Below are 55,321 nucleotides of genomic sequence, written 5' to 3' on the forward strand. Positions count from 1 at the left end.
CGCCGTCGAGCCGGACGGCACCGAGTAGCCCGCGACCTCGACGGTGTACGTGCCGGCGGCGGGCGAGGCGACGGAGACCGCCTCCTCCGAGTCGCCGTCGGCGGACTGGCCGACGACCGTGCCGGCCGCGTTCTTCACCGTCAGGTCGAGGTCGGCGGCCGCGTCGGAGACGTTGCCGATCGCCACGTCCAGGGACGTGGCGCCCTCGGGCACCACGACCGTCGTGGTCTGCGTCTCGCCCTGCTTGATCGTCGGGCGGGCCGTCTTCGAGGAGCCGAGCGGGCCGCCCACCAGGTGGCCGTCGATCGCGGCGAGCCTGTTGGTCACCTTCCAGGAGGTGGCCGCCGGGGTGCCCACCTTCGCCTCGGGCACGGTCACCGTCTCCGGGTCGAAGGCGGCGCCGTAGACGGCGGCGTCCAGCTTGTAGGGGTTGTCGAGCAGCGGCGAGGTGCGGCGCGCCTCGACCTCGATCTCCCAGACGCCGGGCTGCGGGTCGGCGTAGGAGCGCACGTCGGGCTTGCAGCCGTTGCCGTCGAGGTAGTTGTTGTAGCAGTTCGGCGTGGAGGTGTTGTCGACCGGGACGCCGTAGGGGTGGATCGCGATGAACCGCGTCTGGCTCGCGCCCTTCAGCCCGCCGATCGCCACCTCCAGCGACGTGGCGCCCTCGGGCACGGTCACGAAGTACGAGCGCGTGCTGTTGCGCTGCACGGAGTCGGCCGCGGAGTAGGTGTACTTCACCGGCGTCGAGACCACGACCGTGGTGAGGATCTGCTTGTCGACGCCCTCGGTCCGCGGGTCGTCCACGGTGAGGATCGCGCTCTTCAGACCCGCCGAGCGGGGGTTGGCCTGCACCTTCACCGTCACCGGCTGGTTCAGCGGCAGGCTGACCTCGCGCTTGCCGAGGATCCGGAAGGTGTCACCGGCGTTGTTCTCGACACGCAGCCGGTGCCACAGCGCCTTGGCCGAGCCGGAGGTGCGGGTGACGGTGATGTCGTACGTCTTCTTCTGCCCGGCCTGCAGACCGCCCTCGCGGTCGTAGAGCCCGGTGCCGTAGCCGGGGGTCTTCAGCAGCTGGTCGATCGCGGTGTCGACCGGCGCCTTGACGGTGTAGTCGTGGGCGGTGGCGCCGTCACGGACGGCGTCCCAGGCGTCGACGACGTCGATCAGGCCCGCGCCCTCCTCGTAGGCCTGCACGCCCTTGATGTGCTTGGCCGTCGAGGTCAGGGCGGTGCGCAGGTCGGCGGGGCTCAGCGCGAGGTGCTTCTGCTTGGCGGCGCTCAGCAGCAGCGCGGTGGCGCCGGTGGCCTGCGGGGAGGCCATCGAGGTGCCCTGCAGCATGGAGTAGCCGGCCGGCAGCGCGTAGCCCGCCTCGGCGACCGGGGCGCCCGGCAGCCAGGTCTGGGTGGTGTTGATGGCGGCGCCCGGCGCGGACAGGGTCGGCGTGAAGCCGCCGTCCTCGCGCGGACCGCGGGAGGAGAAGGGCATCATCGCGTAGCCGGTCTTCACGACCGAGCCGTAGTTGGCCGCCCAGGTCTCCTTGGAGATGGTGGCGCCGACGGAGATCACCTTGTCGGCCAGGCCCGGGTCGCCGATGGTGTTGGCGCCGGGACCTGAGTTGCCGGCGGAGATCACCAGCTGCACGCCGTAGGTGTCGATGAGCCGCGTGTACAGCTCCGCACGGGCGTTGTTGCCGTCGTTGAGGGCCGGGAGGCCGCCGATCGACATGTTGACGATGTCGACACCCCGGTTGACGACCAGGTCGATCATGCCCTCGGTGAGCGCGACGTTGGTGCAGCCGCCGGTCCAGGTGCAGGCCCGGGAGGAGACGATCTTCGCGCCGGGGGCGGCGCCGTTCATCCGGCCGCCGAACAGCCCGTTGGCGGCGGTGATGCCGGCCACGTGGGTGCCGTGCTCGGACTCGATGACACCGATGTTGACGAAGTCGGCCTTCGCGCCGGAGGAGTTGTAGACGACGTCCTTGCGGATCTCGACCACGAACGGCTGCCGCTCCACCACGTCGGTCTTCGGGTCGTCGGTCCCGAAGTATCCGACCTGGAAGCCGTCCTTGTACGGCTTCATGGGGGTGTCGTCGCCGAAGTCGAAGTTGTTGTTCAGGTCGACGCGGACCGTTCCGGCGGCCGCGTCGTACAGGACGCCCCAGCGGTCGGTGGTGTCGCCGTCCCGGTTGGCGTCGCCCTTGGCGTCGCCGCCGGCGGTCGCGGCCTCGCTGAAGGTGCTGATCTGGTACGACCCGGCGGGCGCCGTCCAGGTGCGGCCGCCGTAGGTGAAGACCGGCCCGGACACCGAGGTGAGCATCGGCCGCCAGGTGGCGTCGCCGTCGACGACCGGGTCGGTCGCCGTCACCCAGTCGACGATCTTCCGCTCGCCGGTGGTGGTCTTCTGCAGCGCCGGGTGACCGAGGTCGACACCGGAGTCCAGGATGCCGATGGTGACCCCGCGGCCGTCCGCCTTCGGGTGCTGCTTCACGAAGTCGACGGCGCCCGTCTCGAAGGACGGGTTGTAGGGGTTGCGCGCCGGCGTGTTCTTGTCCGGCGCCGGGTAACTCGCCTTGCCACTGCCGGACTTGGCGCCGCTCGTGACGCTCGGGTCGTCCAGGGGTATCTCCGCGCGCAGGTCGATGCCGTGCACGGAGGACAGCTTCGCGGCGGCCGCGATGGCCGAGTCCGCCTTCGCGGTGGGGACGGTGGCGCGGACGTAGCCGAGCTTGTCGTAGGTGCGGCCCACGATGCCGCCCTTGACCGCGTCCAGCTCCCGGGAGACCTGCTCGGTCTGTCCCGGCGCGGTGGCGATCATCATCGTGACGTTCTTGTCGCCGTCGGCCTTGGCCTCGGCGAGCCGGTCCGCGTCGTCGGAACCGAGCTTGTCGTGCGCGGACTTGACGGCGGTGTCCGTGGGCGCGGTGCCGGCGGGGCCGTCGGCGGAGAAGGCCAGGGGTATCGGCCCGGCCGCGGAGAGCGCGGCGACGAGACCGGCGGCGACCGCTATTCGGGCCGCGGGTCTGAGGGGAAGCAGGGTCATCGGCATCCCTTACAGGTGAGGAAGTCCAGTGCCGGACGAGCGCACAGCTTTACCCAACGGGAGGTTGTTTGGGAAGTGTTGACCCGAGCGATAGAGATGTATGGGGAAAACCCCCGATGCGGGACGCGCCGCAGACGGCCCCGTCCCCGCTAATTTCTCCCTGTGCGACGGAAACTGAGGGTGGCGGCCTACGCCATATGCGTCCGCGAGGGCCAACTCCTGCTGGCCCGCTGGACCGACGGCCGGGGCCGGCCCGAATGGACCCTGCCGGGCGGCGGCATGGAACACGGCGAGGACCCCTACGACACCGTGCTGCGGGAGGTGGAGGAGGAGACGGGATACCACGTCGAGGTGACCGGCCTGCTCGGCGTCGACTCCTTCCGCCGCACGACCCGCAGCCGCCTGCGCCGCCCGGTCGACCGCCAGGGCCTCCGGCTCGTCTACGAGGCCCGGGTCACCGGCGGCCGACTCCGCCCCGAGATCGGCGGTTCGACCGACCTGGCGGCCTGGCACCCGCTGGAGACGGTCCCCGCACTGAACCGGGTCGGGCTCGTCGACACGGGCCTGGCGCTGTGGCGCGAGCGGCCCGTGACGGGTCGGTTACCCCAGAAGATGAACACTGCGTGACCGCCTTCCGGCCGGTCGAAGAGCGGGTGAGAACACACAGGGTTTGCCAAGATCCACGTACGGTGATCGGCGCTGCGCGTTGCCGTCTCGTTCACGCGCAGGTCATCCCCGGTGCCAAGCATCCAAGGCGAGCGGGTTGTTCGCGGCAGCGAAAACCCGCGACCACTGCCGACGCGTTCGCACTCGGGGAGACCGCGCCATGCCGCGCATACGCTCTGTCGCAAGCGACAAGCCCGCGATCAACCGCCGTACCGTCCTCGCCGCCACCGGCGCGGCAGCCGTCTCCGCAGGCGTCGGCTACGCCCTGCGGCCCACCGACAGCCAGGCCGCGGCCGCCGTCGCGGATGCGCACGAGGCCATCGTGGCCCACTCCCGTCAGGCCGCCACCGCGCCTCTCGCGCCGTACACCAAGGGCACCACCCTCGCCTCCGTCGCCACCCCGCGCGCCGGCTCCGGCTACCGCCGGCTCGCCGACGGCCCCGGCTGGAGCCGCGTCGTGCGCAGCGAGCTCGCCGCCCCCAAGTCGGGGCGCGCGGGCCGCCGTACCGCCCTCGCGGCGTTCGTGCAGCTGACCGACCTGCACCTGATCGACGCCCAGCACCCGCTGCGCCTGGAGTACGTGCGCTCCGCCGACCAGCACGCCTGGCGCCCCCACGAGGCGCTGACCGTGCAGGGCGCGGTCTCCCTGGTCGAGCGGGTCAACGCGCTGCGCGGCGCCCCCGTCACGGGCTCCCCGCTGCACTTCGCCATGACCACCGGCGACAACACGGACAACAACGCGAAGACCGAGCTGGAGTGGTTCCTGACCGTCATGAGCGGCGGCCGGGTCACCCCCAACTCCGGTGACCCGCGCCACTACGAGGGCGTCCAGAACAGCGGCCTGCAACTGTTCTGGCAGCCCGACTCCACCACCCGCGACCACGACAAGCGGCTGGGCTTCCCGCACCTCGGCGGCTTCCTGCCCGCCGCGATCCGGGAGATCCGCAGCCCCGGCCTCAACCTGCCCTGGTACTCCACGGTCGGCAACCACGACGCCCTGATGCTCGGCTGCTACGGCCACGCCGACTCCTGGCTCGGCGAATTCACCGTAGGCGGCAGGAAGTTGATGAGCCTGCCCGCCACCGAGGCCAAGAAGCTGCAGAACCTCATCAGGAGCGGCGGCGACCCGAGCGGCACCGCCCTGCGCGACCTGCTCAAGGCGCACAGCCGCGACATGCGCTCCGTCACGCCGGACGAGCGCCGCGCCCCCTTCACCCCGGCCGAGTACCTCAAGGCCCACCTCGACCCGGCGCACCGCGGTGCCGGCCCGGTCGGCCACGGGTACTCCACCGCCAACCTCGACGCCGGCACCCAGTACTACACGTTCCGCATCTCCGACGACGTCATCGGCATCAGCATCGACACCACCGACCCGAGCGGCCACTACGACGGCTCCATCGGCACCACCCAACTACGCTGGCTGGAGCGGCAGTTGAAGGACAACAAGGACTCCTGGGCCATCGTCTTCAGCCACCACACCAGCAAGTCGATGACCAACACCGACCACCCCGACCCGGCGCACCCGGGCGAGAAGCGGCACGACGGCGCCGAGGTCGTCTCCCTGCTGAGCCGCCACGCGAACGTCCTGGCCTGGGTGAACGGACACATCCACCGCAACGAGATCACCCCGCACAAGGCGTCGGGCGGCCGCTCCTTCTGGGAGATCTCCACCGCGTCCCACGTGGACTACCCGCAGCTGGCCCGGGTCATCGAGATCGCCGACAACAAGGACGGCACGATCTCCCTCTTCACCACCCTCATCGAGTCGGCGGCCCCGCACCGCACCGACTTCACCGACCTCACCCAGACCGGCCTCGCCGCCCTCTACCGCGAGATCTCCTACAACGCCCCCGGCGCCAGCAAGAAAATGGGCGGCACATCAGGCGACCGCAACACGGAGCTGGTCCTGAAGAAGGGGTGAGTGCAAGCGCCCCGTGAGGGGCGCGGGGCTGTGTTCGATCCGGCGAGATCGGCGACGGCCAACGACCGCGCGGTGGCCGCGGCGACGACGGCCCCGGTGTCGACCCCGACTGGCAGCCGCAGGATATGTGTTCGAGAACTGGCAGGTCAGGGCGGGTGTGCTGTCGGCGACGCCGGACGCGCCGGTCGTGGCCGACGAGCCGCCCCGGCGGTGGCGGAAGCGCGTCGGCGCCTTTCCGACCGGCTGGGCCGTCCGGTAATCCAGGCGACTCGGACACGAGATGCCCAGTTCATCCGTACGAAACGTCCGTGCCGCCTCATATCGGCTAACCCGCTGTTCACGGGGATGGCTCGATCTGTACGAGGCGGGTGGTCGTGTGCGCGCGAGGCACGGACTGCGTGTGCTGTCTGTTTACGAGGGTTTCTTCTCCGGCGGGGCCCGGATCGTCCACAGTGACGTCGTGCTCGGGCTGGTCGAGGGCGGTCAGCAGGATCACCGGGTGCTGAGCATCCACGGTGAGGTGCACCGCGAGGCCACCCGGCAGCGGATGGAGGACGACGCCTGCTACCGGTCGCTGACCGCGGCGGGGGTGGGCGTCACGTCCCTGGGGCGCAGCTTCCCCGCAAGCCGGGATCAGGCCGGTTTCACCGGGCCGGAACTGGCCGACACCGCACGGGCGACCGCCGAGGCGGACGTCATCCTGTCCCTGAAGGAACAGCCCCTGCGGCTGCTCAACCAGGCGGGCCTGCCGCGCCGCCCGGTCGTGGTCTGTCTGCACCGCTCCGACCCGGAGAACCAGGGCGCCGCCCTGGACGAGCTGAAGGCGGCCATCGCCGACGGCACGGTGGTGGCCTGTGTGTGCTGCGCGGAGTCCACCCGGGCCGCCTACCAGGCCGCCGGGGTGCCGGGCGAGCTGCTGCACGTCATCCCCAACGGCGTGGACCTGCTCCGCTTCCACCCCGACCCGGCCGCCCGGCTCGCGGTGCGCGCCGCCCTGGACGTCCCGGCCGACGCCCCGGTGGTGGTCTTCGCCGCCCGCTACGACGCGATGAAGAACGTCCCCCTGTTCCTGGCCGCCGCCCGCGCCTGGCTCGCCCAGCAGCCGCGCGGCCACGTCCTGATGTGCGGCGCGGGCATGACCCGGGCCAACCCGGGCCTGGTCGCGGACATCGCGGCCGCCTTCTCCACCGACCCCCTCCTCACGGACCGGCTGCACCCCCTCGGCGTCCGGCACGACATGGAGCACCTCTACGCGGCCGCCGACGTGGTCGCCCTCACCTCCTCCTGGGGCGAGGCGGCCCCGCTGTGCCTGGTCGAGGGCATGATGTGCGGGGCCGTGCCGGTGGCCACCGACGTCGGCGACAGCGCGGCGATCGTCTCGGGGCACGGCTTCGTCACCCCGTCCGACCCGGACGCCATCGCCCGCGCCTGGACGGAGGCGGCGACCGCCCGCCCCGACCTCGCCCCGGCCCTCGCCGCGAGCCGCGAACGCTTCAGCCGTACGAGGATGATCGCGGCCTACGCGGCCCTGATCGGCGGCGTCCACACCCGGGCGACCCTGCCGCCCGCCCTGCCCGAGCCGCTCTGATCGCGCACGCGATGAGGAGGGGTCGCCGGACCCGTCCGGCGACCCCTCCTCTCCCCTCCTGACACCGTCCCGGTCCGTCACTACCGGGGCAGTACCACGACGTAGGCCGCCGGGTCGCGGTCGCCGGAGGCCATCAGGGCCGTGCGGACCACGGCCGCCTGCTGTTCGAGGGAGTCCCGGAGCTTCTTCGGGGTGATGTGGACGACCGTGATGCCCAGGCGTTCCAGGGTCTCTCGCTTGCGGGCGTACTCGGACCACAGCGCGTCGTCGTCCTGGCGGGGCGCGCGGGTGTCGAGTTCGACGGCGACGGCCTGCTCCGGCCAGTAGGCGTCGAGGCCGCCGAGGTACGGGCCGCCCGGCAGGCGCAGGTCCACGTTCCAGACCGGGTCGGGCAGACCGTGCTCATGGACCATGCGGTACAGGCGGTCCTCCGCGATCGCCCGGCCCTCGGCCAGCAGCGAGTCCACCGCGTCCACGACGTGCGGCCGGCTCAGCAGCTTCGCGTTGTTCAACTCCCGGACCACCGAAGCCGCTTCGCAGTGCCCGCCGCGCACCGCCTCGGTCAGCAGCCGCCGTACGGCGCCGGCGTCCGGAAGCTCCGAGACCGCGTCGGCCAGGGCGCGCGGGACCGGCGCGATCGGAACTCCCGTCACCTGCCGCGGGGTCGGCAGGGACGGTGTGCGGACGATACGGGCGCAGCCGGTCGAGCGCACCCGGCGCAGCCGGGGGACCAGGACGTCGATCCTCTCGATCGACAGCAGCGGGGGCGCGGAGGTGAAGCCGTGCAGCGTGAGGGCCGCGAGCCCGGTGATCATCGCCTCCGCGTACACCGGGCGGTGCGGGGACTCGACGCCCGGCTGGGCCGGCACCCCGGGGGCGGACTCGCGCGCCGCGTACGTCAGCACCGCGTGCAGCCGCTCCTCGCTGGTGGGCGGGCCCGGGTGGAGCAGGAGGACACCCGGGAGGATCTGCTGCCAGGGGCCGCCGGGGCGGCACTGCTCGGTCAGCTCCGCGGAGGAGACACCGTGCGCCTTCAGCTGCGCGGCCGTCAGGACACGGCGGTGGACCTCGGAGAGGTGATGGAGCGGGCGGGGGGACAGCGGGGTGTTGTGGTTCATGCCTCGGGGTTTCCCGCGCCCCGACCGCCCCCTAACCGCTGTTACACGCTCGTCGACAAATACGGACAAGGTGGCATTAAAGGACGGGTGTTCGGGTGCCGATAGGGCACCGAAAACCCCTGGTCCAAACGGGTTGGCCCAGGGGTTACGGGTGTGATGGAACGGATTCCGTAACGGTGACCGGGGGGTTAGTCGTTGGCCAAAGCCTGGGCCCGCAGCGCCCGTGCCAGATCGTCCCGGGCCTCCAGCACCAGCCGGCGCAGCGCGGGCGCCGCCCCCTCGTGCGCCGCCAGCCACGCGTCGGTCGCCTCCAGGGTCCCCGGCGAGTCCTGCAGCGAGGGGAACAGCCCCCGCACCACGTCCATGCCGATCTGGATGGACCTCTCCGCCCACACCCTCTCGATCACCGCGAAGTACCGCTCCGCATACGGCGCGAGCAGTTCCCGCTGCGAGGCCTGGGTGAAGCCCGCGATGGTCGCCTCCACCAGCGCGTTGGACAGCGCGTCCGACTCCACCACCTGCGCCCACGCCTGCGCCTTCACCGCCTGTGAGGGCCGCGCGGCCAGACAGCGCACCTGGTGGCGTTTGCCCGACGCGGTGTCGTCGCGGGCCAGTTCGGCGGCGAGCACGGACTCGTCGGCGGCCCCGTGCGCGGCGAGCGGCTCCAAAAACGCCCAGCGCAGCTCCTGGTCGACCTCCAGCCCGTCGACCTTCTCGGTGCCCTCCAGCAGCCCCCGCAGCAGGCGCAGGTCCTCCGGCGCCGAGGCGACCGTCGCGAAGAACCGTGCCCAGGCCAGCTGGTGCTCGCTGCCCGGCTCCGCCGACCGCAGCTCCCGCAGGGCGCCCTCCGCCAGGAGCCGCCCGCCGGTCTCCCGCCACCCCGGCGCCACATAGTGCACCAGCGAGGAGTTCGCCCAGGCGTGCAGCATCTGCAGGACGCCGATGTCGGACTCGCGGCCCGCGAAGCGCAGCACGATCTCCACGAACTCCCGGGCCGGCAGCAGCGCGTCCCGGGTCATGTTCCACAGCGCCGACCAGCACAGGGCCCGGGCCAGCGGGTCGGTCATGGCGCCCAGGTGCTCGCGCAGGGCGGCCAGCGAGGTCTCGTCGAAGCGGATCTTGCAGTACGTGAGGTCGTCGTCGTTGACCAGCACCAGCTCGGGCGCCTCGACGCCGGCCAGCTCGCCCACGACCGTCCGCGCGCCGTCGACGTCCACCTCGGCCCGCGCGTACCGCTCGAGAGAACCCTCGGAGGTGCCCCGGTACAGGCCCACCGCCACCCGGTGCGGCCGCAGCTCCGGGTGCGACTCGGCCGCCTCCTGCAGCACCGCCAGCTCGTCGACGCGCCCCTCCGCGTCCAGCAGCACCTGCGGGGTGAGGGAGTTGACGCCCGCCGTCTGCAGCCAGGACCGCGCCCAGCCGCCCATGTCCCGGCCGCTGGTCTCCTCCAGCACCGACAGCAGGTCGCCGAGGCGGGTGTTGCCGTACGCGTGTCGCTTGAAGTAGCGGCGGGCGCCCTCCAGGAACGCGTCCTGGCCGACGTACGCGACGAGCTGCTTGAGGACGGAGGCGCCCTTGGCGTAGGTGATGCCGTCGAAGTTGAGCTTGGCGTCCTGCAGGTCGCGGATGTCGGCGGTGATGGGGTGCGTGGAGGGCAGCTGGTCCGCGCGGTAGGCCCAGGCCTTGCGGCGGTTGGCGAAGGTGATCCAGCCGTCCTGGAAGCGGGTCGCGCCGACCAGCGCGAAGGCGCCCATGAAGTCCGCGAAGGACTCCTTCAGCCACAGGTCGTCCCACCACTCCATGGTGACCAGGTCGCCGAACCACATGTGCGCCATCTCGTGCAGGATCACGTTGGCCCGGCCCTCGTACGAGGCCTTGGTGACCTTGCCCCGGAAGATGAACTCCTCGCGGAAGGTCACCAGACCCGGGTTCTCCATCGCGCCCAGGTTGTACTCCGGCACGAACGCCTGGTCGTACTTGCCGAAGGGGTACGGGTAGTCGACGTGGTCGTGGAAGAAGTCCAGGCCCTGCTTGGTGACCAGGAAGACGTCGTCGGAGTCGAAGTAGGGCGCGAGCCCCTTGCGGCACAGCGCGCCGAGGGGGATCTCCAGCGTCGTACCGTCGGGGAAGGTGCGGGAGTAGGAGTCCGTGACGTAGTGGTACGGGCCCGCCACCACGCACGTGATGTACGTGGAGATCGCCTTCGTCTCCGCGAAGCGCCACACCCCGTCGGTCTGTTCGCCGACGCCGTTGCTCCACACCGTCCAGCCCTCCGGGGCCCGCACCTCGAAGCGGAACGGGGCCTTGAGGTCGGGCTGCTCGAAATTGGCGAAGACGCGGCGGGAGTCGGCCGGCTCGTACTGGGTGTAGAGGTAGACCTCGCCGTCCTCGGGGTCGACGAAGCGGTGCATGCCCTCGCCGGTGCGGGAGTAGGCGCACCGCGCGTCCACCACCAGCTCGTTCTCGGCGGCGAGGTCCTCCAGCAGGACCCGGGAGCCGTCGAAGACCTCACCCGGGTCGAGATCCCTGCCGTTGAGGGAGACGGAGGTCACACTCGGCGCGATCAGGTCGGCGAACGTGGACGCGCCGGGCTCGTTGCAGCGGAAGCGGATCGTGGTGACCGAGCGGAAGGTGCGCGGACCGTCCCCGGTCTCCTCGCCCACCGCCGAACGCAGGTCGAGCGACACCTCGTACCCGTCGACGGACAGCAGCGCGGCCCGCTCCCGGGCCTCGTCACGGGTCAGATTCTCACCGGGCACGGGCGGCACTCCCTCGGCAGCTGTTCGGTATGTGGACAGGGCTGATCCTGCCATGCGCCGCTGAGGGGAGGCAGCCGAGAAAGAGGGCGGCCACGGGAATGGGGACGGCGACGCCCGGTGTTAGTGGTTGAAACGAACACTTTTCCTAGGAGAGCCATGTCCGAGACCTCGACCGGCACCGCCAAGACCCCCGTCGACTTCTGGTTCGACCCGCTGTGCCCCTGGGCGTGGATGACCTCCCGCTGGGTGCTGGAAGTGGAGAAGGTCCGGGACATCGACGTCCGCTGGCACATCATGAGCCTCGCCGTGCTCAACGAGGACCGGATCGACGAGCTGCCCGAGGAGTACCGGGAGATGCTGGCGACCAAGGCGTGGAAGCCGGTGAGGGTGGTCACCGCGGCCTGGCAGAAGCACGGCGCGGACGTCGTCGGCCCGCTCTACACCGCGCTCGGCACCCGCTTCCACAACAACGGCGAGGGCCCGACCACCGAGGCCATAGCCGCCGCGCTGGAGGAGGTCGGGCTGCCCGCCGACCTGATCGAGTACGCCGACCAGAAGGACTTCGAGTTCGAGGCCGAGCTGCGCGCCTCCCACAAGGAGGGCATCGAGAAGGTCGGCCAGGAGGTCGGCACCCCCGTCATCGCCGTGCCCGGCGCGGACGGCGAGCAGATCGCCTTCTTCGGTCCCGTCGTCACCCCGGCCCCCAAGGGCGAGGAGGCCGCCAGGCTCTGGGACGGCACCCTCGCCGTCGCCTCGGTCCCGGGCTTCTACGAGATCAAGCGCACCCGCACCAAGGGCCCGGACTTCAGCAACCTGTAGCGACTACTCCGGTGGGGGGAAGGAGCCGCCGTCGTTGTGGTCGCCGCGCCGCTGATAACGCCGGCAGCCCGCACGGGCGCAGCGGTAGTACGCGCCCAGCCGCTTGTCCTTTCCTATCCGCGGTCGGACGAACTCCTGCTCCGCCTCCGTGAGTTCGCGGAACTCCTGGAGCGTGTTGCCGCAGTTCTTGCACCGCATGGACACCATGGTGGTCCCCCCTCGACCGTAGTCCGATGAACTGCCGCCCGGTTCTGCGGAGCGTAGGCGCCCGGGACACCGGGCGGCAGCCCGGAATCCGTCCCGCCGGGGCGGGTTCCGGCCTCACTCGGCGGGCTGCTCCTCGCGGAAGCGCTCGGGAAGCGTGCCGCCGTCGCCCTGCCGGAAATACGGCTGGTACCACAGGCAGCCCTTCGCGGTGCAGCGCCACAGGTCGTGGACGAAGTGGCGGGGGCCCTTCTCCTCGCGGACGGCTGCCTTCTCCGCGTCGTTGAGTTTGCGGAACTCCTGTCTGCTCCTGCAGGTGGGGCACATCCGGCTCGTCGTCATGAACCGCTCCTGGAGACCGAGGGGGAGTGGGTCCTGTTGCCGGAACTCATTCTGAGCTGAACACCCCGGACGGTGCTGGACGTTCTGACAGACCGTGTTCGCGCCGCGTCACCTCGACCAAGTTGGTCTGATCTCGCTGAACGGGCCCTGCGATCAGGATCGGACGTAGGAGGATGCCCGTATGACGGAGATCGACACCTCGGTGCCGCATTCGGCCCGGATCTGGAACTACTGGCTGGGCGGCAAGGACAACTACCCGGTGGACGAGCAGGCAGGCGACGCCTACACCGCCGTCTTCCCCGGCATCGTCACCATCGCCCGCAGCAGCCGCGCCTTCCTCGGGCGCACCATCCGTTACCTCGTGACCGAGGCGGGCGTACGGCAGTTCCTGGACGTCGGCACGGGGCTGCCGACCGTCGACAACACCCACGAGGTCGCCCAGCGCCACGCCCCGGACGCGAGGATCGTCTACGTCGACAACGACCCCCTGGTCCTCGCCCACGCCCGTGCCCTGCTCACCTCGACGCCGGAGGGTGTCACGGCGTACGAGGACCTGAGCCTGTACGACCCCGAGCGCATCCTGGAGGCGGCCGGGAGGACACTGGACCTCACCCGGCCGACCGCCCTGATCCTCAGCGGCATCCTCGGGCACGTCGGCGGCTACGACCAGGCCCGCGACCTGGTACGGAACCTGATGGCGGGCCTGCCCTCCGGCAGCTACCTCTCCCTGAACGAGGGCTCGCGCGGCACCGACCCGGACTACGAGCAGGCGCAGGACGCCTACAACGAGACCGGCGCGGTGCCGTACTTCCTGCGGCCGGTCGAGCAGATCGAGGGCTACTTCGAGGGCCTGGAGCTGGTGGAGCCGGGCGTCGTGTCCGTCCCGCTGTGGCGCCCGGACCCGGGCGCCGACACCGCCCCCATCGGCCAGCACGGCGGCGTGGGCCGCAAGCCGTAGCGCACGACGGGGGCGGCGCACGTCGGTGACTACGCGGCCACGGACGTGTAGTGCGAGGCGTCGCCCTCGATCGAGTAGCTCTCCTTGCCCTCGATGCCGACCGGGATGTCACCGGCGACGGTCACCCGGTGCAGCCGGCGCGGCAGACCGTCGTAGTTGTCGACGGCGTAGTGCTGGGTGATGCGGTTGTCGAACAGCACGAGCTGGTTCTCGGACCAGCGGTGGCGCAGGATGTTCTCCGGCCGGGTCACGTACGCCTGGAGCAGGTCCAGGATCTTGCGGGACTCGCCCGGGGAGAGACCGACGATCCGCTGGGCGAACCCGCCGATGAACAGGCCGCGTTCACCGGTCAGCGGGTGGACGCGGACCACCGGGTGGACCGTGCGGTACTTGATGGACGTGAACTGGGCGCGCTGCGCGGCCTGCCGCTCGTCCAGCTCCTCCTCCGGTACGGCGTAGTCGTAGTCGTTGGTGTGCTCGGCCCACAGCGTGTCCGCCAACTGACGCAGTGAGTCCGGGAGTTGGCGGTAGGCGGCGGCCGAGCTGGCGATCAGGGTCTCACCGCCGTACGGCGGGATCGTGAGCGAGCGCAGGGTGCTGGCCTGCGGCGGGTTGAGGACGAACGTGACGTCGGTGTGCCAGTGGTTGGCGGCCCGGCCGCGCTCGCTGTCGACCGGCAGGACGTTCGGGACGCCGTCGACGGAGGAGACCGTCGGGTGCGCGGTGGTCACGTCGCCGAAGTGACGGACGAAGGCCTGCTGGCCCTCGTCGTCGAGGTTCACGTCGTCGAAGACGAGCGCCTTGTGGACGTTCAGGGCCTCACGGATCGCCGTCGCCGTCTCCTCGTCGAGCGGCTTGGAGAGGTCGACGCCGGACACACGGGCGCCGATGCTCGCGGTGACCTTCTGGATCTCGATCTCGGACATGTGCGGTGTTCCTTTCAGACGAGGGCTGCTTCGAGGTACTGGTTGGCGGGGCGGGGGAGGCCGTAGCGCTCCCGCAGGGTCTGGCGGGGTCCGTACTCCGCGCGCAGCAGGCCGCGGGTGCGCAGGATCGGGACGACGTGGTCGACGAAGGCGTCGAGGCCGGAGGGCAGGACGGCCGGCATGATGTTGAAGCCGTCGGCGGCGCCCCGCGTGAACCAGCTCTCGATCTGGTCGGCGACCTGCTCGGGCGTGCCGGCGAAGGTGAGGTGTCCGCGTCCGCCGCCGAGCCGCCCGATCAGCTGCCGGACGGTGAGCCGCTCGCGCCGGGCGAGCCCCACGACGAGCGTGTAGCGGCTCTTGGCGCCCTCCACGGCGTCCTCGGACGGCAGGTCGGCGGGCAGCTGGGCGTCCAACGCCAGGGTTCCGTTGGGCAGTTGCAGCAGGCGCTCCAGGTTGGCCACGCCGTGCCGGTGCACGATGTGGTCCTCCAGCAGCTGCTCCTTCGCCCGCGCCTCGGCCTCCGTGGACCCGATGACCGGCACGATTCCGGGCAGCACCTTGATGTGCTCGGGGTCACGGCCGGCCGCTGCCGTACGGGACTTGAGGTCGGCGTAGAAGGCCTGCGCGTCCTCGATGGTCTGCTGGGCGGTGAACACCGCCTCCGCGTACCGGGCCGCGAACGACTTGCCGTCCTCGCTGGACCCGGCCTGCACCAGCAGCGGATAGCCCTGGGGCGAGCGGGGGACGTTGAGCGCTCCCTCGACACGGAAGTACGTCCCCTGGTGCCGGGGCGGATGGATCTTGCTGTCGTCGCCCCAGACGCCGGCCGCCTTGTCGGCGACGATCGCGTCGTCCTCCCAGCTGTCCCAGAGCTTCAGGGCCACGTCGAGGAACTCGGCGGCACGGGCGTACCGCTCGGCGTGCGCGGGCTCGTGCTCCAGACCGAAGTTCCGGGCGGCCTCCGCACCGGCGGTGGTGACGATGTTCCAGCCCGCCCGGCCGCCGCTGATGATGTCCAGCGAGGCGAACTTGCGGGCCAGGTTGTAGGGCGAGTTGTACGAGGTCGACGCGGTGGCGATGAGCCCGATGTGCTCGGTCGCCGTCGCCAGCGCGGTGAGCAGGGTGAGCGGTTCCAGGGCGCCGGCGGGACGCTGGGCGAGGTTGCTCCACAGCTGTGGACCGTCGGCGAGGAAGAGCGAGTCGAAGGTGCCGCGCTCGGCGGTCCGGGCGAGCCGTACGTAGTGGCCGAGTTCGACGTGCGCGAGCGGATCGCTCTCGGGCAGCCGCCACGAGGCCTCGTGGTGACCGGTGTTCATGAGGAAGGCGTTGAGGTGGAGCCGGCGGGTCATGCGTGGTCCTCCGGGAAACCCTGGGTGGTGGTCACTGGTCCTCCGTGACGCCGAGCGCCGCGAGCAGCCGTTCCCGGTACTCGCCGAGCAGGGGGTCGCGGTAGGAGCGTGGATGGGGGCGGTCGATGGTGAGGTCGAGTCCGATACGGCCCTTTTCCAGGACCAGGACCCGGTCGGCGAGGACGATCGCCTCGTCGACGTCGTGGGTGACGAGCAGGACGGCCGGCCGGTGGCGCTTCCACAGCTCCCGCAGCAGCCCGTGCATCCGGATGCGGGTCAGCGCGTCCAGAGCGCCGAACGGCTCGTCCGCCAGCAGCAGTTCGGGCTCGCGGACGAGGGACCGGGCGAGCGCGGCCCGCTGGGCCTCGCCGCCGGACAGCTCGCTGGGCCAGGCCCGCTCGCGTCCTTCGAGCCCCACCTCGGCGAGCGCCTGGCGCCCCTTGCGCTCGGCGTCCTTGCCGTCGAGCCCGAGGAGTACGTTGTCCAGCACCCGCCGCCAGGGCAGCAGCCGTGAGTCCTGGAAGACCACCGACACCCGTTCCGGGGCGTCGAGCCGGCCGCTCCCGGCGACCTTGTGGTCCAGTCCCGCGACCGCCCGCAGCAGGGTGCTCTTGCCGGAGCCGCTGTGCCCGAGGAGGGCGGTGAACTGTCCGGCCGGCAGGTCGAGGTCGATGCCGTCGAGGACGGTACGCCCGTCGAACGACCGGGTGAGACCCCGGAGTCGGGCGGCGGGCCGGGTCAGCTGCTCAGTGTGCGGCGCCATGACAGCACCCTCCGTTCGATGAGACGGACCGCGCTGTCGGAGACCAGGCCGAAGACGCCGTACACGAGCAGGCCGACGAGGATCACGTCGGACTGTCCGTAGTTCTGGGCCTGGAACATCATGTAGCCGAGTCCGCTGGTGGCGTTGATCTGCTCCAGCACCACCAGGCCCAGCCAGGAGCCGGTCACCCCGAGCCGGAGTCCCACGAAGAATCCGGGCAGGGCGCCGGGGATGACGATCTGCCGGACGAACCGCAGCCTCGACAGCCCCTGTACCTCGGCGAGTTCGACGAACCGGCTGTCGATGCCGGAGAGCGCGGCGTGCGTGTTCAGGTAGATCGGGACGTAGACGACGATGGCGATGATCGCGATCTTGAACGCCTCGCCGATGCCCAGCCAGAGGATGAACAGCGGGATCAGACCGAGGGTGGGGATCGCCCGGTTGAGGTTCACCGTCCCGTCGATCAGCGCCTCCCCGACCCGGCTCAGCCCGGACGCCAGGGCGAGGACGACACCGGCGACGAGACCGATCGCGAAGCCGTACGCGGCCCGCTCGACGGAGGTCGCGATGTCGGTGGGCAGGGTTCCGGCGGTCCACAGATGCCCGGCGGTCCTGAGCACCGTCCAGGGCGCCGGGATGGCGCCGGGGTCCAGCCGGCCCGCGGCGGAGGCGGCGGCCCACACGGCGAGGAGGAGGGCGGGGCCGACGAGCCGGGCGGCCGGCAGCCGCCTGCCGGGGGAGAGGGAGCGGCGCCGGGGCCGCCGGACGCGCTCCCGGGGTTCGGTGACGACGGGAGCCGTCGTGGTCGTGGCGGTCACGGCGGTCACCTCCGGTACTCGGCCGGTACGGCCTTGGCGGCGATGGACTCGAAGCGGTGGTCGAAGAGCGAGGACACGTCGAACTTCTTCACGAAGCCGCCCTCCGCCAGCAGATCCGCGGTCTCCTGCTCCCACTTGATCGCCTCGTCCCAACGCGGCGGGAACAGCGGCTTGTTGGCGAGGTCGGAGATGGACTTGGCCTGCGCGGGGGTCAGGTTCTGCGTCTTGACGTAGAACTCCTCGTTCCAGATGTCGGGGTTCTCGTACGTCCACACCTGGCCCTTGGCCCAGTACGGGATGTACGCGGCGACGGCGGCGGCCTTGGCGGGGTCGGCCAGGACGGAGGCGGGCGCCCACAGGAGGTTGAGCAGGTCGACGACGCCGGTGGTGATGACGCGGGCGCCCTTGGACGCGTACTGCTGCAGATAGGCGGGCGCCTGGTTGTTGGCGAGCGGGGCGATGTCCACCTGGCCGGACTGCAGGGCGGTGAGGAACTGGTTGCTGGTCAGCGGGACGAGCTTGACGTCGTCGTACTTCAGTCCCGCCTGCTTCAACGCCCGCAGCAGGACGACTCCTTGGGCCTGCCCCTGGGAGAAGGCGAGCTTCCTGCCCTTGAAGTCGGCGACGGTGTGGATGTCGCTGCCGGGCTTGGTGGCGAAGAGGTAGTTCGGCTTGCGGGTGATGTCGATCGCCACGATCTTCGCGTCGAAACCCTGGTAGTGGGCCTGGATCGGCGGAATGCCCGCGTTGTTGGCGAGGTCCAGCGACTTGGCGCGGAAGGCGTTGATGACATCGGGCCCGGCACCGATGTTCACCCAGCTGGACACCTTGAACGGCAGCTCACCGAACCTGGCCAGCCTGAACTGGAGTTGCTGGGTGTTCTGGTACGAGGCGATCTTCAGGCTGGTGCCGGCCGGGACCTTGTCGGCGAGCGGGGCGGACGCGGCGCCCTCGGCGGTGTCGGCGGCGGCACTGCCGTTCGCGCAGCCGCTGAGCCCGGCGACCCCGGCGGCGGCACCGAGCAGGGAGGTGAGGAAGAGCCGTCGGTCGACACCCGGAACAGGCGAGGAAGGCATGGCGGGACTCCGTGAGTTCGGAAACACAAGCAGGAAAGAAGGCGCGCGGAATTCAGGCGGAACCAGCCCCGGCAAAGGGCGCCCGGAAAAAGGGGTCACACAGAATTCACGCAGGGGGAAATGAGCGCTTCACACGCGGCGACGTGTCAGCAACAAAGGGTGCGACAGCTCACGAACAGGCTCATGACCAGGATGTTCCCGGCCATGAACGCCCCCTGTCAACATTCGGAGTTTCTGAATTAAATAGCCCGAGGTGAGGCCGCCAGCGGATCCCGGTAGAGCACGTCGAGCGCCACCGAACCACCGGCCACCGCGAGCACGGAATCCGGGAAACTCGTCGGCACGACGGACGCCGCCCGTTCGGCGCCGACCCCTTCGCGCAGCGCGTCGAGGCAGTCCTGCCGGTGGATGATCCCCACCTCGGTCACCACGACCGTCTCCGGGTTCAGCACGTCCAGCAGCAGCCGCGCCGCCCGCCCGACGGCCCCGGCCCGCTCCACCAGCAGCCGTACGGCCTCCTCGTCGCCCGCGGCGGCCGCCGTGACCACGTGCATCGGGTTGACGCCCGCGACGGCGCCCGCCGCCCGCGCCCGCCGCACCAGCGTCCGCTCGCTCAACTCGGCCTGCAGGCAGCCGGTCCGCCCGCACGCGCAGGGCTCGGTACCGCCCGGCACCGGCAGATGGGCGATGGCGCCCGCCTGCGACCGCGGCCCGTGGTGCACCTCGTCGTGGGTGGCGAAGGCCGCGTCGACCACGTTGCCCACGAACAGATGCAGCACGCTCCCGCCGTCCCGAGCCGCCCCGAACAGCCGCTCCGCGTTGACCAACGCCCGCGCGTGTCCGTCCACATGGACCGGCAGCCCGGTGCGCTCGCCCAGCACCTCCCGCACGGCCACCTCGCGCCAGCCGAGCACCGGATGCTCCACGACGGTCCCGGACTCCCGGTCCACCCAGCCGCCGACGGCCACACCGACCCCCAGCGGCCGGCAGCGCGGCGCCTCGGCCAGCAGCGCGCCGAGCCCCTCGGCGGCCCGCGTCAGCACCCGGTCCGGATCGGTCCGCTCGTGCTTCAGCTCCCGCCGGGCCACCACCCGCCCGCGCAGATCGAGCAGCGCGACCGTGGTGTACGGCACGGCCACATGCACCCCGCCGACCACGAACCGCGAGTCGTCCAGGTCGACGGGGACGTGCGGGCGCCCCACGCCGTTCGAGCGCCGGGGCACGGACGCCTCACAGATCAGGCCGAGTTCGGCGAAACGGGCGCAGTAGTCCGTCACCGACGCCGGTGACAGCCCGGTCAGCCGGGCGATGGTGGAGCGCGCCACGGGTCCGTGCTCCAGCACGGACCGCAGGACGACGCTGGCGGTGGTACGGCGGCGGGTGGAAGGTGACGCAAGGGTGGATGCCGGGGCAGAGGGCATGGGAGACCGTCCTCGGGAACGGGGTCGACACGTCTCGGAGGTCGAGGCGTGCCGCGGCCCGCCTCACACCGGACGGCGACAGGTGGCAGCACCCTGGCGTCGCAGGTCGACATAGCGACGCGACGTGAAGTACCGGGACTGGGCGACCATGTCCCGAAGGGTAGGCGAGAAACGGTGAATCCGACCAGACCACTAGGGTTCATTTGGTGAGACCCGACAGTCCGGGCTCCGGCCCGCCATGTGAGGGAGAGGTTCCGGCCTCAGTGACCGGTGTCACGCCGAACCAGGTGTAGCCCGCACTCTTTGTCCGGAGCCCACCAAGCTGTCGCTCCACCCTTTGTCGAGCGCTGACGGTGATCACCCCAGGGAACGCGGGTTAACGTCACCCTGTCCCTGCATGTCCCCGTCACCCGCGGAGTCCCCATGAGCACCGCTGCCGCCACCGTCCGCCCCCGCGAGGTCCTCGCCGACCTGCTCCCCGCGTCCCGCGTGAGGGACGTGGCGCTCGTGCTCGGCGGCGCGGCGCTCACCGGTCTCGCGGCCCAGATCTCGGTGCCCGTCCCGCACTCCCCGGTCCCGGTGACCGGCCAGACCTTCGCCGCGCTGCTGGTCGGCACGACGCTCGGCGCGAGCCGCGGCCTGGCCTCGCTCGTCGTGTACGCGCTGGCGGGACTCGCCGGTGTGCCGTGGTTCGCCGGCGGCAGCTCCGGCGCGTCCGCCTCCTTCGGCTACATCCTCGGCATGCTGCTCGCCTCCACCGTCGTGGGCGCCCTGGCCCGACGCGGCGCCGACCGCTCCGTGCTGCGCATGGCCGGCACGATGCTGCTGGGCGAGGCGCTCATCTACGCCGTCGGCGTCCCGTACCTGGCCTACGCGGCCGACATGTCCCTCTCCGCCGCGATCGCGGCCGGCCTCACGCCGTTCCTGATCGGCGACGCCCTGAAGGCGGCCCTGGCGATGGGCGTCATGCCGGCCGCCTGGAAGCTGGTCAGGCGCTGACGTCGTAGTTCCTGCGGAAGAGGTTCGCCGGGTCGTACTGAGACTTCAGCCCGGCGAGCCTCTTGCGCGTCCCGTCGTCGTACAGCCCCTCGGTGCGGTCCCCGGCCCCGAAGGCGAAGTTGAGCGCCCGGCCGAGGGCGACCGGCGCGAGCAGCGCGAACGCGGGGTCCAGCACCGCCCGCGCCTCCTGACGGTCCCCGACCGCCAACAGCCGCACCAGGAACCGCCCTTCGCGGTACGGCACCGAGTTCGGCGCGGGCCGCGCGAGCGCCCCGCCCAGATGATTGACCTGCACGACACACATCGGGCCGCCCGCGTCCGGCCCGGTGCGCGCGAGCACTGCGGCGGCCCGGTCGACGTCCAGCTCGCTCAGCACCGCGCTGTCCCCGTAGTAGGCGTGCGGAAAGTCCGGGTCGCTGTGGATGGTGTGGCTCTCGGCGTACGGCATCTCCCGCAGCGAGTCGGCGATCACCGGCCCGAACTCCCGCAGCGGCGCGGTGATCCGCTCGCCGTCGGCTCCCGTGTGGGCGACCCGCCACCGCCGTCGTACCGCCGTCCTCGCGGGCGTCGGTGTGGTCGTCGCCGGTGTCGTCGTGGCGGTCGTGCTGTTGTCGAACTCCGGGTCTCCGGACGGCCGGCGTGCCGGTTCCTCGGCGGCGCCGGCCGTCAGTGACAGCCCCTCGCCCACCGTCGAGGGCACCGCCAGGCCCCCCAGCCTGCCGCCCGGGACTCACGAGGAGGCCGGCGGCTACGCGTGGGCGACGCCCAGGGGCTGGCGCCGCAACGTGATGACGGGCGCGGAGGTCCACTACACGTCACCCGACGGCGCCCAGGAACTCGTCGCCAAGTCCTCCCTTGCCCGCGACAACCTCATGCGGACCTGGCAGCAGTCGGAGCAGAACGCCCACCAGGGCCAGGACTACCGCAAGATCCGCCTGGAACAGACCACCTTCCGCGGCGACCCCGCGGTGGTCTGGGAGTACACCTTCACCCTCAACGGCGTGAACTGGCACGCCCGTCTCCTCGGCTTCAACCAGGAGGGACGGTCGTACCAGATCAACACCTGGTACCACACGGCCATCGAGCCCCAGGCCCTGAAGACCTACGACAAGGTGAAGGACAGCTTCACCATCCTCTAGGGCTGCCCTGGCCCGCCCTGACCTCGTCCCGCGCCTCGACGGAAGCCGCACCCGCGGCCGCACGGCCCCCGCGCATCTTCTCCCGCACCAGCGCGATCACCAGCACGACCGCCGCCACCAGCAGCGACAGCAGCACGGTCTCCCGCCCGTCGTGCTCGGTGTCGGTCAGCATGTACCCGAGCACGAACACGATCAACGCCGCCGTCGCCCAGGTCAGATACGGATACAGCCACATCTTCACGACCAGCTTCTCCGGCGCCTCCGCCTGGATGATCCGCCGCATCCGCAGCTGCGAGAAGCAGATCACCAGCCACACGAACAGGGCCACCGCACCACTGGAGTTGACCAGGAAGAGGAACACCGAGTCCGGGAACCGGTAGTTGAAGAACACGGCCACGAAGCCGAAGACGACCGACGCGACGATCGCCGCCATCGGCACGCCCCGTGAGGTCGTCCGTGCGAACGCCTTCGGCGCGTCGCCCCGCTCGCCCAGCGAGAACGCCATCCGGGAGGCCGTGTAGAGACCGGAGTTGAGGCAGGACAGCACGGAGGTCAGGACGATGAAGTTCATGATCTGACCGGCGTGTGCGATGCCGAGCGAGTCGAGGGCCGCGACGTAGGAGCCCTTCTCCTTGATGGACGGGTCGTTCCAGGGGAGCAGCGAGACGACGACGAGGATCGAGCCCAGGTAGAAGACCGCGATACGCCAGATGATGCTGTTCGTCGACTTGGTGACCGCCCGCTGCGGGTCCTCCGACTCGCCCGCCGCCAGCGTGGCGATCTCGCTGCCCATGAAGGAGAAGACGACCAGCAGCACACCGGTGAGGATCGCGCCGGGCCCGTGGGGCAGGAAGCCGCCGTGGTCGGTGAGGTTGCCCAGGCCCGCCTTGTCGCTGTCGACGCCCGGCAGCACACCGGCCACCGCGAGCGCCCCGACCACGATGAACGCGCCGATCGCGACGACCTTGATGCCGGCGAACCAGAACTCGAACTCGCCGTAGGAGCCGACCGAGACGAGGTTGGTGGCGGTCAGCACCACCATCACGATGAGCGCCCAGCCCCACTGCGGGACGGCCGGGATCCAGCCCTCGAGGATCTTGGCGCCGGCGGTGGCCTCCACCGCGAGCACCACGACCCAGAAGAACCAGTAGAGCCAGCCGATGGAGAACCCGGCCCAGCGGCCGAGCGCCCGGTCGGCGTGGGCGGAGAAGGATCCGGAGGTCGGGTTGGCGGCGGACATCTCGCCGAGCATCCGCATCACGAGCACGACGAGCGTGCCGACGAGGGCGTACGACAGCAGGATGCCGGGTCCGGCCGTCGCGATACCGGAGCTGGAGCCGACGAAGAGACCCGCTCCGATGACACCGCCGATGGCGATCATCGACAGATGTCGGTTCTTGAGTCCGGCCTGGAGACCAGTCATGGGGGAATTCCTTTGCGCCGGGTGTGGGGACTTCCGAACTGCGCCACCTGAGTGACGTACAAGTCGGTCCAGTGAATCGGAGGCAAAGGAGTTGTTGAACCTCTGAATCCAGATTGTTACTTGAGGTTTCCTTGAGGTTCCATGGTCCGGTCTGGATTTCCCCTGGTCGCCACCCGGAGCTGCTGCCCGGAAACGGCCGTGTCACACTCGGAGCCATGCGCGTGTATATCGGCTCCGACCATGCCGGCTTCGAACTCAAGAACCACCTCGTCGAGTGGCTCAAGTCGGCCGGCCACGACCCCGTCGACTGCGGCCCGCACATCTACGACGCCCAGGACGACTACCCGCCCTTCTGCCTCCGCGCCGCGGAGCGGACGGCCGCGGACCCCGACTCCCTCGGCATCGTGATCGGCGGCTCCGGCAACGGCGAGCAGATCGCGGCGAACAAGGTGAAGGGCGTGCGCGCGGCGCTGGCCTGGAGCGAGGAGACCGCCGCCCTGGGCCGCCAGCACAACAACGCCAACGTGGTCGCGGTGGGCGGACGCATGCACACCCAGGAGGAGGCGACGAAGTTCGTCGAGATCTTCCTGAACACGCCGTTCTCCGGCGACGAGCGCCACCAGCGCCGGATCGACATGCTCTCGGCGTACGAGACGACGGGCGAGCTGCCCCCGATCCCCGCGCACCACCCGCAGCAGGACTGAACCGAGGGCCGGAAAGGAACACGCACCGTGCCAGAGGGGCACACGATCCACCGGCTGGCGTTGGACTACGCCGACCGCTTCTCCGGCACGGCACCCCGTGTGACCAGCCCCCAGGGCAAGTTCTCCGACGCCGCCGCACTGCTCGACGGAGCCGGGCTCACCCGTACCGAGGCCCACGGAAAACATCTCTTCCTGGGCTTCCGCGACACCGAATGGGTCCACATCCACCTGGGCCTGTTCGGCAAGGTCGCCTTCGGTGACGCCCCCGCGCCGCCGTCCACCGACACGGTCCGGCTGCGGCTCGCGAACGCCACCTCGTACGTGGACCTGCGCGGCCCGACCACCTGCGCGCTCATCACCGACGCCGAGAAGCAGGCGATACACGCGCGCCTGGGCCCCGACCCGCTCCGGGACGACGCCGACCCCGAGGCGGCGTACCGGCGGATCTCCCGCAGCCGTACGACGATCGCCGCGCTGCTCATGGACCAGAAGGTGATCGCCGGCGTCGGCAACGTCTACCGCGCCGAGGTCCTCTTCCGGCACCGGATCGACCCCTACCGCGCGGGCCGGGACATCACGCCCGCCGAGTGGCGGCTGATCTGGACGGACCTGGTCGAGCTGATGCACGAGGGCGTGCGCAACAACCGGATCGACACCGTCCGCCCCGAGCACACACCCGAGGCGATGGGCCGCCCGCCCCGCGTCGACGACCACGGCGGCGAGGTGTACGTCTACCGGCGGGCCACCCTGCCCTGCCACATCTGCGGCGACGAGATCCGCACCGCCGACCTCGCCGCCCGCAACCTCTTCTGGTGCCCGACCTGCCAGACGCCGTGAGCTAGAACCCGTGCGGCAGCCACGGAGCCACCGTGGAGCCGAAGGCGAGGGACGCCTCCGCGAGGGCGCCCTGGCGCAGCTCCCGGACCCGGCCGGCCGCGGCGAGCGCTTCCAGGCTCACGCCGCCCAGGTAGACCGAGCCCAACTCCCGTACGGAGAGGGCCAGATCGGGGGCGTCCTCGGTGCGGGCGCAGGACGCGCCCTTCGGGTCGCCGGTCAGCCGCCAACGGCCGCTGTTCCAGGGGCAGAAGGCGTCCTCGACCGCCAACACCACGTCCACCGGCGTCTGGTAGGTCCGGGCCTCCAGCGCGGCGCCGACGTCCACCAGCCGCACGTGCAGCGAGTCCCGCACCAGCAGCGAGCAGCGGCGGATGTCGGAGACCAGGTACTGCCACGGCTCGTCCACCGGCCGGCGCCGCACGTCGATCCTCGAGGTCAGGTCGATGCCGAACAGGAACCGCCACAGCGCCGCGTGCGCCGCCGGGTCCAGCGCGTCCACGTCCCGCACGAGCACCGTGCCCTTGGGGCCGGAGGCGTCCCAGTCGCCCTTGACCCTGAAACGCGCGTACCCGACGACCTCCCCGTCCCGCTCCGCCAGCACGCACTGCAGCGGTGACGCGCCGTCCCGCTCGCTCTCCGGATCGAGCACCCACAGCCGCTCCCAGCCCGGGATCCGCTCCACCATCCCCGGCCGCCGCGGCACCAGTTGGGCGTACACCGCCTCACAGGCGTCGAGCGCGTCGGCCGGCTCGGCGTACCGCAGCCGTACGTCATCGGTGCCGTCCGGCACGGACAGCCGTACCCGGGTGGTGTCGATCTCGGCGTTGACGTGGAACGTCGCGGCGCCGTAGCCGAACCGCCCGTAGATCGCCGGTTCGGAGGCCGTCAGCACGGCCAGGGGCTCGCCCCAGGACCGTACGTCCGCCAACTGCCGCCGCATCATGGACGTCAGCACCCCGCGCCGCCGGTGCGTGGCGGCCACGCTCACCATGGTCACCCCGGCCGCGGGCACGGCGGCCCCGCCCGGCACGGTCAGCCGGAAGCGGAACGCCCCCGCCGTCCCCACACAGACGTCACCGTCCCAGGCCCCGACCGCCCGGTCCGGCTCGGTGAGCTCCCGCCACAGAGCCCGCTCCTCGGCGGGCTCCGGAACTCCACCGAAGGCGCGGATCAGATTGTCGTACCACTCGTCCCAGTTCTCGGCTGCCAGCACTCGCACGTCAGTCCGCATGAACCATGCCTACCAGGGCATTGCGGGACGAGCGAGGGAATTTCGCCTTGAGGCCCGCGCGACGGCTTTCGGTGAAGTTCACTGTGAAGTTGAGCCTCGGACGGGGGACAAGTGGGACCTCCCGTGCCAAGCAGCAGGTCCGATGGATAGGGTCCCGAACTAATGGCAGCAGGACGAGAGCGGCGCGCGGAGGCCGAGACGTTCACGGCCCGGTTGAGGATGCAGTGGCACCGGGTCCGCACCGGCCTGCGCAAAAGCGCCGTGGACTACTTCCGCGGGGACGGCTCGGACTGGTTCGCCCTGGCCGGGCTGTTCCTCACCATCCCGGTGATCGCGTGCGTCACCCTCGCCAACTCCGTCTGGTGCTCCCCGGCCGCCCTGGTCGTGCCGATCGTCGCCGGCGGCCTGCTGCTGCGCCCCGCCAGCCTGCTCGGCCTGTACGCGGCGGCGGCCACCGCGCTGATCGTGGAGTCGGTGAAGCTGGGCCCGTACACCGAGGGACCCTCGCGGGTCACCCCGGGCGTGGTGCTCGTCGTCGCCGCCTGTGGTTTCTTCGGGCTGCTGGTCGCGCAGTTCCGCAGCCGGGTCGGCGTGCCCTGGCGGCGCGGCGGCACCATGCTGTTCGACCTGCGCGAGCGGATCCGGGTCCAGAGCAAGCTGCCGAAACTGCCGGACGGCTGGCACCGCGAGATGGCCCTGCGGCCGGCCGGCGGCCAGTCCTTCTCCGGCGACTTCGTGGTGGCGGCCCGGACCAACGGCGGCCGCACCCTGGAGGTCGTCCTCACGGACGTCTCCGGCAAGGGCATGGACGCCGGCTCCCGCGCGCTGCTGCTCTCGGGCGCCTTCGGCGGCCTGCTGGGCTCGCTCCCGCCGCACGCCTTCCTCCCGGCCGCGAACGGCTACCTGCTCCGCCAGGACTGGGACGAGGGCTTCGCCACCTCCATCCACCTGGTCCTCGACCTCGACTCCGGCGACTACGAGCTCTACTCGGCCGGCCACCCGCCGGGCCTCCAGCTGAGCGCGGGCAGCGGCCGCTGGGAGGAGAAGGCCGCCGAGGGCCCGCTGCTCGGTGTGTACGACGGCGCCCAGTTCGACCCCGTGAAGGGCTCGCTGCGTGCCGGAGACGTGTTGATGCTGTTCACGGACGGCCTGGTGGAGACCGCCGACCGGGACATCGTCGAGGGCATCGACCGCCTGACCGGAGAGGCCGACCGCTATGTCGCGGGCGGCTTCCACGGCGCCGCCTGGCACCTGATCGAGGCGGTGGCGAAGGACGTGAACGACGACCGGGCGCTGCTTCTGATCTGCCGGGAAGGCCCCACGGCGGCAGCGGCCCGCTGACCCGACCCGCCGTCGACGCCTCTCTCGCCGCGAGCGCCCACGTGCGAGCCCGGTCGTCACGGCGGTGTTGCGCAGGAAGACACTGGACGCGTGACCGAGACATCCGGAGAGCTCACCCCGGCCGAGGTCGAGGCCGTCGCCCGGGCCGCCCACGAGGGACAGACCGACAAGGCGGGCCGGCCCTACGCGGAGCACCTGCGGGCCGTCGCCGAGGGAGTGCGCGCACGGGGCGGCGACGCCGAGCAGATCGCGGCGGCCTGGCTGCACGACGCCGTGGAGGACGACGCGCTGAGCGAACGGTGGCTGGAGCGGGCCGCGTTGAGCCGCCGTACGAAGGACATCGTGCTCGCTCTCACCAAGCGGGCGGGGGAGACGCCCGAGGAGTACGCCGGGCGGATCCTCGCCACGCCGGGGGCGCGGCTGGTGAAGGAGGCGGACCTGGCGCACAACGCCGACCCGGCCCGCCTCGCCCGCCTCGACGACCCGGCCACCCGCACCCGGCTGACCGAGAAGTACGCCCGGATGCGCGCGCTGCTCGGTCTGGAGCAGCCCCTGTCCTAGGCGTTGGCCATCTGCCGCTGCTCGGACTTCGCGCGGTCGCGGGCCAGTTCGGCCGCGTCCCGCTTGAACGCCCACTTCATGTCGGGTTCCATCGCGAACCGGAACACCCGCCGCACCGGCGCGGTGCACAGCAGGGTGACGACGGCGCCCGCGACGAGGGTCACGAAGATCTCACCGAGCGGACCGTGCAGCCACTTGTGGTCGAACCAGCCGTAGAAGTCACCGGCCTTCACCACGAAGCCGTGCAGCAGATAGCCGTACAGCGTGCCCGCGCCGAGCGCCGTGAACCACATCCTGCGGCGCGGCACCCAGGCGAAGAAGCAGGCCGTCAGCAGCAGCGAACAGCCCATCAGGGCCAGCACCATGACCGGCCCCGACCACCACGGCGCGCCCAGTTCCTCGGCGGAGTCGCGGTGGTAGAACCAGGCGGCGTTCATCCGCGGCACCGCCCACCAGCCGACCAGCAGCGCGCCGGCGAAGACCGGCACCGACAGGATCCGCACGGCGCGCGTGCGCACCATCTGGAAGTGCTCCGGCTTCATGCACAGACCCAGCACGAAGTACGGCAGGAACTGCAGGACGCGCTGCAGGTCCAGGTCGTCACCGATGTCCGGCGAGAGCGTCGCGAGCATGGCGACGGCGACGGCCAGGGGGAGCGGCCACCGGACGGTCTTCCACAGCGGGGTGGTCAGCCGCCACACGAACAGCGCGACCAGGAACCAGGTCAGGTACCAGGGATCCAGCAGACTGACCGACATGCCCGGGTCGTGGTCGCCGTACCGCTTGAAGAGCGAGTACGCCGTCTCGAAGACGACGTACGGCACGGCGACACCGGTGATCAGGCGGCGCAGCCGGTCGGGGCGCATGTCGAAGCTGCGGGAGAAGTAGCCGGAGATGATGATGAACGCCGGCATGTGGAAGGCGTACACGACGGTGTAGGCGGCCTCCAGGACGCGGCTGTCGCCCTTGAGCGGTTCCCAGGAGTGGCCCATGGCCACCAGCACGATCGCCAGGTACTTGGCGTTGTCGAAGAACGCGTCGCGCTGTGGGGGCGCCGGCGGCCGGGCCGGGGGGAGCGGTGTTCTGAGATGACCGGGAGACGAAGCGGCGTCGAACATCTGGGAGACCTTAGCGGCGGCTGTGGGAATTCGTAAAACCGTCCATGTCATTCCTGCTTAAGGCTGCGCGGGAACCCTTCGTTTACCCGGGAATTACGGAAGTAGACATCTCCACCCGCTGAGCTTATGCACCGGTTAGTCCGTATTATTCATGACAAAAGCCTTGAATCCGCACCCGCTTGATGTGCCTGTGGTGACAATTCGAATTGCCTGCGAACGAGTTGTGTGGGCACGGAAACGATCCCGCGCAATTCCCTGTGCGAGTGCGCCGTCGAATTCCTGTACGGGGGAACGGAGTTGGGGCGCGGGCAGGGGCCGTCCCCGCATGGCCCGGGCAAAGGTCGCGCACAGTGTGGCCGACGATGCCTCACCTGCCGCATACGCGGGCCTGGTTGGTGGCACGATGGTTCTGGCGGGGGTGTGCGGGCCGGGCACCTCCGGGCCGGGAGAGCGGACCGACCGAGGGTGTGATCAGTTGTGGCCATTTCACTGTCTGTGGTGCTGCTGTTGGCGATCATCCTGGTGGTGTTGATCCGGGGAGGCTCCATCAAGGCCGGACCCGCCATCGTCGCGATCCTGTTCGGCTTCTTCCTCGCGTCGACCGGCATGGCCCCATCGATCAACCGCTTCCTCAACTCGATCGCGGAGACGATCAACTCGATCAGCTTCTGACCGTCGCGAGCGGTCGGGGCGCCGGCGCGACGCTTTCCCGCCATGCCGCCGCCCCGCGGCGAGGTGCGCCCCGGCCGCCGGTCCCTGCCAAGAAGGCGGGGCGAAGGGCGTCCCGTACGGGGGAAGGATTCCCTCGCGTGCTGAAGGGATCCTGGGCGGCGGTGGCGGCGGGCGCTGCCTCGGCAGGGCAGCACCGAACAGAAATGGGACTGGATCGTCTGACGGCCCCTCCCACTCGAGCCGCGAACGCGCCCCCCTCGGATCGGGCACGCGGAGGGCGCGGAGGGCCGGTCTGGTGGCAGACGACCGAGGCCCTGGTCAAGCGGTGAATTCATCACCTGACCAGGGCCTCGGTCGTGTCAGAGCGGGCGACGGGAATCGAACCCGCGTAGCCAGTTTGGAAGACTGGGGCTCTACCATTGAGCTACGCCCGCACACAGCGCGCCGCAGGTCGGAGTGACCGCGGCACTGAAGGCATCGTAGCGGGTCGGCACGCCCGGCCGCACACCCCGTTGCCCGAGCCGCCCCGCCCGCGCGCCCCGGCCGGGGAAATGCGGCGGCCCCACTGCCTGCGGCCATGTACCCTACGTGTCGCACCAGACGGGGTGTGGCGCAGCTTGGTAGCGCGTCCGCTTTGGGAGCGGAAGGCCGTGGGTTCAAATCCCGCCACCCCGACCAGTGGCCGGTCAACACCGGCCACCCGCGCGATCACCTCGGGTGATCGCGTCCCTTGATCGCCTTTGGGGCGTGTCGCCGCTGCCGTTACTATGCAAGCTGCACGCCCGTGTGTCTCTCCTCTACGAAGCAGTCCTCCGGGCGGCGAATCCGCCGGAGCCGTTCTGGCCCCGGCAGAATCCGAGAAGTCAGCCATCAAGGAGACCGAACCGTGAAGAGCGCCGTGGAGACCCTGAACCCGACCCGGGTTCGGCTCACTGTCGAGGTGCCCTTCGAGGAGCTCAAGGACAGCCTCGACGCGGCGTACAAGAAGATCAACCAGCAGGTCACGGTGAAGGGCTTCCGCAAGGGCAAGATCCCTGCCCGCGTCATCGACCAGCGGTTCGGCCGCGGTGCGGTCCTGGAGGAGGCGGTCAACGACGCGCTTCCGAAGTTCTACACCGAGGCGGTCAACGAGGCGGAGATCGACGTCCTCGGCCAGCCCGAGGTCGACATCACGGAGCTGAAGGACGGCGAGACGCTGAACTTCACCGCCGAGGTCGACGTCCGCCCCGCCCTGGAGATCCCGGACTACTCCGGCATCGAGGTCGAGGTCGACGCCGTCGAGGTCACCGACGAGGACATCGAGAAGTCGGTCGAGCAGCTCCGCGAGCGCTTCGCCTCCACCTCCCCGGTCGAGCGCGCCGCCGAGGACGGCGACGTGGTCACCATCGACCTGGAGGCCAAGGTCGACGGCGAGGTCCTCGAGGACGGCATCGCCGGCGGCGTCTCCTACACCATCGGCTCCGGCGAGCTGCTGGACGGCATCGACGACGCCGTGAAGGGCCTGGAGGCCGGTGGCGAGGCCACCTTCACCTCCGAGCTCAAGGGCGGCTCCGCGGCCGGCAAGGAGGCCGAGGTCACCGTCAAGGTCACCCAGGTCGCCGCGCGCGAACTGCCCGAGCTGGACGACGACTTCGCGCAGCTCGCCTCCGAGTTCGACACCCTCGAGGAGCTCAAGGCCGACAGCCGCAAGCGCCTGGAGAACATGAAGCAGTACGACCAGGCCACGCAGGCCCAGGAGCGCGTCCTGGAGAAGCTGCTGGAGCTCGTCGAGGTGCCCGTCCCCGAGAAGCTGCTCGAGGACGAGATCAACACCCGCAAGCACAACCTGGAGCACCACCAGCTCGGCCAGATGGGCCTCACCCTCGACAAGTACCTGGAGATCCAGGGCAAGACCGCCGAGGAGTTCGAGACCGAGACCCGTGAGGCCGCGGTCAAGGGCATCAAGACCCAGTTCGTCCTCGACGAGCTGGTCAAGCAGGAGAAGCTGAACGTCAACCAGGAGGAGCTCACCGAGCACCTCATGCGTCGCGCGGCCTCCTCCGGCATGTCCCCCGACCAGTTCGCCCAGGCCGTCGTCGAGGGCGGCCAGGTGCCGCTGCTGGTCGGCGAGGTCGCCCGCGGCAAGGCCCTCGCGGTCGTCGTCGAGGCCGCCACCGTCAAGGACACCAACGGCGAGATCGTCGACCTGGACGACGAGGAGGACGAGTCCGCCGAGGCCGCCGAGGCGACCGAGGAGGCCACCGCGGAGGCGGCCACCGAGGACGCTCCGGCCGAGGACGCCGCGGCCGGGGAGAAGACCGAGGGCTGACGCCCGAGGCGCCTGGAGATGTCGTGGGGAAGGGCCCGGGGACGCGTTCCCCGGGCCCTTTCCCGCATACGGCGGGCAGGCGCCCGCCGCTACGCCCCCGGCGAACACCCCCGTTACCGGGATTCCCCGGAGGGACCAGCGCGTTAGGGTCCATGAGTACGAGGGCAGGGGAGTCCCCGTTGCCCCCGGCAGTACACGTGAGACGGCCCGGCGCCGTCGTAAGACGAGCAGGTGGATACGTGACGAATCTGATGCCCTCCGCCGCCGGCGAGCCTTCCATCGGTGGTGGCCTCGGCGACCAGGTCTACAACCGGCTGCTCAACGAGCGGATCATCTTCCTCGGCCAGCCGGTCGACGACGACATCGCGAACAAGATCACCGCACAGTTGCTGCTCCTTGCCGCGGCCGACCCCGACAAGGACATCAACCTCTACATCAACAGCCCCGGCGGCTCGATCACGGCCGGCATGGCGATCTACGACACCATGCAGTTCATCAAGAACGACGTGATGACGATCGCCATGGGCCTCGCCGCGTCCATGGGCCAGTTCCTGCTCAGCGCGGGCACCCCGGGCAAGCGGTTCGCCCTCCCGAACGCCGAGATCCTGATCCACCAGCCCTCCGCCGGTCTGGCCGGTTCGGCCTCGGACATCAAGATCCACGCCGAGCGGCTGCTGCACACCAAGAAGCGCATGGCCGAGCTCACGGCCCAGCACACCGGCCAGACCGTGGAGCAGGTCACCCGTGACTCGGACCGCGACCGCTGGTTCGACCCGCAGGAGGCCAAGGAGTACGGCCTCATCGACGACGTCATCACCACGGCTGCCGGTATCCCGGGCGGCGGCGGCACCGGGGCCTGAGGCCCCCGGGAAAGCCCCCAGCCGACCGCCACAGCCCCTAGGAGACAGACAGTGAACGACTTCCCCGGCAGCGGCCTGTACGACCGCACGCGCGCCGAGTACGCGGGTCCCGTCGCCGAGTCCCGCTACGTGATCCCCCGCTTCGTCGAGCGCACCTCGCAGGGCATCCGCGAGTACGACCCGTACGCGAAGCTCTTCGAGGAGCGCGTGATCTTCCTCGGCGTGCAGATCGACGACGCCTCCGCCAACGACGTCATGGCGCAGCTGCTGTGCCTGGAGTCGATGGACCCCGACCGGGACATCTCGGTCTACATCAACAGCCCCGGCGGCTCCTTCACGGCGCTCACCGCGATCTACGACACGATGCAGTTCGTGAAGCCCGACATCCAGACGGTCTGCATGGGCCAGGCGGCCTCCGCCGCCGCGGTCCTGCTGGCCGCCGGTTCGCCGGGCAAGCGCATGGCGCTGCCCAACGCCCGCGTGCTGATCCACCAGCCCTACAGCGAGACGGGCCGCGGTCAGGTCTCCGACCTGGAGATCGCCGCCAACGAGATCCTCCGTATGCGCTCGCAGCTGGAGGAGATGCTGGCCAAGCACTCGACCACGCCGATCGAGAAGATCCGCGAGGACATCGAGCGCGACAAGATCCTCACGGCCGAGGACGCGCTGTCGTACGGCCTGATCGACCAGATCATCTCCACCCGGAAGATGAACAACGCGGCCGTCCGCTGACACAGAAGCGGGCGGACGCTGTATCGTCTGCCGCCCCTTGGCACGGTTGGTGTGCTTTGACACGCTGCACGTCACAGTGAACCGCGCCAAGGGGGGCCCGAACGGGGGGCCCGGCAAGGTACCGTCGGAATAGGCAGCACCAGGAGCCGCTGGATCCAGGCGTCTCCCAGGCGAAGGGGAAGCACACCGTGGCACGCATCGGTGACGGCGGCGATCTGCTGAAGTGCTCGTTCTGCGGCAAGAGCCAGAAGCAGGTCAAGAAGCTCATCGCAGGGCCTGGTGTGTACATCTGCGACGAGTGCATCGATCTCTGCAACGAGATCATCGAGGAGGAGCTCGCCGAGACCAGCGAGGTGCGCTGGGAGGAGCTTCCCAAGCCCCGCGAGATCTACGAGTTCCTCGAGGGCTACGTGGTGGGCCAGGAGGCGGCCAAGAAGGCCCTCTCCGTCGCGGTCTACAACCACTACAAGCGCGTCCAGGCCGGCGAGAACGGCGGCGCCAACGGCCGTGACGACGCGATCGAGTTGGCGAAGTCCAACATCCTCCTGCTGGGCCCCACGGGCTCCGGCAAGACGCTCCTCGCGCAGACCCTGGCCCGCATGCTGAACGTCCCGTTCGCGATCGCGGACGCGACGGCGCTGACGGAGGCCGGCTACGTCGGCGAGGACGTCGAGAACATCCTGCTGAAGCTGATCCAGGCGGCCGACTACGACGTCAAGAAGGCCGAGACCGGGATCATCTACATCGACGAGATCGACAAGGTCGCGAGGAAGAGTGAAAACCCCTCCATCACGCGCGACGTGTCCGGCGAGGGCGTCCAGCAGGCCCTGCTGAAGATCCTGGAGGGCACCACCGCCTCCGTCCCGCCCCAGGGCGGCCGCAAGCACCCCCACCAGGAGTTCATCCAGATCGACACGACGAACGTGCTGTTCATCGTGGGCGGTGCCTTCGCGGGCCTGGAGAAGATCATCGAGTCCCGGGCGGGCGCCAAGGGCATCGGCTTCGGCGCGACGATCCGCTCCAAGCGGGAGCTGGAGGCCAAGGACCAGTTCGAGGACGTCATGCCCGAGGACCTGGTCAAGTTCGGCATGATCCCCGAGTTCATCGGCCGCCTCCCCGTCATCACCTCGGTCCACAACCTGGACCGCGAGGCCCTGCTGCAGATCCTGGTCGAGCCGCGCAACGCGCTGGTCAAGCAGTACCAGCGCCTCTTCGAACTCGACGGCGTGGAGCTGGACTTCGAGCGTGAGGCGCTGGAGGCCATCGCCGACCAGGCCATCCTCCGCCAGACCGGCGCGCGCGGCCTGCGCGCCATCATGGAGGAAGTCCTGATGTCCGTGATGTACGAGGTCCCGTCCCGCAAGGACGTGGCCCGCGTCGTCATCACGGCGGACGTCGTCCACTCCAACGTCAACCCGACCCTGATCCCCCGCGACGCGCGCGGCCGGGGTCCGGGCGAGCAGAAGACGGCCTGACGGCACGGACACCCGAAGGGGCCCCGGTCAACCGACCGGGGCCCCTTCGCAGTTGATCCGCCCGCCGCCCGTCAGGCCTTGACGCGGACGTCGTTGCGGAGCTTGGCCGCCAGCGCCGCCGTGTCGTCGACCGACGCGGCCGAGCCGGTGGTGAGGGAGGCGAGGCTGAAGCTCGTGACGTCGGCGACCGTGCTGTGGTCGCCCCAGATGCAGATCGGCATCTCGAAGGTCTTCGGGGCACCCGCGCTCGTCGACGAGGTGCCGTCGTTCTCGAACTGCGCCACCTGGCATTTCATGATGCCGTTGGCCAAGCCCGCCGGGTGCACCACCTGCGGGCTGCCGAGCAGCTTGCCCTTGGTGGTCTTGTCCTTCGTCGCCTCGGACTTGATCTTCGCGAACATGGCGTCGACGACCGCCTCCGGGTCGTCGATCGTGCCGTAGACGCCACCGAAGGTCAGGTTCGACTGTGACAGCCCGCTGCCCTTCGTGTACCCCGCGCTGACGTCCTGCGGGTTCTTCACGCCCCACTTCTCGAAGTCGGCCTTGTCGTCGTCGCTGAACGAGTCCGAGCTGTCGGCGCTGTTCGACTTCTTGTAGGTGCCGCTGATGATGGTCGCCGGAGTCGTCAGCTTGTGCGCGCCGTCGTCCGGGATGCCGCCGCCACCGCTGCCGCTGCTCCCGCCGATCACCAAGTACGCGCCGACACCGATCGCCGCCACGACCGCCACCGCGCCGATGATCAGCCCCGTCTTCTTCTTGCCGCCGCCGGGCGCGGGCGGCTGCGGGACGGTGTTGTAGGGCTGCTGCCCGTACGGAGGCTGACCGTAGGGCGGCTGCGGCTGGCCGTACGGGTTCTGCTGCGGCGGCACACCCTGCGGGGGCTGCTGCGGGTAGCCGTACCCCGGCTGGGGGGCCGGGGGCTGCTGGGGATAGCCGTAGCCGGGCTGGGGCGCCTGCGGCGGCTGCTGGCCGTAGGGCCCCGGCTGACCGTACGGCCCGGGCTGCTGGGGCTGCCCGCCGTACGGGCCCGGCTGGTTGTAACTCATTTCTGGGTTCCCCTCCAGAATCTTTATGTGGTGCCGACATCCTGGCGCAGGCACAGACGGCGCACCCCATCGGGGCCCCTACCGTTACAGAGCAAACACGTTTCGGGACACACCCGCGACACCCCTAAACTGACCCCGTGACCGAGAACGCTCAGCAGCAGCCTTCAGCGCCCAACACCGAACTGCCGACCCAGTACGCGCCGGCCGAGGTAGAGGAGACGCTGTACGACCGCTGGGTAGACCGGGGTTACTTCGCCGCCGACGCGAAGAGCGACAAGCCCGCGTACACCATCGTCATCCCGCCGCCGAACGTCACCGGCTCGCTCCACCTGGGCCACGCCTTCCAGCACACGCTCATGGACGCCCTCACCCGCCGCAAGCGCATGCAGGGCTTCGAGGCGCTGTGGCTGCCCGGCATGGACCACGCCGGCATCGCCACCCAGAACAAGGTCGAGCAGCAGCTCGCCGAGGAGGGCAAGTCCCGCCAGGACCTCGGCCGCGAGGAGTTCGTCGACCGCGTCTGGCAGTGGAAGGAGGAGTACGGCGGCAAGATCCTCGGCCAGATGCGCCGCCTCGGCGACGGCGTCGACTGGGACCGCGAGCGGTTCACCATGGACGAGGGCCTGTCCAAGGCTGTCCAGACGATCTTCAAGAAGCTCTACGAGGACGAGCTGATCTACCGCGCCGAGCGCATCATCAACTGGTGCCCGCGCTGTCTGACGGCCATCTCGGACATCGAGGTGGAGTACCAGGAGGACGACGGCGAGCTCGTCTCCATCAAGTACGGCGAGGGGGAGGAGACCCTGGTCGTCGCCACCACCCGTGCCGAGACGATGCTGGGCGACACCGCTGTCGCCGTCCACCCCGACGACGAGCGCTACCGGCACCTCGTCGGCAAGCGCATCAAGCTCCCGCTGACCGACCGCACCATCCCCGTCGTCGCCGACACGCACGTCGATCCCGAGTTCGGCACGGGCGCCGTCAAGGTGACCCCGGCCCACGACCCGAACGACTTCGCGATCGGCCAGCGCCATGACCTCGAGTCCATCACGGTGATGGACGAGCGCGCGGTCATCACCGTCCACGGTCCCTTCCAAGGCCTGGACCGCTTCGAGGCGCGCTCCGCGATCGTCGCGGCGCTGCGCTCGCAGGGCCGGATCGTCGCCGAGAAGCGGCCGTACGTCCACAGCGTCGGCCACTGCTCCCGCTGCGAGACCACCATCGAGCCGCGTCTGTCGATGCAGTGGTGGGTCAAGGTCGGGCCGCTCGCGCAGGCCGCCGGTGACGCGGTCCGCGACGGACGCGTCGCCATCCACCCGGCGGACATGTCGAAGCGGTACTTCGACTGGGTCGACAACATGCACGACTGGTGCATCTCACGGCAGTTGTGGTGGGGCCACCGCATCCCGGTCTGGTACGGCCCCGAGGGCGAGGTCGTCTGCGTCGGACCGGACGAGGAGCCGCCCGGCGGCGAGGGCTGGACGCAGGACAGCGACGTCCTCGACACCTGGTTCTCCTCCGGCCTGTGGCCGTTCTCCACGCTCGGCTGGCCCGAACAGACCGAGGACCTGCGGAAGTTCTACCCGACCGACGTCCTGCTGACCGGCCACGACATCATCTTCTTCTGGGTCGCCAGGATGATGATGTTCGGCCTCTACGCCATGGACGGCGAGGTCCCCTTCCGCACCATCGCGCTGACCGGCCTGGTCCGCGACGAGCGCGGCAAGAAGATGTCGAAGTCCTTCGGCAACGTCGTGGACCCGCTCGACTGGATGGACAAGTACGGTTCCGACGCCGTCCGCTTCACCCTGGCCCGCGGCGCCAACCCCGGCACCGACGTCCCCATCGGCGAGGAGTGGGTCCAGGCGTCGAGGAACTTCGCCAACAAGATCTGGAACGCGACCCGCTTCGCGCTGATCAACGGCGCCACGATCGAGGGCCCGCTGCCGGCGCCGTCCGCGATGTCGGCGACGGACCGCTGGATCCTCTCCCGCCTCAACAAGACGGTCGCGCAGGTCGACGCGTTCTACGACGACTTCCAGTTCGCCAAGCTCAGCGACGCCCTCTTCCACTTCGCCTGGGACGAGGTCTTCGACTGGTACGTCGAGCTGTCCAAGACGACGTTCCAGGCGGGCGGCGAGGCGGCCGAGGTCTCCAAGCGCGTCCTCGGTGAGGTCCTCGACGTCACCCTCAAGCTGCTGCACCCGGTCGTCCCGTTCGTCACGGAGACCCTCTGGACCACCCTCACGGGCGGCGAGTCGGTCGTGATCGCGGAATGGCCGAAGGACAGCGGCTTCCGGGACGCGGACGCCGAACGCGAGCTGGAGGCACTCCAGTCGGTGATCACCGAGGTGCGCCGCTTCCGTCACGACCAGGGCCTGCAGCCGGGCCAGCGCGTCCCGGCCCGCCTGACCCTCGACGGCACGGCCCTCGCCCCGCACGAGGCGGCCATCCGGCAGCTGCTGCGCCTTCAGCCAGAGGGCGAGGCCTTCACCGCGACGGCGACCCTGCCGGTCGCCGGCGCCGAGGTCGCCCTCGACCTCTCCGGCACGATCGACGTGGCCGCCGAGCGCAAGCGCCTCGCCAAGGACCTCGCGGCGGCGGAGAAAGAGAAGGCCCAGGCGAACGCCAAGCTCGGCAACGAGGCGTTCCTGTCGAAGGCCCCGGACAACGTGGTGGAGAAGATCCGCACCCGCCTGGCCAAGGCGGAGGAGGACATCACGAGGATCCAGGCCCAGCTGGACCGGCTGCCGTCCGCCTGAGGACCCCGCCCGCGTCGAAGGCCCCCGGAAACGTCCAGTTCCGGGGGCCTTCGCCTACGTCTGTCAGTCCCGCTCCGTAGACTGGCCCCGTGAGTGACAGCGACCCCTTCGACGAGATCGTCGCGGCCGAGACCGACCGGGACCCCGATCTCGCGGCCATCGAGGCCGGCAGCCGCACCCTGCGCACCCAGGGCGGCCGGCCGCAGGCCGATGTGCCCGCCCGCCCCGAGGACCCGGAGCTCGACAAGGCTCTGCGCGAGGTCGAGGCGGAGCTGGCGACCCGCTGGGGCGAGACCAAGCTGGAGCCGTCGGTCACCCGCATCTCCGCGCTGATGGACGTCCTGGGCGAGCCGCAGCGCTCGTACCCCTCGATCCACATCACCGGCACCAACGGCAAGACCTCGACCGCCCGCATGATCGAGGCCCTCCTCGGCGCCTTCGAGCTGCGCACGGGCCGCTACACCTCCCCGCACGTCCAGTCGATCACCGAGCGGATCAGCCTGGACGGCGCCCCGATCTCCGCCGAGCGCTTCATCGAGACGTACCAGGACATCAAGCCGTACGTCGAGATGGTCGACGGACAGCAGGAGTACCGGCTGTCCTTCTTCGAGGTGCTGACCGGCATGGCGTACGCGGCCTTCGCGGACGCCCCGGTGGACGTCGCCGTCGTCGAGGTCGGCATGGGCGGCTCCTGGGACGCCACGAACGTCATTGACGGTGACGTCGCCGTCATCACCCCCATCGACCTCGACCACACCGACCGGCTCGGCGAGACGCCCGCCGCGATCGCCGGCGAGAAGTCCGGCATCATCAAGCAGGACGCGACGGTCATCCTCGCCCAGCAGCCGGTGGACGCGGCGCAGGTGCTGCTGAAGAAGGCCGTCGAGGTGGACGCGACCGTGGCCCGCGAGGGCCTGGAGTTCGGCGTGGTCGCCCGTCAGGTGGCCGTCGGCGGCCAGCTGCTCACCCTGCGCGGCCTCGGCGGCGAGTACGACGAGGTCTACCTGCCGCTGCACGGCCCCTACCAGGCGCACAACGCCGCGGTGGCGCTCGCCGCCGTGGAGGCGTTCTTCGGCGTGGGCTCGCAGCGCCCCGAGCCCCTGGACATCGACACGGTCCGCAAGGCCTTCGCGTCCGTGACCTCGCCGGGCCGCCTGGAGGTCGTACGGCGCTCCCCGACCGTCGTCCTGGACGCCGCGCACAACCCGGCGGGCGCCCGGGCCACCGCCGAGGCGGTCGGTGAGGCCTTCGACTTCAGCCGGCTGATCGGGGTGGTCGGGGCGAGCGGCGACAAGAACGTGCGGGGCCTGCTGGAGGCCTTCGAGCCGCTCTTCGCCGAGGTCGTCGTCACCCAGAACTCCAGCCATCGCGCCATGGACGCCGACGAGCTGGCCGCGATCGCCGTCGAGGTGTTCGGCGAGGACCGCGTCCAGGTCGAGCCGCGGCTGCCGGACGCGCTGGAGGCGGCGATCACGCTGGCCGAGGAGGAGGGCGAGTTCGCCGGCGGCGGTGTGCTCGTCACGGGCTCCGTCATCACCGTGGGCGAGGCCCGACTGCTGCTGGGGAGGGGCTGACCGAGTGCGTACGCTCTGTGCTTCCACGCTGATCGGCGAGTTCTTCGTGATCGGCTTCGCGGGACTGGTCGCCATGAAGCACCCCGACCTGTCCATGGGGACGGTCTGGACGGTCAGCGGCATCGCGATGTTCCTGTGCCTGCTGCTGTGCGGCCTGGTGACCCGGCCGGGCGGCATCGCCTTCGGCTGGGCGCTCCAGGCCGCGCTGATCGCCTCCGGCTTCATCGTCCCGACGATGTTCTTCCTCGGCGCGGTCTTCGCGGCCCTGTGGTGGGCCTCGGTGCACTACGGCCGCAAGATCGACGAGGCGAAGGCGAGATTCGCCGCGCAGGAGTCCGACGCCCCGCCCTCCGGCGCCTCCGCACCCAGCTCCTCGACCCCCGGCTCCTCCACACCTGACGCTGTGTGACAGGGCCCCGGACACGCCCTGTAATCTTCGAACACAGCGCCCCCGTACAGATCAATAGGAGCCGTCGTGACCCAGCGCACCCTCGTCCTGCTCAAGCCCGACGCAGTCCGCCGCGGCCTGACCGGCGAGATCATCAGCCGCATCGAGCGCAAGGCCGGCTGGCAGATCACCGCGCTGGAGCTGCGCACGCTGGACCAGGACACGCTGGAGCAGCACTACGGCGAGCACAAGGGCAAGCCCTTCTACGAGCCGCTGGTTCAGTTCATGGCCTCCGGGCCGGTCGTCGCCCTGATCGTCGAGGGTGAGCGGGTCATCGAGGGCGTGCGCGCGCTGGCCGGTCCGACCGACCCGATCGCCGCCGCCCCCGGCTCCATCCGCGGCGACTTCGGCGTCATCGTCCGGGAGAACCTGATCCACGCGTCCGACTCCGAGGAGTCCGCGGAGCGCGAGGTGAAGATCTTCTTCCCGGGCCGCGCGTAACCCCCGAGGCAGCACGTCGGGAAGTTCGGTGTATTGTCCCCGGACTTCCTGCATATGCACCGGCGATCGAGGGAACGAGTGCCCCCGAACGCCCGTCTCCACAAGCGGAGCCGCGCATCATCTGCTGACAATGGCGAAGACCCTCCCGCAGTGTTCGCGAAGGCGCGTCTACGATGGAAGCCTTCACGTCACAGCACCCACTTCGCCGACCTGAAATGCCCTCAAAAGCTCCCAGGAAGGCCAGACGAATCCTGATGGGGAACTCAATGTCGTTCATCGGCCGTGACATGGCTGTCGACCTCGGGACCGCCAACACGCTGGTGTACGTCAGGGGTCGCGGGATCGTACTCAACGAGCCGTCCGTCGTCGCGATCAACACGAACACCGGTGGAATTCTCGCGGTCGGCGCGGAGGCGAAGAAGATGATCGGGCGCACGCCCGGCAACATCGTCGCCGTGCGACCGCTGAAGGACGGTGTGATCGCCGACTTCGAGATCACCGAGCGGATGCTCCGCTACTTCATCCTGAAGATCCACAAGCGGCGGTATCTGGCCCGTCCGCGGGTCGTCGTCTGCGTGCCCTCGGGCATCACCGGCGTCGAGCGCCGCGCCGTCATCGAGGCGTCGTCCCAGGCCGGCGCCCGCCAGGTGCACATCATCGAGGAGCCCATGGCCGCGGCCATCGGCTCCGGCCTGCCGGTCCACGAGGCCACGGGCAACATGGTGGTGGACATCGGCGGCGGCACCACGGAGGTCGCGGTCATCTCGCTCGGCGGCATCGTCACCGCCCAGTCCATCCGCGTCGCCGGCGACGAACTGGACAACGCGATCATCCAGCACATCAAGAAGGAGTACTCCCTCCTCCTCGGTGAGCGGACGGCCGAGCAGATCAAGATCACGATCGGTTCGGCGTACGACCTGGACTCCGACGAGCACACCGAAATCCGCGGCCGGGACCTCGTCTCCGGACTGCCCAAGACCGTCGTCATCTCGGCCGCCGAAGTGCGCAAGGCGATCGAGGAGCCGGTCAACGCCATCGTCGACGCCGTCAAGACGACCCTCGACAAGTGCCCGCCGGAGCTGTCCGGCGACATCATGGACCGGGGGATCGTCCTCACCGGCGGCGGCGCGCTGCTGCGCGGACTTGACGAGAGGCTTCGCCGCGAGACCGGCATGCCGATCCACATCGCCGAGGACCCGCTGGACAGCGTGGCGCTCGGCTCCGGCAAGTGCGTCGAGGAGTTCGAGGCGCTCCAGCAGGTCCTGGACGCCCAGCCGCGCAGATGACGTAACTCTTCGGTTCCGCCGTACGAGATGATCTCCTCTCGTGCGGCGGATCGTCGATATAGAGGCATAAGCTCACCCATAAGCCTCAACAGGCCTCAGCTCACGCATACCTGAACACCCGCACATTCCTATGAGGAAGGCACGGCCGCCGCACGTGAGGGACACGAGAGAGAGCCGGCTGCTCCTGGTGCTGCTGATCGCCGTCGCGTTCGCGCTGATCACGGTGGACATCCGCGGCGGGGAGGACTCCCCGGTCGACGGTGCCCGTCAGGCCGCGGCGACGGTCTTCGGGCCCATCGAGAACGGCGTGTCGTCGGCGGTCGACCCGGTCGGCAACGCCGTCTCCGCGATCCGCGACTCCGGCAGCAAGCACGACCGGCTCGCCCGGCTGGAGCAGGAGAACGCGGCCCTCAAAGCCAGGCTGGGCAGCGACGACCGCAACGCCAGCCGCCTCAAACAGCTCGACAACATGATGCGGATCGCCGGCGAGGGCCAGTACGGCATCAAGGGCGCCGAGGTCATCGCCATAGGGGCGGCCCAGGGCTTCTCCTGGACCATCACCATCGACGTCGGCGCCAACGACGGCATCAAGCGGGACATGACCGTCCTCAACGGCGACGGTCTCGTCGGCCGCGTCACCACCGTCGGCCCGAACACCTCGACCGTCCTGCTCGCCAACGACCCCGACTTCACCGTCGGCACCCGCATGGAGGGCAGCGACGAACTCGGCTTCGCCTCCGGCCAGGGCGACCGGCCGCTGCGCGTCGAACTCCTCAACGGCAAGGCCGACGTGAAGAAGGGCGACCGCCTGGTCACCTTCGGCTCCGAGGCCGACAAGCCCTTCGTGCCCGGTGTCCCGGTCGGCGTCGTCTCCCGCGTCGAGCCCTCCGAGGGCGGCCTGACCCGCACCATCTACGTCACGCCCTACGTCGGCTTCACCAAGCTGGACATCGTCGGCGTGGTCGTCGAGGCCCCGAAGAGGGACCCGCGCGACACGGTGCTCCCGCCCAAGCCCCAGCCGACCCCGACGCCGACGGTGACCGTCACGGTCACCCCCTCGGCGACCGCGTCCCTCGACGGCCAGACCCAGCAGCAGTAGGAGCTGAATCCCCATGCGCGTCAACCGGATCCTGCTCTCCTCGGCGCTGGTCGTCATCGCCCTGGTGGTCCAGGTGAGCGTCCTCGCCCGGCTCCATCTCCCCGGCGCCGTCCCCGACTTGCTGCTGCTGACCGTCCTGGGCCTCGCCATGGTGTACGGCCATGTGGGCGGCGCCCTCGTCGGCTTCGCCGCCGGCCTGCTCGCCGACCTCGCACCCCCGGCCGACCACGCGGCCGGCCGCTACGCCCTGGTGCTGTGCGTCACCGGCTACCTCGCCGGGCTGATCAAACCGGAGAACGGCAGACTCAAGTCGGCCACCGGCCCCATGGTCGTCGTGGTCGCCGCCGCCATCGGCTCCACCCTGCTGTACGCCGGTGTCGGCGCCCTCGTCGGCGACACCGCCGCCCGCCATGTCGGCCTGGTCAGCCTGCTGTTCACCGCCGCCCTCTACGACCTCCTGCTCGCCCCCTTCGTGGTCCCCGGGATCATGGCGCTGGCCCGGCGCGCGGACAACGACCCGCTCGCCGAGACCTCCTCCGCCGGAAAGAAGGCCACCGACATTTCCTCCGGCTGGATCTCCAACGGCACCGGCCTCAAGATCGGCGGCCAGCGCGGCGGCCTCGGCTCCCTGAAGACCCGGGCCCGCACCCGCACCGCGCGGGTGGGCCGCATCAAGGGGGTCAAACGGCTGTGAGAACAGCGGAGTTGGCGGCGGCGTTCACAGCTTGGTCGGATATGACACACCTACACGCTGAGAGGGGGAGGCAGCCGCAGTGACCAACGCCCACCCGTCTCCCACCACCACCCTTCCAAGGAATGGGCTACGCCCATGACCAACATTCCCGAGACGGGTCGCACCCCACGGGTCCAGATCAGGCTCGTCGTCATCCAGATCCTCGTCCTCTCCCTGCTCGGCACCCTCGGCGGCCGGCTGTGGTACCTGCAGATCCGGGAGGGCGCGCAGTACCAGAAGGAGGCCACGGGCAACCACGTCCAGCAGGTCGTCCAGCCCGCCGTGCGCGGCTCGATCCTGGACGCGCGGGGCGTGCCCCTCGCGGACAACGAGACCCGGCTGGTCGTCTCCGCCTCCCGCACCGACCTGCTGAAGATGACGGACGACGGCAAGGCCGTCCTCACCAAGCTGGCCGGGGTCCTCGGCATGAAGCCCGCGGAGGTCATGCAGAAGGTCCGGCTGTGCGACGCCAAGACGCCCCAGCCGTGCTGGAACGGCTCGCCCTACCAGCCCATCCCGATCACCGACGAGGCGACGCCCCGTCAGGCCCTGCAGATCCGTGAGCGCTCCGAGGACTTCCCCGGCATCACCGCCGAGCCCGAGGCCGTACGCCGCTACCCCTCACCAGGCAAGGCCAACACCGCCCAGGTCCTCGGCTACCTCTCGCCGGTCACCGACGACGAGATCCAGCAGGCCAAGAACACCGACTCGCCCTATCTGCGCTCCGACCAGGTCGGCCGCTCGGGCCTGGAACGCGAGTACGACAAGAAGCTGCGCGGCAAGGCCGGCGTCACCCGCTACGAGGTCGACAACCTCGGCCGGGTCATCGGCAAGGCCAAGTCCGACGCCGCCGAGCCCGGTTCGAACCTGGTCACCAGCATCGACTCCCGCGTCCAGCGGGTCGCCGAGTACGAGCTGAACACCGCGATGAAGAAGGCCCGTGAGCAGTTCGACTCGATCACCGGCGAGAACTACAAGGCCGACTCCGGTGCCGTCGTGGTGATGGAGGCCAAGACCGGCCGTATCGTCGCCATGGCCTCCGCGCCGACCTACGACCCGAACGTCTGGGTGGGCGGCATCTCCGCCAAGGACTACCGGCAGCTCACCGGCAAGGACTCCGACTACCCGCTGCTCAACCGGGCCATACAGGGTCAGTCCGCGCCCGGTTCGACCTTCAAGGTGGTCTCCACGGCCGCCGCCGTCGAGGCCGGCTACGCCTGGGACGGCGGCTACCCCTGCACCAGCTCGTACTCCGTGGGCGGCCAGGTCTTCAAGAACTTCGAGGGCGAGAACTTCGGCCCCATCTCCCTCGGCCGCGCCCTGGAGGTCTCCTGCGACACCGTCTTCTACGGCCTCGCCGACCAGCAGTGGAAGAAGGACGGCGGCATCAACCCCAAGAAGGGCCAGCCCAAGGACTACTTCTACAAGGCCGCGCACCAGTTCGGCCTCGGCAAGGAGACCGGCGTCGACCTGCCCAACGAGGTCACCGGCCGCGTCCCCGACCGCCAGTGGAAGGAGGCGTACTGGAAGGCCAACAAGGACGCCTGGTGCAAGTCCGGCAAGAAGAACGGCAGCTACGTCGAGCGGATCGCCTACGAGAACTGCCTCGAGGGCAACAAGATGCGCGAGGGTGACTCGATCAACTACTCCATCGGCCAGGGCGACACCCTCGTCACGCCGATCCAGGAGGCCATGATCTACGGGGCGCTCGCCAACGGCGGCACCGAGTACGTGCCCACCATCGGCAAGGCCGTCATCAGCGCCGACGGCAGGACCGTCCAGGAGATCAAGCCCAAGGTCAAGGCGAAGCTGCCGGTCACCCAGGCCACCCTCAAGGGCATCGACAAGGCCCTCGCCGGCGTCATCACCAGCGGTACCGCAGCCTGGAAGTTCCAGGGCTGGCCCCAGGACAAGATCGAGCTGCACGCCAAGACCGGTACCGCGGAGGTCTACGGCAAGCAGACCACCTCCTGGCTCGCCACCTACTCCAAGGACTACACGATCGTCATGACGATCGCCCAGGCCGGTACGGGCTCCGGCGCCTCCGGTGAGGCCGTCCGCAACATCTACAGCGCCCTCTACGGCGTCCAGCCCGACGGCTCCATCGACAAGAGCAAGGCACTGCTGCCCACCCCGCAGACGGGCCTGCCGAAGGTCAAGGCCGACGGCACGATCGCCTCCCCGAAGGTCGCCAAGGACCCCGTCAACGACCTCCAGAAGGCCACCGAACAGAGCACCGCCTCCCCGGACGGCACCCAGCCCGCCGGGACCACCCCCTCACCGACGGCCACCAACCGCAACACCCGCAGGCGACCTCGTAAGAGGGGAAGCCGGAGGATGCCGACATGACCGGTGCCAACAGCTTCTCCGTCTCCGGGTACGGGCCCCGGCCCGCGGGCTGGACCCGGCTGCTCGCCCGCGACTCGCTCACCCGCCGGCTGGACTGGCCGATGCTGCTGTCGGCCGTCGCGCTCTCCGCGATCGGCTCGCTCCTGGTCTTCTCCGCGACCCGCAACCGCACGGAGATCAACCAGGGCGACCCGTACTACTTCCTGATCCGGCACATCATGAACACCGGCATCGGCATCGCCCTGATGGTCGGCACGATCTGGCTCGGCCACCGCACCCTGCGCAACGTGGTGCCCATCCTCTACGGCCTCTCCCTGTTCGGGGTGCTGCTGGTGCTCACCCCGCTCGGCGCCACCATCAACGGCAGCCGCAACTGGATCGTCCTCGGCGGCGGCTTCTCCCTGCAGCCCGCCGAGTTCGTGAAGGTGTCGATCATCCTCGGCATGGCCATGCTGCTCTCGGCCCGGGTGGACGCGGGCGACCGGCCCCACCCCGACCACCGCACGGTCCTGCAGGCGCTGGGCCTGGCCGCCGTACCGATCATGATCGTGCTGCTCATGCCCGACCTCGGCACGGTCCTGGTCCTGGTCACGATCATCCTCGGCGTGCTGCTCGCCTCCGGCGCCTCCAACCGCTGGATCTTCGGCCTGCTCACGGCCGGCATCGTCGGCTGCATCGCCATCTGGCAGCTGCACATCCTGGACGAGTACCAGATCAACCGCTTCGCCGCCTTCGCCAACCCCAGCCTCGACCCGGCCGGCGTCGGCTACAACACCAACCAGGCCCGTATCGCGATCGGTTCGGGCGGACTCACCGGCGCCGGGCTCTTCCACGGCTCGCAGACCACCGGACAGTTCGTCCCCGAACAGCAGACGGACTTCGTCTTCACGGTCGCGGGGGAGGAGCTGGGCTTCGTCGGCGCGGGACTGATCATCCTCCTGCTCGGCGTGGTCCTGTGGCGGGCCTGCCGGATCGCCCGCGACTCGACCGAGCTGTACGGCACGATCGTCGCGGCCGGCATCGTCGCCTGGTTCGCCTTCCAGTCCTTCGAGAACATCGGCATGACCCTCGGGATCATGCCGGTCACCGGCCTGCCGCTGCCCTTCGTTTCGTACGGCGGCTCGTCCATGTTCGCGGTGTGGGTCGCCGTGGGACTGCTGCAGTCGATCAAGGTGCAGAGACCCATGTCGGCATAGGACATCCCACGTTGCCCCTGGGTCCGCCCGGCATTCATGCCCGATGGTCCCTGCCGCCGGGAGCGGAATCCCATTAGATTCAGGTCATGGCGGACACAAAGCGCGAGATCGAGCGGAAGTACGAATCCGACGACAGCGGCCTGCCGGACCTGACCGGCGTGGCCGGTGTCGCGGCCGTCATCGACAAGGGTGTCGCCCACCTCGACGCCACCTACTACGACACCGCCGACGAGCGCCTCGCCAGGTCCTCCATCACCCTGCGCCGCCGCACCGGAGGCTCCGACGCCGGCTGGCATCTGAAGTTCCCCGTCGCCCCCGGCGTCCGCGACGAGATCCGCGCCCCGCTCTCCGACACCGTCCCGCGCGTCATCGCCGGCCTGGTCCGCTCCCGGATCCGCGACGCCGAACTGCTGCCCGTGGTCCGCCTGCGCTCCGACCGCGACCTGTGGGACCTCGTCGACGCCGACGGCCGGCTGCTCGCCGAGGTGAGCATGGACGCCGTACAGGCCGAACGGCTCACCGACGCCGGCGGCAGCGCCCAGTGGACCGAACTGGAGGTCGAACTCGCCGACGACGGCGACCCCGCCTTCCTCGACAAGGTCGACAAACGGCTGCGCAAGGCGGGCGTACGGCCCTCGAAGTCCGCGTCCAAGCTGGCCCGGGCGCTCGCTCAGACGGCACCCCGCGGCAGGAAGAAGCGCAAGCCGGCCCCCGCCGAGGCCCCGGTGACCGCCGGCGACCACGTCCTCGCCTACCTGCGCGAACAACGGGACGCGATCGTCGCGCTCGATCCCGCGGTACGCCAGGACGCGTACGACTCCGTGCACCGCATGCGGGTCGCCACCCGGCGCATGCGCAGCGCCTTCCGCTCCTACGGCAAGGTCCTCGACCGCCAGATCACCGACCCGCTCGGCGAGGAGCTGAAGTGGCTGGCCGGCGAACTCGGCGTCGACCGCGACCGCGAAGTGCTGACCGAACGCCTCACCGCCGCCCTCGCCGAGGTGCCCCGCCCCCTGATCCACGGCCCCGTCCGCACCCGCATGCGCCTGTGGGCGAGCGCCCGCCGAGGAGGCTCGCGCCGCAGACTGACCGGCGTCCTCGACTCCAAGCGCTACCTCACTCTGCTCGACGCCCTGGACGCGCTGGTCGACGCCCCGCCCCTGCTGAAGGCCGCCGGCGGAAAGCCCGAGAAGGTGATCTCCAAGGCCGTACGGAACGACTTCGGAAAGCTCACCGAGCTCGTCGAACAGGCGGTGGCCCTGCCGCCCGGCCAGGACCGCGACCTCGCCCTGCACGAGGCCCGCAAGAAGGCCAAGCGGACGCGGTACTCGGCGGAGGCGGCCGTCCCCGCGCTCGGCGACCCGGCGACCGCCCTGCTGAAGTCGATGAAGTCCCTCCAGACCCTCCTCGGCGACCACCAGGACAGCGTCATGACCCGCCAGACCCTGCGCGAGCTGTCCGCCGTGGCGCACGCGGCGGGGGAGAGCTCCTTCACGTACGGCCTGCTGTACGGGCGCGAGGAGCGGCGCGCGGAGCGGGCGGAGACGGAGCTGCCGGGGATGTGGGCGTCGGTGAAGGACGGTGCGGGCCTCTGACCGTGCGGTGGTCATCCCACCGTGCGGTGGTCCTCCGGCCGTACGGAGGAGGGCTCGGCCCGCGTTAGGCTAGATGGTCACCCCTGTCGGATCACTGCTGTGAGTCCTGTCAGATCCGTCCGTCCCTTACGAAGGTTCGCGAGATGCCTGCCGAAGTCACTGCGGCCGCCGAGTCTGTGTTCCCGCAGCTCGAAGCTCTGCTCCCGCACGTGCAGAAGCCGATCCAGTACGTCGGCGGAGAACTCAACTCCACGGTCAAGCCGTGGGAGTCCTGTGACGTCCGCTGGGCGCTGATGTACCCCGACGCCTACGAGGTCGGCCTGCCCAACCAGGGCGTCATGATCCTCTACGAGGTGCTGAACGAGCAGGAGGGCGTCCTCGCCGAGCGCACCTACAGCGTGTGGCCGGACCTGGAGGCGCTGATGCGGGAGCACGGCGTCCCGCAGTTCACGGTGGACAGCCACCGCCCGGTGAAGGCCTTCGACGTGTTCGGCCTGTCCTTCTCCACCGAGCTGGGCTACACGAACATGCTCACCGCCCTGGACCTGGCCGGCATCCCCCTGGAGTCGAAGGACCGCACGCTCGACGACCCGATCGTCCTCGCGGGCGGCCACGCGGCCTTCAACCCCGAACCGATCGCGGACTTCATCGACGCGGCGATCATCGGCGACGGCGAGCAGGCCGTCCTCGACATGACGAAGATCATCCAGGCCTGGAAGGCGGAGGGCCGCCCCGGCGGCCGCGAGGAGGTCCTCCTCCGCCTCGCGAAGACCGGCGCGGTCTACATCCCCGCCTTCTACGACGTCGAGTACCTCCCCGACGGCCGTATCGCCCGCGTGGTCCCCAACCGCTCGGGTGTGCCGTGGCGCGTTTCCAAGCACACGGTCATGGACCTCGACGAATGGCCCTACCCCAAGCAGCCGCTCGTCCCCCTGGCCGAGACGGTCCACGAGCGCATGTCGGTGGAGATCTTCCGCGGCTGCACCCGCGGCTGCCGCTTCTGCCAGGCCGGCATGATCACCCGCCCGGTCCGCGAGCGTTCCATCACCGGCATCGGCGAGATGGTCGACAAGGGCCTGAAGGCCACGGGCTTCGAGGAGGTCGGCCTGCTCTCCCTGTCCTCCGCGGACCACTCGGAGATCGGCGACATCGCCAAGGGCCTGGCCGACCGCTACGAAGAGGACAAGATCGGCCTGTCCCTCCCCTCCACCCGCGTCGACGCCTTCAACGTCGACCTGGCGAACGAACTGACCCGCAACGGCCGCCGCTCCGGCCTGACCTTCGCCCCCGAGGGCGGCTCGGAACGCATGCGCAAGGTCATCAACAAGATGGTCTCGGAGGACGACCTCATCCGGACCGTCGCCACGGCCTACGGCAACGGCTGGCGCCAGGTGAAGCTCTACTTCATGTGCGGCCTGCCCACCGAGACCGACGAGGACGTCCTGCAGATCGCCGACATGGCGACCAAGGTGATCGCCAAGGGCCGGGAGGTCTCCCGCTCCAACGACATCCGCTGCACGGTCTCCATCGGCGGCTTCGTCCCCAAGCCCCACACCCCCTTCCAGTGGGCGCCCCAGCTCTCCGCCGAGGAGACCGACGCCCGCCTCGAGAAGCTCCGCGACAAGATCCGCGGCGACAAGAAGTACGGCCGCTCGATCGGCTTCCGCTACCACGACGGCAAGCCGGGCATCGTCGAGGGCCTCCTCTCCCGCGGCGACCGCCGCATCGGCGCCGTCATCCGCGCCGTCTACGAGGACGGCGGCCGCTTCGACGGCTGGCGCGAGCACTTCTCCTACGACCGCTGGATGTCCTGCGCCGACAAGGCCCTGACCCCCCTCGGCGTGGACGTCGACTGGTACACCACCCGCGAACGCTCCTACGAGGAGGTCCTCCCCTGGGACCACCTCGACTCCGGCCTCGACAAGGACTGGCTCTGGGAGGACTGGCAGGACGCCCTCGACGAAACAGAGGTCGAGGACTGCCGCTGGACGCCTTGCTTCGATTGCGGGGTGTGTCCGCAGATGGATACTTGGGTACAAGTGGGCCCGACCGGCAAGAAGTTGCTCCCGCTGACGGTCAAGAACGCAGGTCAGCCGCCCGCTTCGGGTGGTCACGAGCACTGACGTGAGCGAGCCTCTTGCGCGGATTGCTGAGGCCCTGGCGGGGGCGAGTGAGGACGAAGTCGTCGCCGCCCTGGCTGCTGCCGGCGCTTCAGTGCGGCGGCCGTCGACGGCGCAGCGCGGGCCTAAGACGCCCTTGCCGGGGCCTGGAAACGCTTCGGGCATCCACTCAGAGGTGGAGTGGGTCTGAGTCGCCGTAGGGCCTCTGCGGGGCAGTGAAGGCTTCCGAGTCCCCCTCAGAGTTCTGGAGGGGGACTGCGGCTTCTTGTCAGTTGACGAGACCGAGCGGCGAATTCGCGCGCTGGTAAACGGGTTGGTGAGCTGACATCGTCAAGCCGTCGGTGGAACCGCCCCCGCCTACAGATCGATGCTTGAGCGGTCGGAACAGCCGCTTGCGCCACCGCACTGGTCGGCTCTGGTACCCGGACGGCTGCAGGTTCACCTGCCTGCATGAGCTGGTTCGATCTTGTACCCCTCCTCGATGTGTCGGTGGAGGTATGTCGAAACAGGGCGCCAAGAGGCGGAGTTGAAGGCATCATGGCTGCGTGGCTAGAAACTACGGAGACTTGTCGCCTTACGACTTTGAAGTTCTGGTCCGGGACATCCTTCAATCGGAGACAGGGCAGCGCTTGGAGACGTTCCCCCCGGGGCGCGACGGCGGGATCGACGTAAGGCTGTATCGGGATAACCGGGAAGAGCTCATCGTTCAATGCAAGCACAGTCCCGGTAGGAATTTCTCAGCCATAAAAGGAGAGCTCAAAAAAGAGGCGGCGAAAGTCTCCGGCAGGTTCAACTGTCGGTACATTCTTGCATCCAGCGCCTCTTTGACACGCGCCAACAAGAAGGAGATATCTTCGATTTTTTCCGGAGTGAACCTTGCCGAGAATGATGTCTGGGGGGTTGACGATCTGGAAAACTATCTCCGCATTCACCCAGGTGTGGAACAGGCGAACTTCAAACTCTGGATTACATCAACGGCGGTATTGCAGAGACTCCTGCATTCGGAAGTGTATGAGAGAAGTGCCGGTCTTGTCGAACAGATCTCTGCTCGAACTAGGTTGTATGTCCAGAATGATGCATTCCCTCATGCGCAAGAAATTCTCGAAAAGTATGGGGTCTGCCTAATCTCGGGACAACCAGGAATCGGTAAGACCACCCTGGCGGAAATGCTTCTCCTTAGGGCTCTTTCTGGTGACTGGAGTGTTTATGTTGCCTCCGAAGACATTGCGGACATCGAGAAAGTGTGGAGGCGTAACGAAAAGCAGATATTCTTCTATGACGACTTCCTTGGGCAGAATTCTCTCGTTGATAAGCTAAATAAGAACGAAGATAGCCGCTTGGCTCAGGTCATCAAGCGAATTCAGGCTGCCCCTGACAAGAGGCTGATCCTGACCACGCGCGAATACATCTTGCGTCAAGCACGGCAGACGTACGAACCCTTGCGGCGTGTAGCAGTTCTAGACAATAGGCGGTTTATTCTTGACCTGCGCCACTACACTCGCTATCAGAAAGCGCACATTCTTTACAACCACATCCATTTCTCTGGGATGTCGAGCAGTGCCCGCCGTACCATTCTGGACAATCAAAGGTATCGTAAGCTAATTGAGCATCGAAACTATAACCCGCGCCTGATTGAGTTGATCACGGCTTCATATGATGAAGAAGGGGCGGCGCCGCTTAAATTCTCTGACTACGCTGAGAGCGCCCTAGATGACCCAGCGCATCTATGGGAGACTATTTATGAAGATCAGCTATCTGACGTAGAGAGAAACCTACTGGCGGTCCTTTCTACGTTTCAGGCTGAGGTGGATCTTGGGGACCTTGAAGAGGCGGTGCTCGCCTATGAATCTGCTTGCGGCGCTCACCACTCATCGCGCCGACAAATAATGGCGGCGCTAAAGAGGCTGCAAGGAACTTTCGTCACGATTGAGAGTACCTCCTCACAAACGGCGGCTACTGAGCAAGATCACCAAGTCATCTTCGTCGGATTTTCGAATCCTTCCTTCAGTGACTATGTCTGCGGCTACTTGTCGTCTCGCGAGTCGGAACTCGATGAGTTGATTGACGGCTGTGTCTTTTTCGAGCAGCTAACAACCATCTGGACTTGGGCTGAAGGCAGCATCTACAAGTACTACTTGACCAAGCAGCACAGGGACTCCTCGACAGCGAGAAGGATGCAGCGGATCAGGCCCAGATTTACCTTGGAGAAGTTCACGCAAGCCCTTTTCCGTACTCGTGAAATGAAGTCAAGTATTTGGAACACGTTTCCGAAGAGGCCCAGGAGAGAAAGCTTCTCTCAAGCGGAGAGAGATCGCCAAATTCTTCGAATGGATGGCCGTTCGGAACGGGTCATGCTTTCTATGGTTGAGAGGAAGCAGTTAATCGCTGCATGCCTCGCGCGACTCGAAAAGGCTTCTGCGGCTACCATGTACTTGTATCTGGAGAGCGAAATTGCGGTTATAAAGCAACTCGCTGCCACTGTAGAGGATATGGTGCCCATTTCTGCGCTTCGGGATAAGGCGATGGAAGTCTGTGCTAATGATTTGAGCTCTCCTGAAGATTTTGAATACTATCTTCAGCTACTTAGTTTGCCGGGGGCGGCCAATATTCCCGATATTACACGCGAGGTTGAAGATTTGCGGCGAAAGTTTATCTCTTTCGTCAGTGAATGGGATGAGGCTAGCGCTAGTGATGCAAATACTGTTTCTGACTGTGAAGATGCGGTTGGGAGGCTGCTGTCTGTCGCTGCAGAACTCGACGTTCAAGACGCGGTAATAACTCCAACGCTTGATGCTTCCCGTGCGCGCTTTCAGGAAGAAGAGGATCGAATCGATTTCGAAGAGGACCGGGATTACGAAGAACGTATGGCAGCTGAAGACCTGCGGCAGGCTAATGAGGCGGAGGATCGTCAGCCTCTTTCCTTGAGTGACCTACGAGGGTCCTCCGAAAATGAAAGTATTGATAATATGTTCGACACGCTCAGGTGACTTCCTTGGGTACTTCCGATGGGCGGATGGAGATCCCTGCACGTAGTGAATTCAGAACGGGAGTTCGGCCCCGGCGGTTCCACGCTTGATGGCCAGGATCTGTGCATGGACTCTCGCGGCCTGGTTCTCCGGGCGCACAAGTGGAGACGCACTGACCGTGCGGGAGCTGGCCGCGTACATCTCGGCTCAGACTGTGGGTGCGGTCGCCGGTTCGGTCCTCGCTGATGCCATGTTCGCCGAACCGCTCGTGAAGTGGTCCACGCACGACCGTTCCGCCGGTCACCTGTGGCTGGCCGAGACGGTCGCGACGGCTGGGCTCGTGGTTCTGATCTTCGGCTTGACCCGTACGGTGCGCGCGCACCTGGCTCCGGCGGCCGTGGCGCTCTACATCGGTGCGGCGTACTGGTTCACCTCGTCCACGTCCTTTGCCAACCCGGCAGTGACCATCGGGCAGGCCTTCACGGACACGTTCGCCGGAATCGCGCCGGCCTCCGTCCCGCCGTTCGTCATCGCCCAAC

General features: G+C 69.2%; 44 protein-coding genes, 2 tRNA genes and 2 pseudogenes (1 of these 48 running past the window's edge). 31 read left to right on the plus strand and 17 right to left on the minus strand.

Annotation, left to right across the window (positions count from 1 at the left end):
- Positions 1-3,039, minus strand: the 5' portion of a protein-coding gene (locus MKW14_RS32715) for a S8 family serine peptidase (RefSeq protein ID WP_374116624.1). 228 nt of this gene lie to the left of the window's left edge; the window shows 3,039 of its 3,267 coding nt (coding positions 1-3,039); the start codon lies at positions 3,037-3,039; its stop codon lies beyond the left edge, outside the window.
- A 162-nt stretch (positions 3,040-3,201) separates the two neighbouring features.
- Here MKW14_RS32715 and MKW14_RS32720 point away from each other — a divergent pair, with 162 nt between their 5' ends.
- From MKW14_RS32720 to MKW14_RS32730, 4 genes are all read left to right on the plus strand, one after another.
- On the plus strand, positions 3,202-3,666 hold the full coding sequence (locus MKW14_RS32720; protein ID WP_240868910.1) for an NUDIX hydrolase: 465 nt from the start codon (positions 3,202-3,204) through the stop codon (positions 3,664-3,666).
- A 199-nt stretch (positions 3,667-3,865) separates the two neighbouring features.
- Positions 3,866-5,626: a TIGR03767 family metallophosphoesterase gene (locus tag MKW14_RS32725; protein ID WP_240868913.1), complete on the plus strand. Its 1,761-nt coding sequence runs from the start codon at positions 3,866-3,868 to the stop codon at positions 5,624-5,626.
- Between the two features lie 127 nt (positions 5,627-5,753).
- Positions 5,754-5,885, plus strand: coding sequence for a hypothetical protein (locus MKW14_RS41055; protein ID WP_276622480.1), 132 nt, complete (start codon positions 5,754-5,756; stop codon positions 5,883-5,885).
- Positions 5,886-6,026: 141 nt separating this feature from the next.
- Positions 6,027-7,214, plus strand: coding sequence for a glycosyltransferase (locus MKW14_RS32730; RefSeq protein WP_240868916.1), 1,188 nt, complete (start codon positions 6,027-6,029; stop codon positions 7,212-7,214).
- An 80-nt stretch (positions 7,215-7,294) separates the two neighbouring features.
- Here the strand turns inward: MKW14_RS32730 and MKW14_RS32735 are convergent, their stop codons facing one another.
- Complete coding sequence (locus MKW14_RS32735) at positions 7,295-8,332, minus strand: hypothetical protein (RefSeq protein WP_240868921.1); 1,038 nt, start codon at positions 8,330-8,332, stop codon at positions 7,295-7,297.
- 188 nt (positions 8,333-8,520) lie between these two features.
- Positions 8,521-11,091, minus strand: a complete 2,571-nt coding sequence (gene pepN / locus MKW14_RS32740) for an aminopeptidase N (RefSeq protein ID WP_240868924.1) — start codon at positions 11,089-11,091, stop codon at positions 8,521-8,523.
- A 156-nt stretch (positions 11,092-11,247) separates the two neighbouring features.
- Between pepN and MKW14_RS32745 the strand changes: the two genes are divergently transcribed.
- The gene (locus MKW14_RS32745; protein WP_240868928.1) at positions 11,248-11,910 is read left to right on the plus strand and encodes a mycothiol-dependent nitroreductase Rv2466c family protein; all 663 of its coding nucleotides are present in this window, start codon (positions 11,248-11,250) and stop codon (positions 11,908-11,910) included.
- Between the two features lie 3 nt (positions 11,911-11,913).
- Here the strand turns inward: MKW14_RS32745 and MKW14_RS32750 are convergent, their stop codons facing one another.
- Both MKW14_RS32750 and MKW14_RS32755 read right to left on the minus strand, forming a co-directional pair.
- Positions 11,914-12,108, minus strand: a complete 195-nt coding sequence (locus tag MKW14_RS32750; protein WP_240868932.1) for a hypothetical protein — start codon at positions 12,106-12,108, stop codon at positions 11,914-11,916.
- A gap of 123 nt (positions 12,109-12,231) precedes the next feature.
- On the minus strand, positions 12,232-12,456 hold the full coding sequence (locus MKW14_RS32755; RefSeq protein WP_240868935.1) for a hypothetical protein: 225 nt from the start codon (positions 12,454-12,456) through the stop codon (positions 12,232-12,234).
- A gap of 181 nt (positions 12,457-12,637) precedes the next feature.
- On the opposite strand from MKW14_RS32755, the gene MKW14_RS32760 reads away from it, so the two are divergent.
- On the plus strand, positions 12,638-13,414 hold the full coding sequence (locus MKW14_RS32760; protein ID WP_240868937.1) for an SAM-dependent methyltransferase: 777 nt from the start codon (positions 12,638-12,640) through the stop codon (positions 13,412-13,414).
- A 29-nt stretch (positions 13,415-13,443) separates the two neighbouring features.
- On the opposite strand, the gene MKW14_RS32765 is transcribed toward MKW14_RS32760, so the two are convergent.
- The 6 genes from MKW14_RS32765 to MKW14_RS32790 all read right to left on the minus strand — a co-directional run bounded on the left by MKW14_RS32765 (position 13,444) and on the right by MKW14_RS32790 (position 19,767).
- Positions 13,444-14,340 carry a TauD/TfdA dioxygenase family protein gene (locus MKW14_RS32765; RefSeq protein ID WP_240868940.1) on the minus strand — a complete coding sequence of 299 codons (897 nt, stop codon included), beginning with the start codon at positions 14,338-14,340 and terminating at the stop codon, positions 13,444-13,446.
- Between the two features lie 14 nt (positions 14,341-14,354).
- Positions 14,355-15,689 (minus strand): LLM class flavin-dependent oxidoreductase, encoded by a 1,335-nt coding sequence (locus tag MKW14_RS32770; RefSeq protein WP_240868943.1) that lies wholly within the window; start codon positions 15,687-15,689, stop codon positions 14,355-14,357.
- A 31-nt stretch (positions 15,690-15,720) separates the two neighbouring features.
- Positions 15,721-16,452 (minus strand): ABC transporter ATP-binding protein, encoded by a 732-nt coding sequence (locus tag MKW14_RS32775; RefSeq protein WP_240868946.1) that lies wholly within the window; start codon positions 16,450-16,452, stop codon positions 15,721-15,723.
- Complete coding sequence (locus MKW14_RS32780) at positions 16,428-17,270, minus strand: ABC transporter permease (protein ID WP_374116625.1); 843 nt, start codon at positions 17,268-17,270, stop codon at positions 16,428-16,430. The genes MKW14_RS32775 and MKW14_RS32780 overlap by 25 nt, the downstream gene beginning before the upstream one ends.
- A gap of 5 nt (positions 17,271-17,275) precedes the next feature.
- The gene (locus tag MKW14_RS32785; RefSeq protein ID WP_240868950.1) at positions 17,276-18,346 is read right to left on the minus strand and encodes an ABC transporter substrate-binding protein; all 1,071 of its coding nucleotides are present in this window, start codon (positions 18,344-18,346) and stop codon (positions 17,276-17,278) included.
- Positions 18,347-18,585: 239 nt separating this feature from the next.
- Positions 18,586-19,767 (minus strand): ROK family protein, encoded by a 1,182-nt coding sequence (locus MKW14_RS32790; RefSeq protein ID WP_240868953.1) that lies wholly within the window; start codon positions 19,765-19,767, stop codon positions 18,586-18,588.
- Positions 19,768-20,190: 423 nt separating this feature from the next.
- Here MKW14_RS32790 and MKW14_RS32795 point away from each other — a divergent pair, with 423 nt between their 5' ends.
- Positions 20,191-20,766, plus strand: a complete 576-nt coding sequence (locus MKW14_RS32795) for a biotin transporter BioY (protein WP_240868955.1) — start codon at positions 20,191-20,193, stop codon at positions 20,764-20,766.
- On the opposite strand, the pseudogene MKW14_RS32800 reads toward MKW14_RS32795, so the two are convergent.
- Positions 20,756-21,301, minus strand: a pseudogene (locus MKW14_RS32800) (FAD-binding protein); the annotation flags it as partial. The gene MKW14_RS32795 and the pseudogene MKW14_RS32800 overlap by 11 nt on opposite strands.
- Positions 21,302-21,554: 253 nt before the next feature.
- On the opposite strand from MKW14_RS32800, the gene MKW14_RS41840 reads away from it, so the two are divergent.
- Positions 21,555-21,905 (plus strand): serine/threonine kinase C-terminal domain-containing protein, encoded by a 351-nt coding sequence (locus tag MKW14_RS41840; RefSeq protein ID WP_502628187.1) that lies wholly within the window; start codon positions 21,555-21,557, stop codon positions 21,903-21,905.
- Here MKW14_RS41840 and MKW14_RS32810 read toward each other — a convergent pair.
- Entirely contained in the window at positions 21,892-23,328 is a 1,437-nt protein-coding gene (locus MKW14_RS32810; protein ID WP_240868958.1) for an amino acid permease, read from the minus strand. The genes MKW14_RS41840 and MKW14_RS32810 overlap by 14 nt on opposite strands.
- 215 nt (positions 23,329-23,543) lie before the next feature.
- Here MKW14_RS32810 and MKW14_RS32815 point away from each other — a divergent pair, with 215 nt between their 5' ends.
- Positions 23,544-24,032, plus strand: coding sequence for a ribose-5-phosphate isomerase (locus tag MKW14_RS32815; protein ID WP_240868961.1), 489 nt, complete (start codon positions 23,544-23,546; stop codon positions 24,030-24,032).
- Positions 24,033-24,059: 27 nt separating this feature from the next.
- Positions 24,060-24,869, plus strand: coding sequence for an Fpg/Nei family DNA glycosylase (locus tag MKW14_RS32820; RefSeq protein ID WP_240868963.1), 810 nt, complete (start codon positions 24,060-24,062; stop codon positions 24,867-24,869).
- A gap of 1 nt (position 24,870) precedes the next feature.
- Here MKW14_RS32820 and MKW14_RS32825 read toward each other — a convergent pair whose 3' ends face one another.
- The gene (locus MKW14_RS32825) at positions 24,871-26,100 is read right to left on the minus strand and encodes a GNAT family N-acetyltransferase (RefSeq protein WP_240868964.1); all 1,230 of its coding nucleotides are present in this window, start codon (positions 26,098-26,100) and stop codon (positions 24,871-24,873) included.
- Positions 26,101-26,262: 162 nt separating this feature from the next.
- Here MKW14_RS32825 and MKW14_RS32830 point away from each other — a divergent pair, with 162 nt between their 5' ends.
- Both MKW14_RS32830 and MKW14_RS32835 read left to right on the plus strand, forming a co-directional pair.
- Positions 26,263-27,441 carry a SpoIIE family protein phosphatase gene (locus MKW14_RS32830; protein WP_240868966.1) on the plus strand — a complete coding sequence of 393 codons (1,179 nt, stop codon included), beginning with the start codon at positions 26,263-26,265 and terminating at the stop codon, positions 27,439-27,441.
- A gap of 90 nt (positions 27,442-27,531) precedes the next feature.
- Entirely contained in the window at positions 27,532-28,002 is a 471-nt protein-coding gene (locus MKW14_RS32835; RefSeq protein WP_240868968.1) for an HD domain-containing protein, read from the plus strand.
- Here MKW14_RS32835 and MKW14_RS32840 read toward each other — a convergent pair.
- Entirely contained in the window at positions 27,999-29,120 is a 1,122-nt protein-coding gene (locus MKW14_RS32840; RefSeq protein WP_240868970.1) for an acyltransferase family protein, read from the minus strand. The two genes, MKW14_RS32835 and MKW14_RS32840, sit on opposite strands and share 4 nt — an antisense overlap.
- 477 nt (positions 29,121-29,597) lie before the next feature.
- On the opposite strand from MKW14_RS32840, the gene MKW14_RS32845 reads away from it, so the two are divergent.
- A complete protein-coding gene (locus MKW14_RS32845) occupies positions 29,598-29,792 on the plus strand; it encodes a hypothetical protein (RefSeq protein ID WP_026178055.1) in 195 nt (64 codons plus the stop codon).
- Between the two features lie 363 nt (positions 29,793-30,155).
- Here the strand turns inward: MKW14_RS32845 and MKW14_RS32850 are convergent.
- Positions 30,156-30,226: transfer RNA gene (locus MKW14_RS32850), tRNA-Gly, on the minus strand.
- 167 nt (positions 30,227-30,393) lie between these two features.
- Here MKW14_RS32850 and MKW14_RS32855 point away from each other — a divergent pair.
- The 5 genes from MKW14_RS32855 to clpX all read left to right on the plus strand — a co-directional run bounded on the left by MKW14_RS32855 (position 30,394) and on the right by clpX (position 35,167).
- Positions 30,394-30,470 (plus strand) — tRNA-Pro (locus MKW14_RS32855).
- A gap of 208 nt (positions 30,471-30,678) precedes the next feature.
- Positions 30,679-32,100: a trigger factor gene (tig, locus tag MKW14_RS32860; protein WP_240868972.1), complete on the plus strand. Its 1,422-nt coding sequence runs from the start codon at positions 30,679-30,681 to the stop codon at positions 32,098-32,100.
- A gap of 251 nt (positions 32,101-32,351) precedes the next feature.
- On the plus strand, positions 32,352-32,960 hold the full coding sequence (locus tag MKW14_RS32865; RefSeq protein WP_240869014.1) for an ATP-dependent Clp protease proteolytic subunit: 609 nt from the start codon (positions 32,352-32,354) through the stop codon (positions 32,958-32,960).
- Positions 32,961-33,011: 51 nt separating this feature from the next.
- Positions 33,012-33,692 (plus strand): ATP-dependent Clp protease proteolytic subunit, encoded by a 681-nt coding sequence (locus MKW14_RS32870; protein WP_308314660.1) that lies wholly within the window; start codon positions 33,012-33,014, stop codon positions 33,690-33,692.
- A gap of 188 nt (positions 33,693-33,880) precedes the next feature.
- Positions 33,881-35,167, plus strand: a complete 1,287-nt coding sequence (gene clpX / locus MKW14_RS32875; RefSeq protein ID WP_240868974.1) for an ATP-dependent Clp protease ATP-binding subunit ClpX — start codon at positions 33,881-33,883, stop codon at positions 35,165-35,167.
- A 71-nt stretch (positions 35,168-35,238) separates the two neighbouring features.
- Here the strand turns inward: clpX and MKW14_RS32880 are convergent, their stop codons facing one another.
- The gene (locus tag MKW14_RS32880; protein WP_240868976.1) at positions 35,239-36,213 is read right to left on the minus strand and encodes a hypothetical protein; all 975 of its coding nucleotides are present in this window, start codon (positions 36,211-36,213) and stop codon (positions 35,239-35,241) included.
- 137 nt (positions 36,214-36,350) lie between these two features.
- Between MKW14_RS32880 and MKW14_RS32885 the strand changes: the two genes are divergently transcribed.
- The 13 genes and pseudogenes from MKW14_RS32885 to MKW14_RS32945 all read left to right on the plus strand — a co-directional run.
- Positions 36,351-38,975, plus strand: a complete 2,625-nt coding sequence (locus MKW14_RS32885; protein WP_240868978.1) for a valine--tRNA ligase — start codon at positions 36,351-36,353, stop codon at positions 38,973-38,975.
- Positions 38,976-39,064: 89 nt separating this feature from the next.
- The gene (gene folC / locus MKW14_RS32890; RefSeq protein ID WP_240868980.1) at positions 39,065-40,549 is read left to right on the plus strand and encodes a bifunctional tetrahydrofolate synthase/dihydrofolate synthase; all 1,485 of its coding nucleotides are present in this window, start codon (positions 39,065-39,067) and stop codon (positions 40,547-40,549) included.
- Between the two features lie 4 nt (positions 40,550-40,553).
- Positions 40,554-40,958 (plus strand): DUF4233 domain-containing protein, encoded by a 405-nt coding sequence (locus MKW14_RS32895; protein WP_240868982.1) that lies wholly within the window; start codon positions 40,554-40,556, stop codon positions 40,956-40,958.
- 66 nt (positions 40,959-41,024) lie between these two features.
- Positions 41,025-41,438 (plus strand): nucleoside-diphosphate kinase, encoded by a 414-nt coding sequence (gene ndk / locus MKW14_RS32900; protein WP_240868984.1) that lies wholly within the window; start codon positions 41,025-41,027, stop codon positions 41,436-41,438.
- 266 nt (positions 41,439-41,704) lie between these two features.
- Positions 41,705-42,724 (plus strand): rod shape-determining protein, encoded by a 1,020-nt coding sequence (locus tag MKW14_RS32905; protein WP_004001297.1) that lies wholly within the window; start codon positions 41,705-41,707, stop codon positions 42,722-42,724.
- A gap of 154 nt (positions 42,725-42,878) precedes the next feature.
- On the plus strand, positions 42,879-43,823 hold the full coding sequence (gene mreC, locus MKW14_RS32910; protein WP_240868986.1) for a rod shape-determining protein MreC: 945 nt from the start codon (positions 42,879-42,881) through the stop codon (positions 43,821-43,823).
- A 13-nt stretch (positions 43,824-43,836) separates the two neighbouring features.
- Complete coding sequence (gene mreD / locus MKW14_RS32915; protein WP_240868988.1) at positions 43,837-44,517, plus strand: rod shape-determining protein MreD; 681 nt, start codon at positions 43,837-43,839, stop codon at positions 44,515-44,517.
- A 135-nt stretch (positions 44,518-44,652) separates the two neighbouring features.
- Positions 44,653-46,905, plus strand: coding sequence for a penicillin-binding protein 2 (gene mrdA / locus MKW14_RS32920; RefSeq protein WP_240868991.1), 2,253 nt, complete (start codon positions 44,653-44,655; stop codon positions 46,903-46,905).
- Positions 46,902-48,101: a rod shape-determining protein RodA gene (rodA, locus tag MKW14_RS32925; protein ID WP_240868994.1), complete on the plus strand. Its 1,200-nt coding sequence runs from the start codon at positions 46,902-46,904 to the stop codon at positions 48,099-48,101. Before mrdA ends, rodA begins: the two co-directional genes overlap by 4 nt.
- Before the next feature lie 86 nt (positions 48,102-48,187).
- Positions 48,188-49,696, plus strand: a complete 1,509-nt coding sequence (locus tag MKW14_RS32930; RefSeq protein ID WP_240868997.1) for a CYTH and CHAD domain-containing protein — start codon at positions 48,188-48,190, stop codon at positions 49,694-49,696.
- Positions 49,697-49,839: 143 nt separating this feature from the next.
- On the plus strand, positions 49,840-51,819 hold the full coding sequence (locus MKW14_RS32935; RefSeq protein ID WP_240869000.1) for a TIGR03960 family B12-binding radical SAM protein: 1,980 nt from the start codon (positions 49,840-49,842) through the stop codon (positions 51,817-51,819).
- 542 nt (positions 51,820-52,361) lie between these two features.
- Entirely contained in the window at positions 52,362-54,803 is a 2,442-nt protein-coding gene (locus MKW14_RS32940) for an nSTAND3 domain-containing NTPase (RefSeq protein ID WP_240869006.1), read from the plus strand.
- A 109-nt stretch (positions 54,804-54,912) separates the two neighbouring features.
- Positions 54,913-55,321 (plus strand): annotated as a pseudogene (locus tag MKW14_RS32945) (aquaporin); the annotation flags it as partial.

The sequence above is a fragment of the Streptomyces gilvus genome (assembly GCF_022513565.1).
Taxonomy (GTDB): Bacteria; Actinomycetota; Actinomycetes; order Streptomycetales; family Streptomycetaceae; genus Streptomyces; species Streptomyces gilvus.

What these genes read in the sequence shown, in the direction of transcription:
- MKW14_RS32770 (WP_240868943.1), bottom strand. Translation starts at nt 15,689, where the DNA reads ATGACCCGCCGGCTCCACCTCAACGCCTTCCTCATGAACACCGGTCAC.
- MKW14_RS32725 (WP_240868913.1), top strand. Translation starts at nt 3,866, where the DNA reads ATGCCGCGCATACGCTCTGTCGCAAGCGACAAGCCCGCGATCAACCGC.
- MKW14_RS32825 (WP_240868964.1), bottom strand. Translation starts at nt 26,100, where the DNA reads ATGCGGACTGACGTGCGAGTGCTGGCAGCCGAGAACTGGGACGAGTGG.
- MKW14_RS32840 (WP_240868970.1), bottom strand. Translation starts at nt 29,120, where the DNA reads ATGTTCGACGCCGCTTCGTCTCCCGGTCATCTCAGAACACCGCTCCCC.
- MKW14_RS32880 (WP_240868976.1), bottom strand. Translation starts at nt 36,213, where the DNA reads ATGAGTTACAACCAGCCGGGCCCGTACGGCGGGCAGCCCCAGCAGCCC.
- MKW14_RS32750 (WP_240868932.1), bottom strand. Translation starts at nt 12,108, where the DNA reads ATGCGGTGCAAGAACTGCGGCAACACGCTCCAGGAGTTCCGCGAACTC.
- MKW14_RS32785 (WP_240868950.1), bottom strand. Translation starts at nt 18,346, where the DNA reads ATGCCTTCCTCGCCTGTTCCGGGTGTCGACCGACGGCTCTTCCTCACC.
- mreD (WP_240868988.1), top strand. Translation starts at nt 43,837, where the DNA reads ATGCGCGTCAACCGGATCCTGCTCTCCTCGGCGCTGGTCGTCATCGCC.
- MKW14_RS32810 (WP_240868958.1), bottom strand. Translation starts at nt 23,328, where the DNA reads ATGACTGGTCTCCAGGCCGGACTCAAGAACCGACATCTGTCGATGATC.
- MKW14_RS32760 (WP_240868937.1), top strand. Translation starts at nt 12,638, where the DNA reads ATGACGGAGATCGACACCTCGGTGCCGCATTCGGCCCGGATCTGGAAC.
- MKW14_RS32930 (WP_240868997.1), top strand. Translation starts at nt 48,188, where the DNA reads ATGGCGGACACAAAGCGCGAGATCGAGCGGAAGTACGAATCCGACGAC.
- MKW14_RS32830 (WP_240868966.1), top strand. Translation starts at nt 26,263, where the DNA reads ATGGCAGCAGGACGAGAGCGGCGCGCGGAGGCCGAGACGTTCACGGCC.
- rodA (WP_240868994.1), top strand. Translation starts at nt 46,902, where the DNA reads ATGACCGGTGCCAACAGCTTCTCCGTCTCCGGGTACGGGCCCCGGCCC.
- MKW14_RS32815 (WP_240868961.1), top strand. Translation starts at nt 23,544, where the DNA reads ATGCGCGTGTATATCGGCTCCGACCATGCCGGCTTCGAACTCAAGAAC.
- mrdA (WP_240868991.1), top strand. Translation starts at nt 44,653, where the DNA reads ATGACCAACATTCCCGAGACGGGTCGCACCCCACGGGTCCAGATCAGG.
- MKW14_RS32775 (WP_240868946.1), bottom strand. Translation starts at nt 16,452, where the DNA reads ATGGCGCCGCACACTGAGCAGCTGACCCGGCCCGCCGCCCGACTCCGG.
- MKW14_RS32905 (WP_004001297.1), top strand. Translation starts at nt 41,705, where the DNA reads ATGTCGTTCATCGGCCGTGACATGGCTGTCGACCTCGGGACCGCCAAC.
- MKW14_RS32765 (WP_240868940.1), bottom strand. Translation starts at nt 14,340, where the DNA reads ATGTCCGAGATCGAGATCCAGAAGGTCACCGCGAGCATCGGCGCCCGT.
- MKW14_RS32735 (WP_240868921.1), bottom strand. Translation starts at nt 8,332, where the DNA reads ATGAACCACAACACCCCGCTGTCCCCCCGCCCGCTCCATCACCTCTCC.
- MKW14_RS32865 (WP_240869014.1), top strand. Translation starts at nt 32,352, where the DNA reads ATGCCCTCCGCCGCCGGCGAGCCTTCCATCGGTGGTGGCCTCGGCGAC.
- MKW14_RS32935 (WP_240869000.1), top strand. Translation starts at nt 49,840, where the DNA reads ATGCCTGCCGAAGTCACTGCGGCCGCCGAGTCTGTGTTCCCGCAGCTC.
- MKW14_RS32755 (WP_240868935.1), bottom strand. Translation starts at nt 12,456, where the DNA reads ATGACGACGAGCCGGATGTGCCCCACCTGCAGGAGCAGACAGGAGTTC.
- MKW14_RS41840 (WP_502628187.1), top strand. Translation starts at nt 21,555, where the DNA reads ATGACGGGCGCGGAGGTCCACTACACGTCACCCGACGGCGCCCAGGAA.
- MKW14_RS32790 (WP_240868953.1), bottom strand. Translation starts at nt 19,767, where the DNA reads ATGCCCTCTGCCCCGGCATCCACCCTTGCGTCACCTTCCACCCGCCGC.
- MKW14_RS32795 (WP_240868955.1), top strand. Translation starts at nt 20,191, where the DNA reads ATGAGCACCGCTGCCGCCACCGTCCGCCCCCGCGAGGTCCTCGCCGAC.
- MKW14_RS32745 (WP_240868928.1), top strand. Translation starts at nt 11,248, where the DNA reads ATGTCCGAGACCTCGACCGGCACCGCCAAGACCCCCGTCGACTTCTGG.